51 protein-coding genes (2 of these 51 running past the window's edge) are annotated in these 56,033 nt (G+C 69.4%); 19 read left to right on the top strand and 32 right to left on the bottom strand.

Annotation, left to right across the window (positions count from 1 at the left end):
• The 11 genes from ACSQ14_RS20175 to ccoN form a co-directional block, all read right to left on the bottom strand.
• Window positions 1-1,258: the 5' portion of a molybdopterin-containing oxidoreductase family protein gene (locus tag ACSQ14_RS20175; RefSeq protein WP_436016030.1), read on the bottom strand. Its footprint begins 929 nt before the window's first position; only the first 1,258 of its 2,187 coding nucleotides appear in the window; the start codon lies at window positions 1,256-1,258; its stop codon lies beyond the left edge, outside the window.
• A 98-nt stretch (window positions 1,259-1,356) separates the two neighbouring features.
• Window positions 1,357-2,598 (bottom strand): MFS transporter, encoded by a 1,242-nt coding sequence (locus ACSQ14_RS20170; protein ID WP_436016029.1) that lies wholly within the window; start codon window positions 2,596-2,598, stop codon window positions 1,357-1,359.
• 309 nt (window positions 2,599-2,907) lie between these two features.
• A complete protein-coding gene (gene hemN, locus ACSQ14_RS20165) occupies window positions 2,908-4,284 on the bottom strand; it encodes an oxygen-independent coproporphyrinogen III oxidase (protein WP_436016028.1) in 1,377 nt (458 codons plus the stop codon).
• 44 nt (window positions 4,285-4,328) lie between these two features.
• Window positions 4,329-4,505 carry a cbb3-type cytochrome oxidase assembly protein CcoS gene (gene ccoS, locus ACSQ14_RS20160; RefSeq protein ID WP_436016027.1) on the bottom strand — a complete coding sequence of 59 codons (177 nt, stop codon included), beginning with the start codon at window positions 4,503-4,505 and terminating at the stop codon, window positions 4,329-4,331.
• A complete protein-coding gene (locus ACSQ14_RS20155) occupies window positions 4,505-6,691 on the bottom strand; it encodes a heavy metal translocating P-type ATPase (RefSeq protein ID WP_436016026.1) in 2,187 nt (728 codons plus the stop codon). Before ACSQ14_RS20155 ends, ccoS begins: the two co-directional genes overlap by 1 nt.
• Window positions 6,682-7,173 (bottom strand): FixH family protein, encoded by a 492-nt coding sequence (locus ACSQ14_RS20150; RefSeq protein ID WP_436016025.1) that lies wholly within the window; start codon window positions 7,171-7,173, stop codon window positions 6,682-6,684. The genes ACSQ14_RS20155 and ACSQ14_RS20150 overlap by 10 nt, the downstream gene beginning before the upstream one ends.
• Window positions 7,170-8,669 (bottom strand): cytochrome c oxidase accessory protein CcoG, encoded by a 1,500-nt coding sequence (gene ccoG, locus ACSQ14_RS20145; RefSeq protein ID WP_436016024.1) that lies wholly within the window; start codon window positions 8,667-8,669, stop codon window positions 7,170-7,172. The genes ACSQ14_RS20150 and ccoG overlap by 4 nt, the downstream gene beginning before the upstream one ends.
• 5 nt (window positions 8,670-8,674) lie before the next feature.
• Window positions 8,675-9,544: a cytochrome-c oxidase, cbb3-type subunit III gene (gene ccoP / locus ACSQ14_RS20140; RefSeq protein ID WP_436016023.1), complete on the bottom strand. Its 870-nt coding sequence runs from the start codon at window positions 9,542-9,544 to the stop codon at window positions 8,675-8,677.
• On the bottom strand, window positions 9,531-9,716 hold the full coding sequence (locus ACSQ14_RS20135) for a cbb3-type cytochrome c oxidase subunit 3 (protein ID WP_436016022.1): 186 nt from the start codon (window positions 9,714-9,716) through the stop codon (window positions 9,531-9,533). The genes ccoP and ACSQ14_RS20135 overlap by 14 nt, the downstream gene beginning before the upstream one ends.
• Entirely contained in the window at window positions 9,713-10,450 is a 738-nt protein-coding gene (ccoO, locus tag ACSQ14_RS20130; RefSeq protein ID WP_436016021.1) for a cytochrome-c oxidase, cbb3-type subunit II, read from the bottom strand. Before ccoO ends, ACSQ14_RS20135 begins: the two co-directional genes overlap by 4 nt.
• Window positions 10,451-10,461: 11 nt before the next feature.
• Entirely contained in the window at window positions 10,462-11,949 is a 1,488-nt protein-coding gene (gene ccoN, locus ACSQ14_RS20125; protein WP_436017586.1) for a cytochrome-c oxidase, cbb3-type subunit I, read from the bottom strand.
• A gap of 307 nt (window positions 11,950-12,256) precedes the next feature.
• On the opposite strand from ccoN, the gene ACSQ14_RS20120 reads away from it, so the two are divergent.
• Complete coding sequence (locus tag ACSQ14_RS20120) at window positions 12,257-12,499, top strand: hypothetical protein (RefSeq protein ID WP_436016020.1); 243 nt, start codon at window positions 12,257-12,259, stop codon at window positions 12,497-12,499.
• Window positions 12,500-12,623: 124 nt separating this feature from the next.
• Window positions 12,624-13,385: an RcnB family protein gene (locus ACSQ14_RS20115; RefSeq protein ID WP_436016019.1), complete on the top strand. Its 762-nt coding sequence runs from the start codon at window positions 12,624-12,626 to the stop codon at window positions 13,383-13,385.
• A 64-nt stretch (window positions 13,386-13,449) separates the two neighbouring features.
• Here ACSQ14_RS20115 and ACSQ14_RS20110 read toward each other — a convergent pair whose 3' ends face one another.
• The 6 genes from ACSQ14_RS20110 to ACSQ14_RS20085 all read right to left on the bottom strand — a co-directional run bounded on the left by ACSQ14_RS20110 (window position 13,450) and on the right by ACSQ14_RS20085 (window position 22,167).
• Window positions 13,450-14,817, bottom strand: a complete 1,368-nt coding sequence (locus ACSQ14_RS20110) for an aromatic ring-hydroxylating oxygenase subunit alpha (RefSeq protein WP_436016018.1) — start codon at window positions 14,815-14,817, stop codon at window positions 13,450-13,452.
• A 108-nt stretch (window positions 14,818-14,925) separates the two neighbouring features.
• Complete coding sequence (locus ACSQ14_RS20105; protein ID WP_436016017.1) at window positions 14,926-16,248, bottom strand: amidohydrolase family protein; 1,323 nt, start codon at window positions 16,246-16,248, stop codon at window positions 14,926-14,928.
• A gap of 118 nt (window positions 16,249-16,366) precedes the next feature.
• Entirely contained in the window at window positions 16,367-17,773 is a 1,407-nt protein-coding gene (locus tag ACSQ14_RS20100; protein WP_436016016.1) for an aromatic ring-hydroxylating oxygenase subunit alpha, read from the bottom strand.
• Window positions 17,774-17,869: 96 nt separating this feature from the next.
• Window positions 17,870-18,703 (bottom strand): TauD/TfdA dioxygenase family protein, encoded by an 834-nt coding sequence (locus ACSQ14_RS20095; protein WP_436016015.1) that lies wholly within the window; start codon window positions 18,701-18,703, stop codon window positions 17,870-17,872.
• A gap of 136 nt (window positions 18,704-18,839) precedes the next feature.
• Window positions 18,840-20,207, bottom strand: a complete 1,368-nt coding sequence (locus ACSQ14_RS20090; protein WP_436016014.1) for an aromatic ring-hydroxylating oxygenase subunit alpha — start codon at window positions 20,205-20,207, stop codon at window positions 18,840-18,842.
• Between the two features lie 76 nt (window positions 20,208-20,283).
• Window positions 20,284-22,167, bottom strand: a complete 1,884-nt coding sequence (locus tag ACSQ14_RS20085; protein WP_436016013.1) for a flavin-containing monooxygenase — start codon at window positions 22,165-22,167, stop codon at window positions 20,284-20,286.
• A gap of 463 nt (window positions 22,168-22,630) precedes the next feature.
• Between ACSQ14_RS20085 and ACSQ14_RS20080 the strand changes: the two genes are divergently transcribed.
• Together ACSQ14_RS20080 and ACSQ14_RS20075 are read left to right on the top strand one after the other, a co-directional pair.
• Complete coding sequence (locus ACSQ14_RS20080; protein ID WP_436016012.1) at window positions 22,631-23,473, top strand: BLUF domain-containing protein; 843 nt, start codon at window positions 22,631-22,633, stop codon at window positions 23,471-23,473.
• Window positions 23,474-23,698: 225 nt separating this feature from the next.
• Entirely contained in the window at window positions 23,699-25,351 is a 1,653-nt protein-coding gene (locus ACSQ14_RS20075) for an ATP-binding protein (RefSeq protein ID WP_436016011.1), read from the top strand.
• Between the two features lie 12 nt (window positions 25,352-25,363).
• Here ACSQ14_RS20075 and ACSQ14_RS20070 read toward each other — a convergent pair whose 3' ends face one another.
• Window positions 25,364-26,905 (bottom strand): methyl-accepting chemotaxis protein, encoded by a 1,542-nt coding sequence (locus ACSQ14_RS20070; RefSeq protein ID WP_436016010.1) that lies wholly within the window; start codon window positions 26,903-26,905, stop codon window positions 25,364-25,366.
• A 436-nt stretch (window positions 26,906-27,341) separates the two neighbouring features.
• Between ACSQ14_RS20070 and ACSQ14_RS20065 the strand changes: the two genes are divergently transcribed.
• The 4 genes from ACSQ14_RS20065 to ACSQ14_RS20050 all read left to right on the top strand — a co-directional run bounded on the left by ACSQ14_RS20065 (window position 27,342) and on the right by ACSQ14_RS20050 (window position 29,529).
• Window positions 27,342-28,136 (top strand): sterol desaturase family protein, encoded by a 795-nt coding sequence (locus ACSQ14_RS20065; protein ID WP_436016009.1) that lies wholly within the window; start codon window positions 27,342-27,344, stop codon window positions 28,134-28,136.
• A 515-nt stretch (window positions 28,137-28,651) separates the two neighbouring features.
• Window positions 28,652-28,993: an alcohol dehydrogenase catalytic domain-containing protein gene (locus tag ACSQ14_RS20060; RefSeq protein WP_436016008.1), complete on the top strand. Its 342-nt coding sequence runs from the start codon at window positions 28,652-28,654 to the stop codon at window positions 28,991-28,993.
• Window positions 28,993-29,202: a hypothetical protein gene (locus tag ACSQ14_RS20055; RefSeq protein WP_436016007.1), complete on the top strand. Its 210-nt coding sequence runs from the start codon at window positions 28,993-28,995 to the stop codon at window positions 29,200-29,202. Before ACSQ14_RS20060 ends, ACSQ14_RS20055 begins: the two co-directional genes overlap by 1 nt.
• Window positions 29,203-29,385: 183 nt before the next feature.
• Entirely contained in the window at window positions 29,386-29,529 is a 144-nt protein-coding gene (locus ACSQ14_RS20050; protein WP_436016006.1) for a hypothetical protein, read from the top strand.
• Window positions 29,530-29,918: 389 nt separating this feature from the next.
• Here the strand turns inward: ACSQ14_RS20050 and ACSQ14_RS20045 are convergent, their stop codons facing one another.
• The 4 genes from ACSQ14_RS20045 to ACSQ14_RS20030 form a co-directional block, all read right to left on the bottom strand.
• Entirely contained in the window at window positions 29,919-32,033 is a 2,115-nt protein-coding gene (locus tag ACSQ14_RS20045) for a PQQ-dependent dehydrogenase, methanol/ethanol family (RefSeq protein ID WP_436016005.1), read from the bottom strand.
• 193 nt (window positions 32,034-32,226) lie between these two features.
• Window positions 32,227-32,811 (bottom strand): TetR/AcrR family transcriptional regulator, encoded by a 585-nt coding sequence (locus ACSQ14_RS20040; protein ID WP_436016004.1) that lies wholly within the window; start codon window positions 32,809-32,811, stop codon window positions 32,227-32,229.
• A 978-nt stretch (window positions 32,812-33,789) separates the two neighbouring features.
• Complete coding sequence (locus tag ACSQ14_RS20035) at window positions 33,790-34,101, bottom strand: hypothetical protein (RefSeq protein ID WP_436016003.1); 312 nt, start codon at window positions 34,099-34,101, stop codon at window positions 33,790-33,792.
• Between the two features lie 131 nt (window positions 34,102-34,232).
• Window positions 34,233-35,264, bottom strand: coding sequence for a DUF7064 domain-containing protein (locus ACSQ14_RS20030; protein ID WP_436016002.1), 1,032 nt, complete (start codon window positions 35,262-35,264; stop codon window positions 34,233-34,235).
• Between the two features lie 205 nt (window positions 35,265-35,469).
• Between ACSQ14_RS20030 and ACSQ14_RS20025 the strand changes: the two genes are divergently transcribed.
• The gene (locus tag ACSQ14_RS20025; RefSeq protein WP_436016001.1) at window positions 35,470-36,861 is read left to right on the top strand and encodes an FAD-linked oxidase C-terminal domain-containing protein; all 1,392 of its coding nucleotides are present in this window, start codon (window positions 35,470-35,472) and stop codon (window positions 36,859-36,861) included.
• Between the two features lie 74 nt (window positions 36,862-36,935).
• The gene (locus ACSQ14_RS20020) at window positions 36,936-37,616 is read left to right on the top strand and encodes a 2OG-Fe(II) oxygenase (RefSeq protein WP_436016000.1); all 681 of its coding nucleotides are present in this window, start codon (window positions 36,936-36,938) and stop codon (window positions 37,614-37,616) included.
• On the opposite strand, the gene ACSQ14_RS20015 is transcribed toward ACSQ14_RS20020, so the two are convergent.
• The 3 genes from ACSQ14_RS20015 to ACSQ14_RS20005 all read right to left on the bottom strand — a co-directional run bounded on the left by ACSQ14_RS20015 (window position 37,582) and on the right by ACSQ14_RS20005 (window position 39,973).
• Entirely contained in the window at window positions 37,582-37,998 is a 417-nt protein-coding gene (locus tag ACSQ14_RS20015; RefSeq protein ID WP_436015999.1) for a hypothetical protein, read from the bottom strand. The two genes, ACSQ14_RS20020 and ACSQ14_RS20015, sit on opposite strands and share 35 nt — an antisense overlap.
• A 91-nt stretch (window positions 37,999-38,089) precedes the next feature.
• Entirely contained in the window at window positions 38,090-39,358 is a 1,269-nt protein-coding gene (locus ACSQ14_RS20010; protein ID WP_436015998.1) for an MFS transporter, read from the bottom strand.
• Window positions 39,359-39,475: 117 nt separating this feature from the next.
• Entirely contained in the window at window positions 39,476-39,973 is a 498-nt protein-coding gene (locus ACSQ14_RS20005; RefSeq protein ID WP_436015997.1) for a nuclear transport factor 2 family protein, read from the bottom strand.
• 144 nt (window positions 39,974-40,117) lie between these two features.
• Between ACSQ14_RS20005 and ACSQ14_RS20000 the strand changes: the two genes are divergently transcribed.
• On the top strand, window positions 40,118-41,032 hold the full coding sequence (locus tag ACSQ14_RS20000) for a D-alanyl-D-alanine carboxypeptidase family protein (RefSeq protein WP_436015996.1): 915 nt from the start codon (window positions 40,118-40,120) through the stop codon (window positions 41,030-41,032).
• Here the strand turns inward: ACSQ14_RS20000 and ACSQ14_RS19995 are convergent.
• The gene (locus ACSQ14_RS19995) at window positions 41,016-43,394 is read right to left on the bottom strand and encodes a DUF3772 domain-containing protein (protein WP_436015995.1); all 2,379 of its coding nucleotides are present in this window, start codon (window positions 43,392-43,394) and stop codon (window positions 41,016-41,018) included. The genes ACSQ14_RS20000 and ACSQ14_RS19995 overlap by 17 nt on opposite strands.
• A 172-nt stretch (window positions 43,395-43,566) precedes the next feature.
• On the opposite strand from ACSQ14_RS19995, the gene ACSQ14_RS19990 reads away from it, so the two are divergent.
• Window positions 43,567-44,130: a DsbA family protein gene (locus ACSQ14_RS19990; protein WP_436015994.1), complete on the top strand. Its 564-nt coding sequence runs from the start codon at window positions 43,567-43,569 to the stop codon at window positions 44,128-44,130.
• Window positions 44,131-44,137: 7 nt separating this feature from the next.
• On the opposite strand, the gene ACSQ14_RS19985 is transcribed toward ACSQ14_RS19990, so the two are convergent.
• On the bottom strand, window positions 44,138-44,587 hold the full coding sequence (locus tag ACSQ14_RS19985) for a nitroreductase family deazaflavin-dependent oxidoreductase (protein ID WP_436015993.1): 450 nt from the start codon (window positions 44,585-44,587) through the stop codon (window positions 44,138-44,140).
• 157 nt (window positions 44,588-44,744) lie between these two features.
• Between ACSQ14_RS19985 and ACSQ14_RS19980 the strand changes: the two genes are divergently transcribed.
• From ACSQ14_RS19980 to ACSQ14_RS19970, 3 genes are read left to right on the top strand one after another with little or no spacing between them, the layout of a single operon-like run.
• Window positions 44,745-46,220 carry an aldehyde dehydrogenase family protein gene (locus ACSQ14_RS19980; protein WP_436015992.1) on the top strand — a complete coding sequence of 492 codons (1,476 nt, stop codon included), beginning with the start codon at window positions 44,745-44,747 and terminating at the stop codon, window positions 46,218-46,220.
• Window positions 46,221-46,224: 4 nt separating this feature from the next.
• Window positions 46,225-47,265 (top strand): phosphotransferase family protein, encoded by a 1,041-nt coding sequence (locus ACSQ14_RS19975; protein ID WP_436015991.1) that lies wholly within the window; start codon window positions 46,225-46,227, stop codon window positions 47,263-47,265.
• Between the two features lie 27 nt (window positions 47,266-47,292).
• Window positions 47,293-48,096, top strand: coding sequence for an SDR family NAD(P)-dependent oxidoreductase (locus ACSQ14_RS19970; protein WP_436015990.1), 804 nt, complete (start codon window positions 47,293-47,295; stop codon window positions 48,094-48,096).
• 44 nt (window positions 48,097-48,140) lie between these two features.
• Here ACSQ14_RS19970 and ACSQ14_RS19965 read toward each other — a convergent pair whose 3' ends face one another.
• Window positions 48,141-48,881: a class I SAM-dependent methyltransferase gene (locus tag ACSQ14_RS19965; protein WP_436015989.1), complete on the bottom strand. Its 741-nt coding sequence runs from the start codon at window positions 48,879-48,881 to the stop codon at window positions 48,141-48,143.
• Window positions 48,882-49,096: 215 nt separating this feature from the next.
• On the opposite strand from ACSQ14_RS19965, the gene ACSQ14_RS19960 reads away from it, so the two are divergent.
• The 4 genes from ACSQ14_RS19960 to ACSQ14_RS19945 all read left to right on the top strand — a co-directional run bounded on the left by ACSQ14_RS19960 (window position 49,097) and on the right by ACSQ14_RS19945 (window position 53,673).
• A complete protein-coding gene (locus ACSQ14_RS19960) occupies window positions 49,097-50,902 on the top strand; it encodes a glycosyltransferase (RefSeq protein ID WP_436015988.1) in 1,806 nt (601 codons plus the stop codon).
• A complete protein-coding gene (locus ACSQ14_RS19955) occupies window positions 50,883-52,328 on the top strand; it encodes a glycosyltransferase (protein WP_436015987.1) in 1,446 nt (481 codons plus the stop codon). Before ACSQ14_RS19960 ends, ACSQ14_RS19955 begins: the two co-directional genes overlap by 20 nt.
• Before the next feature lie 125 nt (window positions 52,329-52,453).
• On the top strand, window positions 52,454-52,639 hold the full coding sequence (locus ACSQ14_RS19950) for a hypothetical protein (protein ID WP_436015986.1): 186 nt from the start codon (window positions 52,454-52,456) through the stop codon (window positions 52,637-52,639).
• Window positions 52,640-52,719: 80 nt separating this feature from the next.
• Window positions 52,720-53,673, top strand: coding sequence for a sensor histidine kinase (locus ACSQ14_RS19945; RefSeq protein ID WP_436015985.1), 954 nt, complete (start codon window positions 52,720-52,722; stop codon window positions 53,671-53,673).
• Here ACSQ14_RS19945 and ACSQ14_RS19940 read toward each other — a convergent pair.
• The 4 genes from ACSQ14_RS19940 to ACSQ14_RS19925 all read right to left on the bottom strand — a co-directional run.
• Entirely contained in the window at window positions 53,658-53,882 is a 225-nt protein-coding gene (locus ACSQ14_RS19940; protein ID WP_436015984.1) for a hypothetical protein, read from the bottom strand. The two genes, ACSQ14_RS19945 and ACSQ14_RS19940, sit on opposite strands and share 16 nt — an antisense overlap.
• A 125-nt stretch (window positions 53,883-54,007) precedes the next feature.
• A complete protein-coding gene (locus tag ACSQ14_RS19935) occupies window positions 54,008-54,187 on the bottom strand; it encodes an oxidoreductase-like domain-containing protein (protein WP_436015983.1) in 180 nt (59 codons plus the stop codon).
• A 34-nt stretch (window positions 54,188-54,221) separates the two neighbouring features.
• Window positions 54,222-55,562 (bottom strand): pyridoxal phosphate-dependent aminotransferase, encoded by a 1,341-nt coding sequence (locus tag ACSQ14_RS19930; RefSeq protein WP_436015982.1) that lies wholly within the window; start codon window positions 55,560-55,562, stop codon window positions 54,222-54,224.
• A gap of 162 nt (window positions 55,563-55,724) precedes the next feature.
• A protein-coding gene (locus ACSQ14_RS19925; RefSeq protein ID WP_436015981.1) for a peptidylprolyl isomerase crosses the window boundary here: on the bottom strand, window positions 55,725-56,033 show its 3' portion. Its footprint extends 306 nt past the window's final position; 309 of the gene's 615 nt are visible here — the last part of the coding sequence; the start codon falls outside the window, past its right edge; the stop codon is at window positions 55,725-55,727.

Here is a 56,033-nt window from a genome sequence, read left to right as displayed (position 1 = left end):
ACTCAACGTCGTGCATGACGAGCAGGTCGAGCTCGCCCAAAGCCTTCACGGTCTTCTTCGTGTCGGGCCATGCGTAGTAGGCCCCGCCGTGAAGGAAGAGCGCCCGCACCCGGTCCGGGCCGTCGGTCATCATCAGGTCCGGAAGCGCGGCGGTGGGCATTCCGGCCACCGTCTGCTGCAGGCCGCGGATTGAGGTGCGCAGGCCGAAATCCCAGGCGGGGTGGGGCGGCGTCGGCTGCGCGCGCCAATCGCGGCGCGGCGTGAGAACCTTGGGGCGGGACACAGGATCGCCCGCGCGCGACCAGAAGCCGCGCAGGGTCTGAATGCAAAGCGCGAGATAGCTGGTGAGGCCGCCCCGCGTGGACATGCTGGTTCCCACGCCCGGCGCCGTATCCCCGCCCTTGGCTTCCGCCAGAATGCGGGCGGCGGCGACCAGGTCCGGTTCCGCAAGGCCGGCGCGGCGCGCGACATAGGCCGGGGTGAAGCCCGCCACCGCCTTGCGAAGCGCAGCGGCCCCCTCCGCATTCTCAGACACGAAGGGATCATCGACGCCGCCGATCTCGAACAGCAGATGGATGAGGCCCGCGAGCACCGTCGGGTCCTCGCCGGGAATGGCCTGGAGGTGGATGGCGGCCCGCCGGGCGGTCTCGGTGCGGCGCGGGTCGATCACGATCATGCGCATGCCCGCCTGCTGCAGCTGCTTGAGCTGCCAGGCCGGGTTCTGCGGCAGATACTGTTTGGACACGACCGGGTTGCCGCCGACGACGAGCAAGGCCTCCCACTGTGAGGGGTGCATCCGCCCGCCTTGCCACCCGCCGTGCAGGGCCCCCGCGGTCAGCAGGCCAGGCTGATCGATCGTGCCGGGCGAGAACATCATCGGCGAGCCGATCGCGGCGAGGAAAGACAGCATCATGCCGGACGCCGCAGGCTGGGCGGCGACGCCGTTGCCGAGGAAGGCCGCTACCGCTTGCGGCCCATGGGCGTCGAGGATCCGCGACAGGCGTTCGGTGATCTCGTCCACCAGTTGCGCGCTGGAGATCGGAACCCGTCGCCCGTCAGGCAGCCGCTTAAGGCTGTGCAGCAGGCGATCAGGGCGGTGATGCTCCTGCGGGATCGAGCGGGCTTTGGGACAGGTGTAGCCGCGATAGAGCGGCGCGTCGAAGTCGCCGCCCACGGCCAGCACCCGATCGTCGTCGATGGTCACGACGATGGGGCAGGAAGAGCCGCAGTTGCGGCAGACAAACGGGCGTTGCTCCATCGCGTGCTTGCTCCCAGCGGCCGATGATGGAGCCGTCGCGGTCGGCCGGCAATGGAGCTGGCTCGGGCCGCCAAGCCGTTGTCGAAACGCTGCTTTTGTTATTCCGCGCCAGACTTGGCCGCCCGCGGGTGTAGTCGGATGGCCGGCACCAGCAGCAGGGTGGCCAGCGCCAGCCCGCAGAACGTCCAGAAGATCCCCGTGTAGCTTCCGGTCAGGTCGAAGATCAGCCCGAACAGCGGCGGCGTGCACAGCAGCGCCCCGAGAATGACGCCGGTGAGCAGGCCCATGGCGCGCCCGACGGCGCGCTGGCCGAACAGTCGCGGCGCCAGGTAGCTTTCGATCGGCACCATCAACCCGCCGAGAAGGCCGGTCAGCGCGACGCCCAGCGCGATGACCGCATAGCCGGCCGCGGCCTGCGTCAGGCAGGCCATGCCCAAGGCGAAACCGCCCAGTGCGGCGAACATCAGCACGCGTGGCCCCAGCTTGTCGGCCAGGGCGGCGAAGTTGAGCTTCGCGATGAAGCTGCAGCCCGCGTAGATCGACACGAGCAAGGCCGCGTCCCTGGCTTCGACGCCCGCGTCGATGGCCAGCGGGGCGAGGTTCGTGACCATGCCTTTCATCCCCGCGGTCACGACGGCGACGGTGACGGCGACCATCCAGAAGGCGGGATCGCTCAGCACGTCGCGGGCCGAGATCGGCGCGCCCGACGCCTCGGCGCGGGAGACCGGCGTGGCCTCAGCCGCGCCGTCGGGATGGAGACCGCGCTCGGCGGGCCGGTTCACCACCAGCAGCGCGGTGGGGACCGTCCACGCCAGCAGGACGAGGCTGAGCCACCGCAACGCCTCGCGCCACTCATGGGCGTTCAGCAGGCCCTGGATGATCATCGGGAAGAGAAAGCCGCCGGCCGAGATGCCGGCGATCGCGATGCCGATCGCCCGGCCCCGCCGCTGGACGAACCAGCGCGAGAGCAGCACGGTCGCCGCCACCGGCCCCATCAACACGTTCGCCGGCGCGATCAGCAGGCCGTAGATCGTCAGCACCTGGTTGAACGAGGTGGTGAACGACAAGGCGGCGTAGCCTGACGCGAGAAACAGCCCGCCGGCGATCATCAGCCGCCTCAGCGGGATCCGGTCCATCAGGTTGCCGAGCAACGGCGAGAGCGCCGCGCAGACGCCGGAAAGCACCGTCATCGACAGCATCAGCACCATTCGGCTCGGGTGGAATTCCGCCGCCAGCGGCACCGCCACGATCGAATAGGTGGAGGCGATCATGCCCGTCGCCGCCAGCAGCATGAAGCACACGCCGACCTGACGCCATCCAACGGCAAAGGAGCTTTGCACGCGTTTCCCCCCATGAGGCGAAGTGGTTTGGCCCCGTGTTCGAGCCAGCCTTCGCGCGGTTGTTTTGAGACTGCTAACTCATTGCCGCGCCGGCGGCCACCGTCGCGCGGTCTGACATCCGCCTAATGCCGCCGGGACGCGCGTCCCGGCGGCGGCGGCTCGCCTGGCGTCGGGCCGCGGCGCGATGCTCGGCGCTGCCCCGGCGGATCGCAACCCCTCCGGCGGCGGTGAGGGCGCGTATCGTTGCAAGCCGGCGCTGGCCGCGCCGCGTCGCCTACCTTCTCGCGGACCTGATCGACGACGCGCGGCTCAGACGGCGGCGGCGTGGCGGCGCGCTTCCGGCGCGAGATGGGCGTCGAAGACCGCGGCGAGCGAGCGGACGAATTGGCGGCCCTCAGGCGCGACGGTCAGCACGGGGCCGCGCCAGTTGGCCAGGCCGTCACGGACGAACGCCTCCAGGCGCGCCATCTCAGGCGCCAGCGCCTCGACCTTGCGCCCGTGGCGCGCGCAGGTCGCCGCAAGGTCGACTTCCAGGTCGCACATCAGCCGCTCGATGATCTCGCCGCGGAAGCGGTCTTCGTCGGTCACCGCGACGCCGCGGACGACCGACAGCTGGTTGTCGCCGACGGCGGTGCGCCAGGCGAGGTCGCGCGTCTCGTTCTGCACCATGCCCTGCGGCAGGGAGCCGATCGCCGAGGCGCCGAGCGCCAGCAAGGTGGGCGCGCTGTCGGTAGTGTAGCCCTGGAAGTTGCGGCGCAGGCGGCCCTCGGCCCGGGCCCGGGCGAGTTCGTCCGTCGGCAGGGCGTAGTGGTCGAGCCCGATGCGCACATAGCCCGCCGCCTGTAGCCGTTCGGCGGCGGCCTCGCTCTGGGCCAGGCGGTCGTCGGGTCCCGCCAGGGCGGCCTCGTCGATCAGCTTCTGGTGCGGCTTCATCCACGGCACGTGGGCGTAGCCGAAGACGGCGAAGCGCTCTGGCCTGAGGCGGAGCAGCGCCTCGATCGTCGAGACGGTGTTGGCGACCGTCTGGTGCGGCAGGCCGTACATCAGGTCGAAGTTGATCGAGCGGACCCCGGCTGCGCGCAGGGCCTGCACGCAGGCGGCTATGTCCTCCAGCCGCTCGGGCCGGTTCACCGCCTTCTGCACCGCCGGGTGCAGGTTCTGCACGCCGAGGCTCGCCCGGCTGAGGCCGCTCCGGCCGGCTGCGGCGACCCACGCGGCGTTGAGCACGCCGGGATCCAGCTCCGCGGCGATCTCCACGTCCGGGGTGAAGGCGAACGCCCCGCGCAAGGCCGCGAACAGCCGGTCGAGGTCGGCCGGCGACAGCATGTTCGGCGTGCCGCCGCCCAGGTGGACCGCCTGCACCGGAAGCCGGGCGGGCAGGGCCTCACGGAGCAGACGGATTTCCTGCAGCAGCAGCTCGACATAGTCCGCTACCGGCCGGCGGCGCGTCACCGCGCGGGTGTTGCAGCCGCAGTACCAGCAGAGCTGGGCGCAGAACGGGACGTGCAGGTAGAGCGAGATCGGCGCGTCGGCCGGCAGCTCGGCGAGCCAACCGCGGTAGGTGGCCGCATCGACGTCCGGCGTGAACTGCACCGCCGTCGGGTAGCTGGTGTAGCGCGGGGCGCGCTCGCCGTACTTGGCGAGGCGCTCGGCGGTGGAGAGCGGGCGCGGACGGATGTCGAGCATGCGCCGAGCCTAGGGTCGGCCAAACTCTCCAGCGCTGACCTCGATCAAGCCCGCGGCGGCCAATCCGGCGGCGGCCGATCCTCGGCGTCCTCGATGAGGATGCGCGCGGCGTCGCCCGCCGGGTCCTCGTACTGGCGGCTGCCCAGCGTCCACCAGAAGGCGATCACCCCCAGCAGGCCCAGGAAGATCGACATCGGCGCCAGCATCATCAGGATGCCCATCAGCGGCTCCCGGGTCGCAGCGGCAGGCGGACGCGCAGCGCGTTGAGGGTGACCACCAGCGAGGAGCCGGACATGGCCAGGGCCGCGACGAACGGATTGACCAGCCCGGCCATGGCGGCGGGCGCGGCGATCAGGTTGTAGAGCGCGGCGAAGCCGAAGTTCTCCAGCGCCCGGGCCTGGGCCGCCTGGGCGACGTCGAGCGCCTCGCTGACCGCGCCCAGCCGCTCGCCCGCGAACACCAGGTCGGCGGCGTTCTGACTGGCGTCGAGCGCCGAACCGGGGGCCATGGCGGCGTGCGCCCGGGCCAGCGCCGCCGCGTCGTTGAGCCCGTCGCCGACCATCAGCACCTTGCGGCCCTGCGCCTTCAGCGCGTCGACCGCGGCCGCCTTCTCCTCGGGCGAGAGGCCGGCGCGCCAGGCGGCTATGCCGCAGCCCTCGGCCGCAGCGGCCACGGGGGCGGCGACGTCGCCGGAGAGGATCTCGACCGTCAGCCCGCGCGCGAGCAGGGCGGCGACCGTGGCCGCGGCGTCGGGGCGCAGCTGGTCGGAGAAGGCGAAGCGGATCGGCGCCTCGCCCTCGACGGCGAACCACAGCTCGGTCTCGCGGCCGGACGCGGCGCCGACGAAGCCGGCCCGGCCCAGCCGCGAGCGGCGGCCGTCCACCAGGCCGGCGACGCCCAGGCCGGCGTGTTCGACCACGTCCTCGGCGGTCGGGCCGGGGCCGGCCTCGGTCGCCAGCGCCTTGGCGAGCGGATGGGCCGAGGCCCGGGCGAGCTGGGCGGCGCGCGCCAGGTCGGGGCTCGCGGCCGCGATCAGCCGGGGGCGGCCCTCGGTCAGCACGCCGGTCTTGTCGAACACCACGTGGTCGACCTCGGCCAGCCGCTCCAGGGCGGCGCCCGACTTGACCAGCACGCCGCGGCGGAAGAGCCGGGCCGAGGCGCTGATCTGGACGGCGGGGGCGGCCAGGCCCAGGGCGCAGGGGCAGGTGATGATCAGGACGGCGACGGCCCGCAGCAGGGCTTCGCGCACGCCCAGGCCCAGCGCCAGGCCGCCCACCAAGGTCAGGGCGGCGGCCGAGTGCACCACCGGGACGTAGATGGCCGAGGACTTGTCGGCGAGGCGGACGTACTTCGACTTGGACTGCGCGCCGGCCTCGACCAGCCGAGCGACGGCGGCGACGGCGGAGTCCTCGGAGCGGGCCAGGGCGCGGACCTGCAGCACCCCGGTGAGGTTGAGCGCGCCGGCGCGGCAGACGGCGCCAGGGTCGACCGAGGCCGGCAGGGTCTCCCCAGTGAGCAGGGCGGTGTCGAGCTGCGAGGCGCCGGCCTCGATCCGGACGTCCACCGGCAGCCGCTCGCCCGGCCGGACCACGAGCAGGTCGCCGACCGCCACTTCGCTCAGCGGACGGCGATGCTCCTGGCCGTCCGCGCCCAGCACGCTGGCGGCCGGCGCCTGCAAGGCAAGGAGGTCCGCGGCCGCGCTGCGGGCCTTGAGCTTCAGCTGGTGGTCCAGCCAGCGGCCGATGAGGAGCAGGAAGAGCAGCGAGACGGCGGCGTCGAAATAGGCGTCGCGACCGCGCAGCAGGGTCTCGGAGAAGCTGATGACCAGGGTCAGGATCACGCCGATCGAGATCGGCACGTCCATGTTGGCGCGCCGGGCCTTCAGCGAGCGCCAGGCGGACTCGAAGAAGGGCATGCCGGCGTAAAGGGTGCAGGGCGTCGCCACCAGCGCGCACCACCACATCATCACCGTCCGGGTCGCCGGCCCGAGCTCCTGGCCGAACAGCCCGGCCCACAGCGGCACCGAGAACATCATCGTGTTCATCGCGCCGAACGCCGCCACCGCCAGCGCCAGGATCAGGCGTCGCCCCTCGCGGTCGTTGGCCTCGGCGGCCTGTCCTGGATCGTAGGGAGTGGCGGGGTAGCCCAGCCGTTCGAGGACGGCGATCACCGCGCCCGGGTCGGCGCCGGCCGAGGTCCGAAAGCCGACCGTCAGCTTGCCGCTCGTCAGGTTGAGGCGGGCGTGCGCGACGCCGGGCAGGGCCTGGGCCTCGCGCTCGATCTTGGCCAGGCAGCCGGCGCAGCGCGCGCCCTTCACCAGCAGATCCAGGGTCGGGCGGTCGCTCGCCTTGCCTTTCAGGTAGGCGGAGAAGTCCGGCGACCGGCCGGCGTCATAGGCTAGGGCCACGTCAGTCTCCGCTCGGCTTCGAGGCTGCGGCCGGCCGGGTCACGGGCCTCGACCGTCAGGTCCCAGGCGCCCGAGAGCCCCCCGGCCGGGGCGCGGTAGCGGCCGGGCGAGACCTCGCGGAAGGTCAGCGCCTTTCGGTCCTGCTCGGTCGCCGGGCGCTCCAGCCGACCGGTGACGGCGAGGCCGCTGAGCGGCGCGCCCGCGCGGTCGCGCACCTCCAGGCTCACCGCCAGCGGCTCCGCCGCGGCGGCCGCGCGCCAGCCGAGCTCTTCCTGCGCGGCGATCCGCGCGAGCTTGCGGTTGTAGAGCAGGCCGTCCTCGTAGGGCGTCACCGACACCGTGCCGGGGAATGTGCGCACGGCCAGCACCGTGAAGACCACGTCCACGGCGATGACCACGGCGAAGAAGCCGACGACGCCCGCCAGCACATGCCAGCCGGTGATGCGAAAGCCCGGACGGGTGTCGGGTTCGGCGTGGCTCATGGGACCTCGGCTCCGGTGATGAACAGGGTCTCGGCGCGCACCTCGGTCGCGCCGTCGCGCAGCACGAAGGCCGAGGGCAGGTCGCGGGCGTGGAACGGCGGCGGTGCGACGACGAAGACCCGCGCCGTACGCACCGCGTTGGCCGGGGCGATGATCTGCGCCGAGCCGGTGACCGCCGCTGCGCCTACCGGCTTCAGCTGGGCGCCGGGCGCGCCCTCGAAGCGCACCGCGATGGTCTTCGCCTGGAAGCTGCGGTTGGCGATCTTCAGCGTGTAGCCGTTGCGCACCGAGCCGTCGCGCAGGCGCACGAAGGTCGGGTTGCGGTCGCGCAGCACGTGGACGTCGAGCGCCGTGCGGGTCGCCAGGCCCCAGCCCGTCAAGCCGGCCACCAGCGCCAGCGCCGCCGCGTAGTAGAGGGTGCGCGGCCGCACCAGCCGGTAGATCGGCTTCTGTCCTGCAGCCCGCGCGGCGACCGCGGCGTCGGTGTCGTAGGCGATCAGGCCGCGCGGCCGCTCGACCCGCAGCATGATCTCGTCACAGGCGTCGATGCAGAGGCCGCAGTTGATGCACTCCATCTGCGGGCCGTTGCGGATGTCGATGCCCATCGGGCAGGCCACCACGCACTGGCGGCAGTCGATGCAGTCGCCGCGGCCGGCCCAGCTCTGGCGCTTCTTGTGCGCGCCGCGCGGCTCGCCGCGGTCGGAGCGGTAGGTGACCTGCAAAGAGTGCTGGTCGAGCATCGCGCCCTGGATCCGCGGCCAGGGGCACATGTAGGTGCAGACCTGCTCGCGCATGAAGCCGGCGAGCAGATAGGTGGTCGCCGTCAGCACGCCGCAGGAGAGGTAGGCGCTGACCGGGGCCTGGCCGGCCCAGAAGTCGCGCAGCAGGTCCGGCGCGTCGTGGAAGTAGAAGATCCAGGCGCCCCCGGTGCCGAACGCCACGCCGAGCCAGACGAGATGCTTGCCGGCCTTGCGCCACAGCTTGTTGAAGCTCATCGGCTCGGCGTCGAGCCGCATGCGGGCGTTGCGGTCGCCCTCGAACAGCCGCTCGACGTAGATGTAGAGGTCGGTCCAGACCGTCTGCGGGCAGGTGTAGCCGCACCACAGCCGGCCGAAGAGGGCGGTGGTCAGGAACAGGGCGAGCGCCGCGATCACCAGCAGGCCGGTGAAGAAGTAGACCTCCTGCGGCCAGAGCTGGATGAAGAAGAAGTAGAACCGCCAGTGGGCGAGGTCGACGAGCACCGCCTGTTGCGGCAACCCCTCCGGCCGCGCCCAGCGCAGCCACGGCGTCACGTAGTAGATCGAGAGCGTGACGATCAGCAGCGCCCACTTGATCGCCCGCCAGCGGCCGTGAACCAGCTTCGGATAGATCGGCACGCGCGGCTTGTAGAGCCCGCCGGCCTTCTCCTTCGCGCGCAGGCGCTCGGCCGCCGACACCGGCGCGGGCCCGCGCTCGGGGTCGGGGGGCGGGGTCCTGCGGTCGATGACCACGGTCATGGGGGCTACCGACCCCCGGCGTTGGCGTGGATGTAGACGGTCAGCGCCTTGATGGTCTCCGGCGACAGCCGCGTCCCCCAGCTCGGCATCACCCCGCCGCGGCCGGCGTGGATCTGACCGCGGATGTCGTCGCGGCTGGAGCCGTAGAGCCATTCGGCGTCGGTGAGGTTGGGTGCGCCCTTGGTCGGGTCGCCGGCGCCGTTGGCGCCGTGGCAGGCGGCGCACTGCTCCTGAAAGAGCGGCGCGGCGCGGCCGGCGGCGGCGGTGTCGGCCGGCCGCCGTGAGAGCGCGACCACATATTCCGTGAGGTCCTTGATCTGGCCCGGGTTCAGCATGCCGTCGCGGCCGAAGGCCGGCATCTGGCTCTGCCGCGTGTCCGGATCGGCGGTCCGCACCCCGTGGGTGATGGTGTGTTCGACCTCGCTCAGCGTGCCGGACCCCCACAGCCAGACGTCGTCGCGTAGGTTGGCGTAGCCCTTGCCGCCGGTCCCGCCGGTCCCGTGGCAGGTGGCGCAGTTGTCGCCGAAGACCGAGCCGCCCAGCGCCAGTGCGTAGGACTGCAGCTCGGGATCCTGCTCGATCTGCTCCAGGCTGGCGTTCGTCAGCCTGGCCGCGCCCTGGCCGCGCACGGCCTGCAGCTGCCGCAGCTCCTGGGCGAGCTGCGCGCGGTCGGACTTGCCGAGCAGGCCCTTGGTGTAGTCGTGGATCCCGGGCCAGGCCGGCATCAGCAGCCAGTAGACCGCGGCGACGGCCACCGAGGCCCACATCACCACCAGCCACCAGCGGGGCAGGGGGTTGTCCAGCTCACGGATGCCGTCCCACTCGTGCTCGGTGGTCTCGACCCCGGTGACTTCGTCGATCTTACGATCCGACATGATCGGCCTCGTCCTCTTCGAGGGGCAGGTGGGCGAGACGCCGGAACGCCTCCTTGTGCTTGGGCCACAGCGCGTAGATCAGGCCGGCGACGAAGATCAGAATGAAGTAGACAAGGCCGCCCTGCTGGGCGAAGCGCGCCACGGTCTCGTATTCGAGGTTTGCAATGCTCATCGCATGTTCCTCGGGTCTTCGGCGCGGTAGGTCTTGAAGTCGACCATGGTCCCGAGCATCTGCAGGTAGGCGATCAGCGCGTCCATTTCCGTCAGCCGGTCCGGATCGCCGTCGAAGTCGCGCTGGGCGATCTTGGCGCCGTAGCGCTTCCGCAGGCCGGTGCCGCGCGAGTCGAACGGGTCGGCCTGCGCCTGCAGGTCGTCCACCGCGTGCTCCAGCGCCGCCTCGGCGTAGGGCACGCCGACCTTCTGCTGGGCCTTCAGGGCCTGGACCACGTCGCGGTAGTCGAGCTCCTTCTGCGACAGGAAGGCGTAGGGCGGCATCACGGATTCCGGGACGACCGAGCGCGGGTCATCGAGGTGCTGCTTGTGCCAGCTGTCCGAATACTTGCCGCCGACGCGCGCCAGGTCCGGGCCGGTCCGCTTGGAGCCCCACTGGAAGGGGTGGTCGTACATGCTCTCCGCGGCGAGGCTGTAGTGGCCGTAGCGCTCGACCTCGTCGCGCAGCGGGCGGACCATCTGCGAGTGGCAGGTGTAGCAGCCTTCGCGGATGTAGATGTCGCGGCCCTTGAGCTCGAGCGGGGTGTAGGGGCGCACTCCCTGCACTTTCTCGATGGTGCTCTCCAGGTAGAAGAGCGGGCTGATCTCGATCAGGCCGCCGATCGCCACGACGACCAGGATGCCGATGAGCAGGACCAGCGAGCGCCGCTCGAAGTGGGCGTGATGCTTCCACATGGGGGGCTTCCTTATTCCGCCGCGAGGGCGACGGCCGGGACGGCGCCCGCCGCCGAGACTTCGCCTTGGGCGACGTCGGGCATGCGGATCGTGCGCCACAGGTTGACGGCCATGATGACCGCGCCGGCGAGGTACATGGCCCCGCCCAGGGTGCGGATGACGTTCTCGATGTGCTTGGCGGACACGGTCTCGACGAAGGAGTTCGCGAGGAAGCCCTGGGGCGTGTATTCGCGCCACATCAGGCCCTCCATGATCCCGGAGACCCACATCGCGCAGATGTAGAGCAGGATCCCGGTGGTCGCGATCCAGAAGTGCCACTCGACGAGCCGGTTGGAATACAGGGCCGGCTTCTTCCAGAGCCACGGGACCATGCAGTAGAGCGCGCCGAAAGTGATGAAGCCGACCCAGCCCAGCGCGCCGGAATGCACGTGGCCGATGGTCCAGTCGGTGTAGTGGCTGAGCGCGTTGACCGCGCGGAGCGACATCAGCGGACCTTCGAAAGTGGCCATGCCGTAGAAGGCGAGGCTGACCACCATCATCCGGATCACCGGGTCGGTGCGCAGCTTGTCCCAGGCCCCTGACAGCGTCATCAGGCCGTTGATCATGCCGCCCCAGGACGGCATCCACAGCATGATCGAGAAGGTCATGCCGAGCGTCTGCGTCCACTGCGGCAGCGCCGTGTAGTGCAGGTGGTGCGGGCCCGCCCAGATGTAGATGAAGATCAGCGACCAGAAGTGGACGATCGACAGGCGGTAGGAATAGACCGGCCGCTCGGCCCGCTTGGGGACGAAGTAGTACATCATCGCCAGGAAGCCGGCGGTCAGGAAGAAGCCGACCGCATTGTGGCCGTACCACCACTGGGTCAGGGCGTCCTGGACCCCGGAGAAGGCCGAGTAGCTGCGGGCGCTGGTCAGGCCTACCGGCATCGCCAGGTTGTTGACGATGTGCAGCATGGCGATGGTGACGATGAAGGCCAGGTAGAACCAGTTGGCCACGTAGATGTGCGGCTCTTTGCGCCTGGCGATCGTGCCCAGGAAGACCAGCAGATAGGCCACCCAGACGATGGTCAGCCACAGGTCGGCGTACCACTCCGGCTCGGCGTATTCGCGGCTCTGGGTGATGCCCGCCAGGTAGCCGGTCGCGGCGATCACCAGGAACAGCTGGTAGCCCCAGAACACGAACCACGGCCAGAGGCCGCCCGCGAGCCTGGCCTTGCAGGTCCGCTGGACGACGTAGAAGGAGGTGGCCATCAGCGCATTGCCGCCGAAGGCGAAGACCACGCCCGAGGTGTGCAGCGGCCGCACCCGCCCGAAGTTCAGCCAGCCGGCTTCCGGGAAGTAGAAGAGGTTCGGCCACGACAGCTGGGAGGCGATGAACACGCCCGCCGCCATCCCCGCGATCCCCCAGAGAACCGTGGCGATGACGCCGGCCTTGATCACGTCGTCCTCGTAGCGGCCGGCGTCCGTGCGGAACCGGCCGGACGTCAGGCCGACCGTCATCACGGCGCAGGCGACGACGAAGGCGGCGATGAAGATGTAGCCGCTGAAGCGGAAACTCGGGTCGTCGCTGACGGCCGTCGCCACCAGGCTGGCCAGGGCGCCCAGGGCGCAGAATAGGAAGAGAAGGACCGCATCCAACGGCGCCTCCTCGTGGCGAGCGGTGCTTGCGGTCATGGCCCCATCGAACCCGGGTGAACTCTGGCCGAGGTGATGTCCCGCCGCGCTTCCGGCCGCCTTGATGTCGCTCAAGGCTGGGCCGCCTGATGCATGGGACGGAGTCATCCGGTCAGCGCCGGAGAACCTTCAGATGCCTATGTCCCGCCGCGCCTTGCGCACCGTCGGCTTCGGATCCCTGGCCCTGGCGGGCGGGTTTGGTCTCGCGGCGCTGCGCCACATGAGCGAGGTGGCGGCCTACGGCGACATCTGCGGCGGCGCCATCTCGCATTGCGCCGCCTGTCCGGCGGCGGCCGGCGCGGCCTTGCTCGGGATCAGCGCCTTGTTGCTGGCGGCGCAGGCGCCGTCGGCGCGGATGCGCGTGGGCGGTCGTTAAGCGCTCCCTCGCGCCGCGCTCGCCCGAGCGGACAGAGTCAACAAAGCTGCACCTTTCCTGTTCAGCGTCGCTTTAGCCCCCGGGACCGATCGTTCTGACGACTACGGTCGAAACAGGAGCGATGATGCGTAAGGTTCTGATGGCGGCGGCGGCCGTTCTGATCGCGCTGCCCACGGCTGCGCTCGCCGACCGCGACGGACACGGACGAGGGCGCGACAAGGAGCGCCACCACCACGACCACCACCACGACGAGGGCCGCCGCGGGCACGTGGAGGACCGGCGCGAAGGATCGCGCGGGCGTCCCATCGTGGTTCGCGAGGCCTGGCGTGGCCGCCCCGAATGGCGAGGCTACAGCGGTCCCCGCGACGGGTACTGGTACGCGCCGGGCTACGGCTACAGACCCGCCGCGCGTGGCGTCGAGTGGCGGCGCGGCACCTATGTGCCGCGCGCCGACCGCGTCCACTACGTGCAGGACCCGGTCTATTACCGCCTGGCGCCGGCGCCGCGCGGACATCGCTGGGTCTACGGGGACGGGAATTTCGTCCTGATGGCGCTCGGCACAGGGATGATCACCTCGGTCGTCGGCATGTCAGAGCTGGCCGACCCCGGGCCCCCGCCCGCGCGGAGGGCGGTCTATGCCCCGCCACCCCGCGACGACACCATCGTCGTCGCCCGGCGCGAGGACGTCTGGCGCGGCGACGACGGCCAATATCACTGCAAGCGTTCGAACGGGACGACCGGCCTGGTGATCGGCGCCGCCGCCGGAGCGCTGATCGGCCACGAACTCGACGGGGGTCGCGACCACACGACCGGGACCATCGTCGGCGCAGCCGGCGGCGCCCTGCTCGGGCGCGAGATCGAGCGCGGCAGCCTGCGCTGCCGCTGAACCCGCCGGACGCCAAGAGGAGTGACGGGCAAAGCGTCACTCCTCCGTGTCGCCGATCCGAGCTTCAGGGCTCCTGGTCGAGCGGCCGGGGCGCGCCTGCGCCCATGTAGCGGGCCAGATTGCGGTGCAGGCTGGCGACAGCGCCCTCAGCCTTGGGATTGGGGATGTTGCCACGATAGCCGCCGATCTTCATGCCCTGCTGCACGGCCGCCATGTTCGAGAAGTCCTGCGGCAGGACGCTGCCCCACCGCGGGTCGTCGGCGGCCAGGTATTCCCACTCGGTCTGCGGCGCCTCGCCCTCAGGGAACAGCTCGAGCACGGCGGCCTCGAAGATGCACTTGTCCGGATCGTAGCCGTAGGGCCGGGCGCTGTAGCAGAGCGCGTTGTTCAGCGCGTGGCCGATCTGGAAGTTCGGGAAGAGCTGCCAGGCCGTGCCGGCCTTGGCGGTGTGCTCGGCGTCGACCGAGGGCCAGATCACCCCGCGGGCGGCGTCGTCGCGCCGGGCCGTGCTCAGCCAGTGCCTGAGCACCTCAGGCGCCGGCGTGCCTTCGGGCAACTCGTCGACCAGCCGCTGGGCGGCGTCGACCAGCGTCTGGGTGGTGTTCGTGTTCACCTGCTCCCAGGTGTAGGCCTGCATCTGAGCCGTGGAGAGGCGGGGATCGGCGCCGGCGCCGAGCCTTAGCTTGGCCTGGTTCTCCTCGAGCCCTTTCGGCGCGTCGTAGCCGATATTGCTATGTATTCCCTGGGCCTTCGCCCAGCCGCGGAACTCGCCGAACTGCATGAACTCCGGGTGCGTGACGGCGACGTGGTAGGTCTCGTTGAACGCTTCCAGGGCGACCTTCCAGTTGCAGTCGAAGACGATCCAGCGACGCCACCGGTAGCGCATGTTCTGCAGCTCGAACGGGTCGAGCATGGATGCGGCCGGCTCGAGATAGTCGCGCAGCGGTTCGCATTCGGGATCCATGTTGATCCAGATCCAGCCGCCCCAGGTCTCGCAGCGAACCTCGCCGAGGCGCGTCCGCGCCTCGGTCAGCGCGCCGCCCCAGTCGTTCTTTTCGAGGATGTGGACGCAGCGGCCTTCCAGGTCGAAGCTCCAACCATGGAAGCCGCAGACGAAGCGCACCTTGTCGCCGCGCGCATTCCTGGCGCCCGGCGGCGTGTCGACCAGCCGGCGGCCGCGATGTGAGCAGACATTGTAGTAGGCCTTGATCGTGTCGGGCGCGGAGCGGACGATCAGCAGGCTGTCGTCCTGGATCTCGTAGGTCAGGAAGTTGCCGACTTCCGGAATCTCCTCGACGCGTCCGACCTGCTGCCAGACCTTGCGCCAGAGCTTGTCACGCTCTGCGCGGGCGTAGTCTTCGGAGATGTAGGCTTCGACCGGGAAGATCTCGGGCTCGCCGAAGGCATGGCGGGAGGGCGCAGCGTCGCTCATTTCATCCTCGTCCTGTTGCAGGTCGCCCAGCGCACCGTCGGCGGGCCGCCTGGGCCCGACGGTGACCGCAGGCGCCGCGCGGGGCTTCCGCACGGCGCCTGCGCCGCTTCAGGCCAGCTCTTTCGCGCGCTCGGCGGCGTGTTGCTTGAACATGGTCATGATGTCGCCCGAGGTGACCGGACGGTCGTCCTCGGTCGGGCGCGAGCCGCCGGAGGACTTCGGCGCGGTGTCGACGCCCTTGGCCGCGGCCTTGGCGCGCAGGGCGCCCACGGTGAGCTCCTCGCGCTTGTAGTTGGCGAGCAGGGAGTCGTGGCGGAAGAAGCGGATCGCGTTGCCGTGCGTCACCTTGTCGATCTGCTCGGCGCTCAGGTGCTTGACCGAGTCCCACAGGTGCTCGGGCACGTCCGGCCACAGCGCGTCGGAGTGCGGGTAGTCGCACTCGTAGGCGACCATGTCCTCGCCGATCTCGTCGAGGTGGCGCAGGCCGAAGCGATCGTCGACGAAGCAGTGCAGGAAGTGCCGCTTCACGAGATCGCTCGGCTTCAGGTTCTGGAAGCGCGACCGCGTCCAGGCCTTGTGCCGCCAGTTGGAGAAGTCGGCGCGCTCCATGAAGTAGGGCACCCAGCCGATGCTGCCCTCGGAGATGGCGATGCGCAGCTGCGGATAGCGCTGCAGCTCCTCCAGCTGCAGCCAGTCGGCCAGGCCCTGGGCCACCGACAGCGGCATGGTCGAGATCCACGCCTCGATCGGCGTCTCCATCGAGGCGTGCGGGGCCGGATTGCCGCTGCCGATGTGCAGGGCGATGGTCATGTCGGTGTCGGCGATCGCCTTGTAGACCGGGTCCCAGTAGTCGTTGTGGATGCTGGGCAGGCCCTGGACCGTCGGGTTCTCGTTCATCGAGACGGTGCGGAAGCCCTTGGCCGCCAGGCGGTGGATCTCGGCGACGGTGGCGTCGGCGTCCCAGGTCGGCAGGATGCCGAGCGGGATGAAGCGGCCGGGGTAGGCCATGCACCACTCGTCGTAGTGCCAGTCGTTGTAGGCCTGCATGTGGCGCAGGGAGAGCGCCTTGTCGGGCGCCTTGTGGAAGGTCTGGCCGTCGAAGCCGATGGAGTTGCCGAAGCACATGGAGGCGGCGACGCCGTTCACGTCCATGTCGTCGATCCGGGCGTGGACGTCGTGGCAGCCGTCGCGCAGCTGATCGAGGTTGGTCGGCTCCATGCCGTATTCCTCGGGCGGCCGGCCGACCACGGCGTTCAGGCCCACCGACGGGCGGATATAGCCCTGGTACCGCCAGAAGTTCTTGCCCTTGGCGTCGACCTCCAGCTTGGGCGCGCTGGCCAGCAGGTCGCCGGTCAGCTGGTTGTCGAACAGGGTCGGGGGCTCGCAGATGTGATCGTCGACGCTGACGATCAACATGTCTTTCATTTCCATCGAATGTCTCCGGGGCCGGGTGTGAGGTCCAGTGTCCCAGCCTCCGGCGGGGCGGCCTTGACCTCGGACAATTTCACGCAAGCCGAGCGCGGGCGCCGTGCGACGCCCGCGGCCAGCATCAGAGGTCGAGGTCGAGGATCGGGCCGTCGAAGTTGCCGCCCAGCTGCTGGTTGGCCCGGGCCAGCTTCGCGGGCGCGACGCCGGCGATGTAGCCGTCGATCAGCCGGTGGTAGTTGCTGATCAGGCCCTCCACCGACTTCGACAGCCGCATGTAATCGAAGCCCTTGGAGTGCAGGCCCTTCTGCTGGATCGGGATGTTCGCGTAGTCCTGCCGCGGGATCTGCGGGAACTCCTGGCTGTCGTATGGCAGCATGGTCGGCTTCGTCGGCGGCGCCGGCTCCTGGCCTTCCGGGAAGTTGGTCAGCGACCAGAGCTCGAAGAGACAGCTCTCCGGCCCCAGCGGCCGGATCCGGTAGGACGACATGCCGGTGAAGAAGGGCAGCAGGAAGTAGTTCGGGTAGATGAACTCGACCGCGTTGAGCGGGTCGGAGACGCAGACCGCGTTGAGGTCGGGAACCTCCTCGCCCTGGGCGCGCAGCTGTTTGCTGATCTGGTCCTGGACCAAGCCGTACCACATCGGCACCGCCTGGGCCGGGTCGTCCGGCAGCTCGACATCGAGCAGCTGCTCGGCGATCGCCAGCTCCTTGGCGTGGACCATGCCGGCCATGCCGGCGCTGAGCAGCTCCATGTGCTCGAACTGCGCGCGGATGTTCTCGCGCACGGTCAGGTGCGGGTTGATCGGCAGGCCGATGCCGCCGGTCTCGTTGCTGTAGCGGGTGTTGTAGAGCTCCGGGACGGCCTGCTGCAGCTGCGGATGGGTCTTCATCACGTGGTAGCCCTCCATGAAGGCCTCCATCGCGGTCTTCCAGTTGGCCGGCAGCACGGTGGCGAACCACCACTCCGCGCGCAGCTTGCTCACGCCGTGGGCCTCGAGCCGGTCGGCCACCGGGCCGATGGAGTCGCGGAACGAGGGCGCGTCGTCGTCGAAGTTGATGAAGGCGCAGCCGCCCCAGGTCTCGACCCGGCAGGGCCGCAGCGCCAGCTCACCCTTGTCCAGCAGCTCCTCGCTGAACAGGTGCCGGCCATAGACGAAGGTGTTCTCGCCATCCATGTTCCACCGCCAGCCGTGGAACGGGCAGATGAAGCCCTTGCCGCTGCAGTTGCCGTGGCCGCCGTCGGCCAGGGGCACGCCGCGGTGGCGGCAGTGGTTGTGGTGGGCCTTCACCCCGTCACGGGTGCGCACGACGATCACCGACATGCCGAGGTTCGAGTATTCGACCCAGTCGCCGACCTCGGGGATCTGCTCCAGCCGGCAGGCCATCTGCCAGACGCGCGGCCACAGGCGTTCGCACTCCAGCTGGTAGAAGGCCTCGTCGTAGTAGCGCCTGGTCGGGATGCGCTCGGGATCGGTGACGCGGAACGGGTTGTCGCTCCGGACCCGCTCGAGGAATTCAATGTCGTCCATGGCACAGTCCATCTCTGCTGAGCCGCCAGGCGGCCGCGGTGTCGCTGGCCGCCGGGCGGCCCGTGAGGCCACGCGCCCGGCGGCGGCTGAGGGGGATCAGACGATCGGTTCTTCGCCGGAGGTCTTGGTGCGGTGGAGCAGGCGGCCGCAATCGGGGTCGTAGGGACGCGCCCGGTGCATGGTGCCGGTGTTGTCCCACATCACCGCGTCGCCGACCTTCCACTCGTGCGAATAGTGGAAGGGCTCGCTGGTGGCCCATTCGCGCAGGCCGTTCAGCAGCCGGGCGCTTTCGGTCCAGTTCATGCCGACCACGTGGTCAGCGGTGGCCCCGAGGACGAGCGACTTGCGGCCCGAGCCATGGCTCCAGACCAGCGGCAGCTCGGTCTCGCCGATCGCCATCATCTCCTCGAGCTTGGCCTGCGCAGGCTCCGGCTCGTAGTAGAAGAGGGTGGTCCAGGCCGAGTGGGCGACGCGCAGGCGTTCGATCTCCGCCTTCTTCGCCGCCGGCAGCTCGTCATAGGCGGCGTAGGTGTTGCAGAACTCGGTGGCGCCGCCCCAGGTCGGCAGGACCTTGCTCGACAGGATGCACGCGCCGATCGGAACCTTGTTCATGGTGCCGTCGATGTGCCAGTAGAGCGAGCCTTTCAGGTACTCAGACTTCTTGTTGACGCGCTGGTCGAGCGAGATGTTGTAGACTTCCTCGCCGTCGATCTCCGGCAGGAACTTGCCCACCATCTTGGTCAGGGCGACCTGCTCGGCGTCGGTGAAGTTGATCTCCGGGAAGATCAGAACGCCGCGCTCTTCCAGCAGCTGGCGCAGGGGCGCGGCCAGATCGCCGCTCATCAGCTCCGCCTTGCTGTTGAGAATTCGACTGCCGATCTTCGGCTTGATCGGCTCGTGCGACAGGCGGACCAGCTCTGCGACGCTCATGGGCGATCTCCTCTGGAGCCGCGTCCCGAGGCTGTTGGCTCGAGGATCAGCGGCTCAATGACTGACGAGATCTAGTTTCTGGGCCGCGGCGGCCGGCCGCTGTGATCTGGCGCAAATGGCGCGAAGTCTTTGCGACCTATTCGATCGGCGTCGGCGCGCCGACGCCCATGTAGCGAGCCAGGTTGCGGTGCAGATTGGTGACCTTCCGCTCCTGGAACGGGTTGGGCAGGGCGCCGCGGAAGCCGCGCGATTCCAGACCCTGCTGCACCGCGACCATGTTGGAGAAGTCCTGGGCAATGACCTTGCGCCAGTTGTCCTCGGTGGCCTCGGCGTGGACCCATTCCGTCGCCGGCGCCTGGCCCTCGGCGAAGCGCTCGATGGCGTAGGCCTCGTAGATGCACTTGCCGGGGTCGCCGCCGTAGGGGCGGGTGCGGTAGCAGAGCGCGAAGGTCGGGCCCTGCAGGATCCCCATGTTGGGGAAGATGTGCCAGGCGAGGCCGGCGTCCGCCATCTGCGCCTCGCTGATCTCGGGCCAGGCGACGCCGATGGCGGCGTAGTCGGCCTTCACCGACTCCAGCCAGTGATGGTGCACCTCCGCGGCCGGCGTGCCCTCCGGCAGCTCGTCCGGCAGGCGGGCGGCGGCGTCGACCATGATCTGCGTGGTGCTGGCGCCCACCGTCTCCCAGAACTCCTTCTGCATCTCGGCCATCATCAGCCGCGCGTCCGCGCCCTTGCCGGTGCGGTGGACGGTGGTGCTGGCGGCGGAGTCGTCCGCCTGCTTGCTGGCGTAGCCGTCGTTGCCGTGCAGGCCCTGGGCTTTGCTCCAGGCGTAGAAGTCGCCGTATTTCAGCAGCTGCGGGTGGGTCGCGGCCACATGGTAGGGCTCCATGAAGGCCTCCAGCGCGACCTTCCAGTTGCAGTCGAAGACCACCCACTGACGGAAGCGGTAGCGCATCTTCTCGAACGCGAACGGATCGAGCAGGCCGGCGGCGGGCTCCAGGTAGTCGCGCAACGGGACGCAGTCCGGATCCATGTTGATCCAGATCCAACCGCCCCAGGTGTCGACCTTCACCGAGGTGAGGCAGGTGCGCGCGTCGGTGAGGACGCCCTGCCAGTCCGTCTTGTCGAGGATGTGGGTGTTGCGGCCCTCCGCATCGAAGGTCCAGCCATGGAAGCCGCAGACGAAGCGGGGCTTTGATCCGCGCGCGCCGTTCCCGCCGGCCGGCGTGTCGACCAGCCGGCGCCCGCGGTGCGGGCAGACGTTGTGGAACGCCGTGATCCGGTCGGGCGCCGCGCGGACGATCAGGATGGAGTCCTTGCCGATCTCGTAGGTGATGTAGTCGCCCACCTCCGGAATGTCCTCGACCCGGCCGGCGTGCTGCCAGACCTTGGCCCAGAGCCGGTCGGCCTCGGCCTCGGCGTATGCGCGCGACACATAGGCCTCCACCGGATAGGCCAGCGGCTCCGACAGGTCGTCGATGGCGAGTTGGGTCGGCTGGTTCACGATCGGCTCCTGGACGGACCGGCGCCGACGGCGGATGAACGCCGGCGCATCGAAGGGGAGGGGGCTTGGGCCCGCTTCAGGCGGGCTCGGATGCGCGGCTGGCGCCGGATGACGCGGATGCGGTCGCCTGACCGGTGGTCAGGGCGAGGCCTTCGAGGTCGCCCCTTGCACGCCACGTCTGCAGCATGTCCTCGAAGTCGTAGAAGCCGGGGCCCCAGGGTTCGCCGAAGATGTGGCGGACCTTGTTCTCATCGCCCTCATTGTTGAAGTAGCTCGGCGTGCATTCCTTCACGAAGGTCGAATTGTCGACCGCGACCGAGCGCAGGCGCTGGATATAGGCGTCCTGGGCGTTCTGGGTCGGCTCCACCCTGACCGCCCCGCGCTTCAGCGCCTCGCTGGCGATGTAGCCGATGTGGCGGCCCTGGGCGATGAAGGTCGCGCTGTTCGTCGCGCTCACGCCGGCCTGGGTAAAGCCGGTGAAGAACAGGTTCGGGAAGTTGTGGGCCATCATGCCTTGGTAGGTCTTGAGGCCCTCGCTCCAGTAATCGTAGATCGACAGCCCGTCGCGGCCTTCGATCGGGCTGATGCCCCAGCGGCGATGCAGCTCGTTGGTGACCTCGTAGCCCGACGCGAAGATCATGCAGTCGATTTCATGTTCGACGCCGTTGGCGACGAAGCCGTTTTCGGTCATCCGCTCGACGCCCTGAGTATCGGACACGTCGATCAGCTTGACGTTCGGGCGGTTGAACGTCGGGTAGTAGTCGTCGTTCGAGCACGGTCGTTTGCACAGGAAGCGGTAGTAGGGCTTCAGCGCCTCGGCGGTGGCCGGATCCTCGACGATCTCGTCGACGCGGCGGCGCAGGCGCTCCATCACGCGATAGTCCATCACCTCGCGCTTCGCCATGAACTCCGCCTGCGAGCCGGGCCAGCCCTGCGCGTCGAATTCCTCCGAGAGGTTTCGGCTGATCTCGGTCCAGATGTCGCGGATCAGGTCCGGTTCGCCGGGGCTGAGCATCTCCATGGCGGCATGGTGGAAGTTCTTGATCCGCTCCTGCTGCCAGCCGGGCTGCAGCGACTTGAACCAGTCGACGTCGGTCGGCTTGTTGTTGCGCAGGTCGACGCTCGAGGGCGTGCGCTGGATGACGTAAAGCTGGCCGGCGTACTTGCCGAGGTGCGGCACGACCTGGATCGCGGTGGCCCCGGTGCCGATGATCGCCACCCGCTTGTCGGCCAGCCGGAAGAGCTCCGGCTTCTTCCATTCGCCGCCGGTGTAGTCGTAGTCCCAGCGGGCGGTGTGGAACATCTTGCCCTTGAAGCTGTCGATGCCGGGGATGCCGGGTAGCTTGGGCTTGTTGAGCGGGCCGTTGGCCATCACCACGAAGCGCGCCTTGATGTCGTCGCCGCGGTTGGTGACGACATGCCAGCGGTTGATCGCGGCGTCCCACTTCAGGGACCGGATCAGCGTGTGGAACAACGCATTTTCGTAGAGGCCGTAGGTCTTGGCGATGATCTGGCAGTGCTGTTGGATCTCGTAGCCGTCGGTGAATTTCTTCGACGGCATGTAGTTGGTTTCTTCGAGCAGCGGCATGTAGCAGTAGGCGTCGTTGTCGCACTGGATGCCGGGATAGCGGTTCCAGTACCAGGTGCCGCCGAAGTCGCCGCCGTGGTCGATGCTGTAGAAGTTGTGCAGCCCGGCCGCCTTGAGCTGGGTGGCGACCATCATGCCGCAATAGCCCGCGCCGAGGATGGCGACGTCGATCTCGCCGGTGATCGCGGCGCGCGGAACGACCGGGTTGTAGGGATCGACCTCGTAGGTCTCGGCCCACTTGCCCGTGGCCTCGATGTACTGCTCGTTGGCCTCCTTGCGGACGCGGCGGTCGCGCTCCTGGCGATAGCGCTCCCGCATGGCCGGGATGTCGATTTCTTCAACGGCAGGCAGATCCGTCTGCGGGCAAGTCATGCCACCCCTCCCAAGCGCCTATGCGGCCTCAGATGTCCGACCGATGTGGTCGACGCCAAACTAGAGCGGCGGAGGTGGGCGGCGTTGACCTCGGTCAACCGCTTCGATGCTGCAGCGGCCTTGGGACAGAGCGTCCGCCTTCGCGCGCCAAGCTCGATTGAGCGTGTCGCGAACTGGGAAAAGTCTGTCGCCGAGCGAAGGGGCGCCCAGCACAGGCGCGACCTCGCTCCGCGACTTGGGCGGCGAAGGCGTGGCCGCACGCCTAAGTAGTTGTGGCGGCGGAAACTGGCCGGGGAGCGAGAAACACTACCGTGCTGCGCTCTCGACATTATCGCGGACGGATGAAAATAGATGGTGGCGAGCGCTCGCAAATCTCCACCTTGAGTGCTCAAGAAGAACCGCGCCCCATCTTGGGGCGAACATGAATTGCACCCTGGGTGTAAATTGAAATGCTTGAGGCGTAATGTCCTTCCGTTCGCTAATGCTGACCGGTGAACAGATCCGCGCGGCCCGCGCGCTGGCTCGGATTGAGCAGACGGAGCTCGCCCAGCGGGCCGGCCTCAGCCTGGAGACAATCAAGCGGCTGGAGCGAATTCGCGGTCCCGTCGATGCCAACATTCGGACCTTGGAGGCGATCGTCACCGCCTGCCGGGAGCTCGGGGTGATGTTCGATGGCTGCGTGGACGGCGCCATCGGCGTCTGCCGGGCGGCCGCCAGCTCGGAACTGCGGCGAACGCCCCCGAAAGCGACTGCCGCCATGCGGCCCGAAGGCGGACGCCGCGGCCGTGCCCGGTCTCTTTTCCGGCTGGTCTATCACAGCGTGAGCCGAACACAGACGGGCGCGTCTACACGGCAGGCGCTCGACCACATCAATCGCGCCGCGACGCAGCGAAACGCCGCACTCGGCGTGTCAGGAGCGTTGTTGGCGTGCGGCGGCCGCTTCTTGCAGGTCCTGGAGGGACCTAAGGAGGCTGTGCAACTCGTGTTCGGTGCGATTTCGGTCGATGCTCGTCACTCAGACATGCACATTTTGGATCATCGCGAGGTCAGCGGGCGTCAGTTCAGCGACTGGACCCTTTGCTGCGGCCTATTCGCTCGTGACAGCACTATCCTGACCCGTGAACCCGCGATGGAAGCGGGCTTCCGTCCCGAGCTCTTAAGCCCCGCCGCGGCGTTGGGTCTGCTGGCGACCATGCGGGATCTTCAGTGCGCACCGCCGCGGATCGAGCGTGGTGAGATCAGCGAATGCAACCTGGCGGGCGAATGCCTCGACCGCAGCTGCGCGGGGACTGCGCGCTCGCTCTAGCGGTCGACGTCATGGCGCGCGGCAAGCTGTCGCACCCTGCCAATCGCACCCCCTCAGGTGCAAGCGCTGGCGCCTGGGGCGGTGTCGGAGGCCCGCGGAGCGCACCTCTGTCCCCTCCAGGCGCCCCGACCGCAGCCATTTTCCTAGATCGACCGGATGGTGGGCGATGGGGCACTCCGACCTGCGTGGACGGAGTCGCCGTCGCGGGGAACGGGACCGATCAGCTTGCACAAGAACCTGTCGAAACGCCCCAGGCGGCGACCCGTGCTTCGTCCCGCGCTGCTCCGCAAGGCGGGGCTCACGGAAAGGACCCAGGACGTGCTGGCCGCGATCCTGAACATCGCCACGGACGGGATCGTGGTTTGTGACGCGGGAATGCAGATCATCGTCTTCAGCCCGGGCGCGGAGGCGATGTTCGGCTACCAGGCGGACGAGATCATCGGGAGGTCGATCGAAACGCTGATCCCGCAGGCGAGGCGCGCCTTGCACCGCGAGCACGTCGAAAGATTTGCCGACGGAGCGCCCCTAAGCCGCGGCATGAGCGAACGCGGTGACATCGCCGGCATGCGCAAGAACGGCGAAGTTTTTCCCGTGGAGGTCGGCCTGTCGAAGCTGGCCACCAGCAAGGGCCAGATCTTCACCGCCATCCTGCACGATATCTCGCATCGTCGGCAGACGCAGGAGGCGCTTGAGACGGCTGCGACCGAGGCGCGCGCCGCCAGCGCCGCCAAGAGCGCCTTCCTGGCGACGATGGGGCACGAAATCCGCACCCCGCTGAACGGGGTGATCGGAATGGCGCAGGCCATGGCCAACGACGATCTGCCGCCGCGGCAGCGGGAGCGGCTCGATGTGATCCGCGAGGCGGGCGACAACCTGCTCCTCATGCTCAATGACCTGCTGGACCTCTCGAAGATCGAAGCCGGCAAGCTGCAGTTGGAAGAGGCCGAATTCGATCTCGAGGAGCTCGTCGCCGGAGCCCACGCCACGTTCCTGGCGATCGCCAACGCCAAGGGGCTGGAGTTCACCGTCGACCTCAAGCCGTCGGTCCTGAAGACCTATCGCGGGGACCCGCTCCGCATCCGGCAGATCCTGCACAACCTGGTCTCCAACGCCGTGAAATTCACGGATAGTGGGCGCGTAGCGTTACGCGTCAGCCCTCGGTCGGGCGGCCTTTGCTTCGTCGTCGCCGACACCGGCGTAGGCATCGAGGCCGCCGCCATGGCGCGCCTCTTCGGCAAGTTCGAACAGGCTGAACTCACCACCACGCGCCGTTTCGGCGGAACCGGCCTGGGGCTCGCCATCTGCCGCAACCTGGCGGACATGATGGGCGGCTCGATCACGGTGCGCAGCGCCCCGGGGCGCGGCTCGACCTTCCTCGTGCGTCTGCCGGTGACCGAAGCGGCCCCTGTCGCGCGCCGTCGCCGCGAGACCTGCGCGACGGTTCGGGCGCAACCGTCCGACCGCAGCCTGCGGATCCTGGTGGCCGAGGACAACCGGCAGAACCAACTGGTGCTGAGTACCCTCCTGGAGCAGTTCGGCGTCAGGCCGACGATCGTCGGCGACGGTCGAACCGCCGTGGAGGCCTGGGAGCGCGAACCCTGGGACCTGATCTTGATGGACGTGCAGATGCCGGTGATGGACGGACCCACCGCCACCGGCGTGATCCGCGGTCGCGAGGCGGCGGAGAAGTTGCCGCGGACGCGCATCGTCGGGCTGACCGCCAACGTCATGGCGCATCAGATTGCTGAGTATCGGTGCGCCGGCATGGACGATGTGCTGCCGAAGCCGCTCGAACTGCCGATGCTCCTGGCTGCGCTGGACGCAGCCGCTGGCGCCGCCGCGCCCGTCGGGCAGCTGGACGTCGTCGACTGCGCCTGACAGCCCGCCCGATCAGCTGCGGTGCACGACGCGGAGTTGGCCGTGAAGCGCCGCATCCGCGGCCTGCCCGCGGTTCGGCCGCGCGACGGCCAGCCCGGCCTGGGAGCCTGGCGCCTTGGTCCGGAAGCGGGCCACCTCTGCGTCCAGGGCCAGGATCTCGTGGCTGAGCGACTGGGCGGCGGCGGCGGCCTCCTCAACCATGGCGGCGTTTTGCTGGGTGATCTGGTCCATCTGCGCCGCGGCCGAATTCACCTGGGAAAGGCCGGCGGCCTGCTGCTGCGCCGAGGCGGCGATCTCGGTGATCAGCCCATTCATTTGGTTCGCCCCGCCGGCGATCCGCGAGAGCGCCTCGCCCGACTGGCGGACCAGCAGGACGCCGCCGTCGACATGATCCGTGCTGACCTTGATCAGCGCCTCGATCTCCTTGGCCGCTTCGGCGGATCGTTGGGCGAGCGCGCGCACTTCGCTGGCGACCACCGCGAAGCCTTTGCCGGCCTCTCCGGCGCGCGCCGCTTCCACGCCGGCGTTCAGCGCGAGCAGATTGGTCTGGAAGGCGATCTCGTCGATGACGTCGATGATCTCGCCGATCTTGCGGGACGACTGCTCGATCCGCTCCATCGCCGCGACCGCCTGCAGAACGATCTCACGCCCCGTGCCGGCGTCCTGGTCGACCGTCCTGGCCAGGTCGCCGGAGGTCGTCGCGCCTTTCGCCGAACTCGCCACGGCGGCGGTGATCTCGCTTAGCGAAGCCGCCGTCTCCTCGAGGGCGGCGGCCTGCTGCTCCGTCCGGCGGGAAAGGTCGCCGGCTGCGCGGGCTATGTCGTCGGCGCTGGACCGGATGGCGTCGATGTTGCCGACGACGGCGACCATGGCGGCCTCGAGCCCGGTCGTCGCCGCGTTGAAATCGTCGCGAAGCCGGACGAACGCGTCGGGAACTTCGTCCGCGATCCGCACTGTCAGGTCGCCTTGGGCCAGCTTCGCGAGCGCCGCCCCGAAGACGTTGACGACCTCATCCTGCAGCATGCGGGTGGCCTCGGCCTCGGAGGCCTTGCGCGCCTCCTCCGCGGCTTCGATGTAGACGCTGATCGCGAAGTCCATGTCGAGCAGGGTGGCCTTCAGGAGCGCGCCGACCTTGCGAGCCAGCTCCGGATCGCTCGGCGTCTTGCCGAAGCCGCGCTTGGGCTGGCGCTCGACGAGGATGGCGTTCACCAGCTGTTCGAGCACTAGGGCGTAGCCGCCGATGTACCAGCGCGGCTCCAGCCCGATCCGCGCATGAATGAGGCCCACCGTGCGGACGGCGTCCACGTAGGACTGGGAGAACTCGGCGGCGGAGATCAGGTCCCAGTGGCGAAGCTGGCGCGACGCCGCGCCATCGATGTGCGCTTGGCTGGAGAAGAAGCGGCTGGTTTCCGGGGTCTCCTTCACCCGCCGATAGAACTGATCGAGCGCCTTCGGCAGCTCGCGCTTGATCAGGGGCGCCAGGCTCATCAAGGCGCGCCGATCCGCCTCCTCGAAGCCCATGAAGCTCAGACGATCGCCCGTGCCCGATTCCATTCTAATCCCCGCTGCATTGTGAGCGGACACTGCTGCAATGATCCTTAATCAGACATTTATTGTGGGCGGAATTCTTTGATGTAGGCGAACCGAATACAGTTGTTTTTATTTGGAAACTTATAGAGTTGTTGCACTTGGGGCGTAATTCGTTGCGCCTGCGGAGGCTGTTGTTGCGCCGCCGGTCTCAAGGTTCAATTTCGTCGCGTCGAAGGCCCGGGGAGGCATGGCCGATGGCGAAAGCGCTCGTCCTCTCGACGGCGGACGCTTCGGGAGACATCGCTACGGCCGGGCGCTGACATATCGTGTGCGCCGCCCCACCAGCGCCGGAATGACGCGGGCGCGCGATGCACGCTTGCCGACTGGGCGGTCGGTAAGCTAGATATATTCGAAATTCAAAGCGCCCTCGGCGCGGACTGGCAAGGATCCGCCTCCGCTAATGGACAAGCTGCACAGCTTCATCGTCGGCTTCGACCCGCTCAGCCTGTGGCTGGCGGCCTTCCTCGTGAGCGGCCTGGCGGCGGGGATCTTCACCGGCTACCTGCGCGCCCGGAAGATCCAGCCCAACGGCTTCCGCTGGCGCATCTTCCGCAACGAGATCTTCTTCGCGGTGGTGAACGTCGCCGCCTCCGGGGTGCTGATCGGCGGAACGACGACCTTCCTGCGCGAGCACGGCTTCATCACCTTCAACACCGCGCCGGCCAGCTGGTGGGTGATCGCCGCGGAGTTCGCGCTCTATTTCTTCGCCTTCGACACCTATTTCTACTGGCTGCACCGCCTGATGCACATCGAGCCGGTCTACACCTGGGTGCACAAGATCCATCACCGCTCGATCTCGCCGAACCCGCTGACGACCTTGTCGGTCAATCCGCTGGAATCGCTGATCAACGGCGGGTTCGTGCCGCTGTTCACGGCGGCGCTGACGCTGCACAACGAGACGATGCTGCTGATCGCGCCGTTCAACATCATCATGGGCCTCTACGTCCATTCCGGATTCGAGTTCTTCCCGAAGTGGTGGAACCGCAGCTGGGCCACCAAGTGGTTCATCACCGCCACCTTCCACGACCAGCATCACCGCTATTTCAAGGGCAACTACGGCGGCTACACCACCATCTGGGATCGGATCTGCGGCACCGTCCGGCCGACTTTCGAGACCGACTTCGCGAAGGTCACCAGCCGGCCGATCAAGCCGCTGCGGCTGGCTACGAAGCCGAAGGGTCCGGTCGAGGCCTAGCCGCGGGGGCGGGCTGGCCGGGCGGGGCGTCCGCCGGCTCGGCGAAGAAGCCCGCGCGGGCCTCGGGCGCCGCGGCGTTGGCCGCGGCCTCGCCGTCCGCCGCGTCCGGCGCCGCGAACGCAGGGGCCCGGCGGCGGGCCAACTCCCAGCAGGCTCGGCACATCGCGGGCTGAGCTCCTCCACAGCGCCGAAAGCAAACGTCCCTCGAGGGACGCATTGTCCAGGGCGAGGCGTCAGCTAGACACGCCCGAATAGAGAAATCAACGCGCCGTGGCGGCGAAACCTTGGCCACGTTGCGGATGCAACATCTGTTGTACTGAAGATAAAACACCTGTCGTCCGCCCGGCGCCGTTGACGTCGCGCCGCGCCCATGCGCCGAATTCCCCGCGAATACCTCGCCGCAACAGACGGCGCGCCAGGGAGGTCGAGATTTCATGAAGGCGTGGTTGTTCACCGGCGCGCACTAGCCGCTGCAGTTCATCGAGCGCGAGACGCCGCGGCCGGGGCCGGGGCAGGTGGTGCTGGAGGTCCGCGCCGCCGGGCTTTGCCACAGCGACGTCGGGTTCCTCGACGGAACCATCACCGGCATGTTGCCGAAGGCGCCGCCGATCATCCTCGGCCACGAGGTGGCCGGCGTCGTCGCCGCCATCGGACCGGACGTCGCCGGCCTGAAGCTCGGCGACCGGGTCGTCGCCGCCGGCACGGAGGAGTTCTCGCCCGGCTGGTCGGCGGACGGCGGCTACGCCACCCACTGCCTGCTGCTGGCCGCCGGGCTGATCCCGCTGGCCGGAGGCGGTGAGCTTCGTGCAGGGCGCGGCGGCGACCGACGCCCGGGCAGACCTCCTACGGCGCGGTGATGGGCGCCGGCGAGCTGCGTCCTGGCCAACGCGTCGGCATCGTCGGCCTGGGCGGACTGGGGATGACCGGCGCGCGGATCGCCATGCTCAACGGCGGCCAGGTCTATGCGGCCGAGTCGCGACGGGAGGCCTGGGAGACGGCCAAGGCGCTAGGCGTCATCGAGGTGGTCGACGATGTCCGGGCGCTGGCGCCTTACAATCCGATCTGATCGTCGATTTCGCCGGCTTCGGGACGACCACGGCCGGGGCGATCAGCGCGGTGCGGATGGGCGGCCTGGTGGTTCAGGTCGGGCTCGGGGTGACCGAAAGCGGCGATCTCCACCGCTGAACTGGTCGGCAAGTTCGTCACCCTGCGCGGCTCGCGGGGCGGCCGGCCGGGCGACACCGCCGCCGTGCTGCGCCACATGGACAAGGGCGAGCTGGTCATCAAGGCCGAGACGATCGCCTTCGACGAAATCCCGCGCGGACTCGAACGGCTGGAGAAGGGCGGCGTCATCGGCCGGCTGGTGGCGGAGCCGAACGAACGCGGCGACTGATAAGAGGGGGGCGAGCTGCGGGGCAGGGACGGCGCCGCGCCGGCGGCGGGCGGCGCCGGCGCATCCACGAGCGCGTCCATCCTGGGTGAGGGAGGTCGCCTTAGAAGCCGCCGGCGATGGTCAGGACGGGCACCATGGCCAGCGCCGTGAACATGGTCATCGCGATCCGGTCGAGCAGTTGATTGAACGCCATGATGTTCTCCAATCGGTCTTTCGGGCGGACGATGACAAGTTATTCGTCAGGTCGTCGCCGTTGATTGGAGAATATTCGCTCGCGGAACGCCGTTCAAATTAAGGCTGAGTAATTCGATTAAGCTTGCGTAATATTACAGCGCCTTAATCCAGGACCGGCCGCGTCGCAAAAGCGACGCGGCCGGCATGGCTTGGCGCTACATGCCGCCGGGGAGCGGCGCGCTTTTCGGCGGGCTGGCGGCCGGGGTTCCAGCCTTCAGCGCCGCCAGCTCCGCCGGAACCTGCTGGGCGCGGACCCGCAGGTAGTAGCGGATGCTTTCCACCTGCGCGTCGCTGAGCTGCGGCGACGGCGGCATGCCCGCGGGCTTCAGCGCGCCGTCCTTCACGATCGCCCGGAACGCTTCCGGATCGAGGATGACCGGCGAGAAGCGCAGGTCGGGGGCCGCGCCGCCGCCGATCGCGTTCATCCCGTGGCAGACCAGGCAGGCGTTGGTCCCGAAGGCCATCGCCCCGGCCATCGCCTTCGCGGGCTCCGGCTTGAAGCCCGGGTCGGCCGGCGGCTCCAGCGGCGGCATGTCGAACTTTGGCAGGCTGTCCTTGCCGTCGATGGCGAAGGTCAGCACCCGCCGCGGCAGGCGGTAGTCGGTGCGATAGGCGGCGTTGCCGGTCGCCAGAATGCCGCCGCCCTGCGAGCCGGAGCCGGTCAGCACGGTGACGTACTGCTTGCCCTTCACCCGGTAGGAGATCGGCGGGGCGACGACCGGGGAGTCGGTTTTGAACGACCAGACCACCTTGCCGGTCTCGGCGTCGCGGGCGACGAACTGGCCGTCGATCTGGCCCTGGAAGACCAGGTCGCCGGCGGTCGCCAGCACCCCGCCCGGCCAGGCGCCGGGCAGCTCGGCGCTCCACGCCTGCTTCTGGGTCGCCGGGTCGATCGCCTTCAGGAAGCTCTTGCGGCTGCCGGGCAAGTCGGCGTCGCCGATCAGGGTCACGCCCATGCCGGCGGAGAAGCCGGTCGCGCCGGGCGGCAGCGGGCCGATCATCGCGCCCATCTCCATCACCGGGATGTAGACCAGGCCGGTCTTCGGGCTGAACGCCTGCGGCAGCCAGCTGTGCGCGCCCTGCGGCCCGGGCCACAGCTCGAACATGCCCTTGCCCTGGTAGCGGATGCCGGGGTTCTCCACCGGGCGGCCGGTCTTCTGGTCGATCCGCTCGGCCCAGGTGACCTTGGCGAACTTCTCGGCGGAGATGAACTGGCCGGTCCTGCGGTCCAGGACGTAGAGGAAGCCGTTCTTCGGCGCGTGGATCAGCACCTTGCGCGGCTTGCCGTCGATCTTGATGTCGGCGAGCGTCATGTCCATCACCGCCGTGCAGTCCCACTGCTCGGCCGGGCAGACCTGATAGTGCCAGACGTAGTCGCCGGTGTCGGCGTTGACCGCGACGATCGAGGCGAGGAACAGGTTGTCGCCGCCGCCCGGGCTGCGGAGCTGCTGGTTGTACGGGAAGCCGTTGCCGACCCCGAGGTAGATCAGGTTGAGCTCCGGATCGTAGCTGAAGGCGTTCCAGGCGGTGCCGCCGCCGCCCTTGCCGAACCAGTCGCCCTTCCAGGTCGGGCGCATCACCTCTTCGGCCTTGTTCGCCGCCGGCTTCGAAGGGTCGCCGGGCACCGTGTAGAAGCGCCACAGCTGTTTGCCGGTCATCGCGTCATAGGCGGTGACGTAGCCGCGGATCGGGCTGATGTCGGCGCCGCCGTGGCCGATGATCACCTTGCCGTCGAATACCCGCGGCGCGCCGTTGCTGTTGCGGATCTCGTTCAGCTCGAACTGCCGCTGCTCCCAGACCTGCTTGCCGGTGTTGGCGTCGATGCCGATCACCCGGCCGTCGGTGGTGGCGATGATCACCCGGCCGTTCCAGTAGGCCAGGCCCTTGTTGCCCCAGCTCATGTGCAGGCTGGACTGGGCGATCTCGCGGGTCTTGGCGTCGAACTCCCAGAGCAGCTTGCCGGTGTCCGCCTCGAAGGCGCGGATCATCGAATGGCCGGAGGTGACGAACAGCTTGCCGTCGGCCTCGACCGGGGCCGACACGGTGAAGCCCGGCTCCAGGTCGTAGTGCCAGGCGAGCTTCAGCTTATCGACGGTCTTCAGGCTGATCTGCGTGAGCGGGCTGTAGTGCTGCTCAGCGCCGTCACGGCCGAAGTTCGGCCAGTCGTCGCCGCCCTTGCCGCCCGCGCCTTGGCAGCCGGCCAGCACCAGGGTCGCCGCCAGCGCCGGCGCGCAGATCCACGCGGCCCTTTTCCAGAACGTCCCGATCACCAAAGTCCCTCCCGTCGTTCTCTTCGGTCTTGTCGCCGCCGTGCGCCCTCGGCGGCGGCGGCGCGCCCACGCAGCGCCGCTTCCGCGGCTGACGCATGGGGCCTCACGCCGCTTGTAGAGGCTCCGCGCGACGCCGCCTACTGAACGATTGTCAAAATCTGCGCAAGCCCGTTGCGGGGGGGGGGGGGGGCGCTTAGGTCGACCCGGTGTCGAGAACCCGCAGGAAGGAGTCGACCAGCGTCTCCAGCTCCTCGTGGCCGGAGGTGACGCCGAGCGCGGTCTCCAGCATCAGCGAGCGCGAGAGGCTGGAGACCAGCAGCGAGATCACCACCGGCGGGATCTGCGGCTCGACCCCGCGGGCCTGCAGATGGCGGGCGATGGCCTCGACCTGTACCTGGCGCAGGCGCTCGGCGAAGTCGCCGATCGCCTTGCGGATCACCTCGTGATGGTTGGCCATCACCATGAACTCGAGGATGAAGCGGGTGTCGGTGGAATCGATGCTGTAGCGCCACAGCGCCCGCAGCGGCGCGTCCGACTCCAGGGCGGCGTTCATCTGTTCGAGCTGCCGTTCGGCGCCGCGCTCGAAGACCTCGAGGAACAGGTCGTCCAGCGAATTGAAGTAATAGTAGATGAGCTGGAACTTCACCCCGGCCTTGTCAGCCAGACGGCGCGCGGTGATGGCCGCATAGCCTTCTTCGACGATCAGCTGCTCCGCCGCGTCGATCATCGCCGCGCGGGTCGCCGACCCTTCCGTTCCCAGCTTCTTGGGAGCCCCCATGTCGCACTCCGGCGCCGCAGTCGAGCCTTGGGCTTACACCGGCCGGTCGCAGGCGTCGACGGGGGCGGTTGGGGGCCTGCACCTGTCACCGAGCGTCGATCGAGTGAGCGAAAGAAACGATCGGAGTACTTCACGCCATTTAAGTGGAGGCGGGCCGCCGCACACCGCCGATCAAGAGGGCGACGAAGAGGTCTATAGAGACGGAAACGGGCCGGTCAGCGAATGTCGCCCATCTTCCGTGCTTAACCAGCATCTCACCACTGACGAGCAAGCGGATCAAACGTAGAGGGCGACCGGCGAGCAAATACCTGCAGCCCGTGCGCTGCGTAACCGGCGGATTGCCTAGCCGACGCCAGCTGAACATACGAGCCCAAACAAGCCCATAAGCTTGGGTCTGAAGTTTTTCTCTAGCGCTCGTCGTAAATTCGTGGAATAAAGCGACATCTAATATCGATTTTGGCCGAGCTTCTCTCTGCGATTTTTCCTCAGATCGAGCCTGAGCCAACCGATAATTTTCTTTGAAAATTTGGTTTTTCGCCCTGAACTGGGCGCGAAAACTTGACTGCGCGCGCCGCGAACCCTCAGCGGCCACCTCGCAGCAATCTGCGCGGCCGCCTTCTCGCCCGTGGCCATCTCCGCTCGCCTGAACGCGCCATCCGGCGCCCCTACACCTCGGAGCAACAATGTCCTTCACGACCATCACTCGCCGTCGCACGCGGCCTACGGCCGGCGCGCCCACCCATCGTCTCGCGGTTTCGCCCGCGAAAACGGTGTCTCGCCCGATCTTGCACCTAAAATCGCCGACAGCGACGTAGCGTCTGCAGGCAGCGACGCTCCTGCGCGGCGTGATTGGAGTGCACCCTCCACTTGGAGTTTGCTGGAGGAAGTCTCTACCGAAACTTGTCTATGGGCGGGAAATGCTCGCGTCTGATTTGCGATTCGCGATTGTCCTTAAGTAAATTTATCATGACCGCCGCGTCATTCATGATAAGGAAGCCCATGAGAAGCAATCCGGCGAGAGTTATCTTTACCGTAACAAGAGACCGTGATCTGTGGGCGGTAGAGCATCAGGGCGAATATTTTGACCACGCCGCAGACAAGAACGAGGTCAAGGCTTCCGCTCATAAACGAGCCAGATGCGCCCAGGATTCCGGCCACGCTTGTCAGGTGATCGTGAGCGGAGAAGCAAGCTTCTTGCGCTAATTCACGCTTCCCGATCCCGCCGAGATCGCGGCGACGGCCGTCGGGACGGTGAAAAGCCGGGTCAGCCGCGCTCACGCGGCCCTGCATTCAATCCTCGAAAGCGGCGCCTTCCGCCGCGACAGGGCCCCGTCGCATGAGGCCATGGCGGCCATCATGGCGGAGGCGCCAAGTCGCTGAGCGTCGCGAGCGCAGAATGCGATCCCCCGCGCGCGCCGCCCCTAGCCGGTCATCTTCTCCGGCAGGGTCGAGCGTTCGAGCATGCCGAAGGTCTCCTCGCCGTCCCAGCGGTAACGGGCGTGGGCCTGCTGCACGATCGGGAAGCTTGCCGGGAGGATCTTGTCCGACAGCGAGCGGGTATTGGCGAAGGTCTGGCCTTCGATGGTGATGGTCTCGCCGTCGGCGGTCTCCAGCACCAGGGTCGCGTCGTCGTCGCGCGGGGCCAGCTTGGTCAGCCACGGCGCCTGGACGACCCGGGCGGGCTTCAGCGCGCCGTCGCCGCCGAAGACGTAGCCCTCGTTGTAGCTCGGCTGCCCGTCGTCGCGCGGCGGGTAGTTGTTGCAGCCGAACGCCTTGCCGCTGGGGAACAGCGCCGACTGCCAGCAATGGCCCCAGAAGCCTTCGAACTTGCGCGGTCCCTGGCGGCGGATGCGCAGGCCGTTGGCGGCGACGTCGAGGCGCGCCTCGCCGACCCGCATCGCGCCGGTGGCGCGGAACAACTGCTCGTAGCGCGGGCTCATGAACTCGCCCTGCTCGCCCTTCAGGGCGTCGCCAGCCTCGGCCAGCAGCGAGCCGGGCGCCCACGGCGGCGCGGCCATGGTCATCTCGAGGGTGAATTCGAGGTCGGTCATCGGCAGCTCCGCCGGCAGCGAGCCCTTCATCAGGTCCGTCGTCGTGGTCTCCCGCGCCTGGCCGGCGAACGCCACGGTCCAGCGGCGGAACGGCTCGACGCAGCGGAACTGCAGCGGCCCGGCGCCGAGGATGGTCGGCCGGCCCTCGGGACCGATCGCCGGGCGGACCGGGAAATAGTCGCGCACGCTCAGCACCCGCCCGTCGGCGAAGGCGAGGTCCAGCCAGATCTGGTGCTGGTCCCAGTCCGGCGACACGGCTTCGACGCCGATGCGCATGCCGAACGCGCCGTCGGCGGCTTCCAGCCAGACGTTGACCGCGTCGCGGATCCCCGGGGTCTCGGGGCATTCGGCGAAGACGTACTCGCGCTCGGGGTTGATGCCGCCGGTAAGGTCGATGGCCACGGACGGACCTCCCTGTTCGCTTCGTTGGCGCCGAGCATCGCCCGGCGCGGGCGCGGCGCCAAATGCAGCGATTTCGCCAGTCGGGCCGCACTTCCGCGAACCGGACACGAAATCGGCGCGGGCCGCGCCGACTTGGGCGCCGGCACCGCGAGCTGCTAAATCAACGGCTGGCCAACCGCCGAATGGCCAGTCCGGGAGTTCCTCCATGTCCCCCGCCGATCGTGTCCCGCTTCCCGCCGCCCTGGCTGGCGCCCTGGGCGAGCGCTTCGGCGGCCGTTTCACCACCAATCCGCAGATCCTGCTGCAGCACGGCCGCAGCGAGTCGCACCACGCCGCGCGCCTGCCCGACGGCGTGGTCCTCGCGCACAGCACCGAGGAGGTGGTCGCCGTGGTGCGGCTGTGCGCCGAGCACCAGGTTCCGATCGTCCCGTTCGGCGCCGGCACCTCGTTGGAAGGCAACACCACCCCGCTGCGCGGCGGGATCTCGCTCGACCTGTCGGAGATGAACCGGATCGTCGCGGTCCACGCCGAGGACTTCGACTGCACGGTCGAGGCCGGGGTCCGCCGCCAGCAGCTCAACGAGCACCTGCGCGACCAGGGGCTGTTCTTCCCGATCGATCCCGGCGCGGACGCCACCATTGGCGGCATGGCCTCGACCCGGGCGTCGGGCACCAATGCGGTGCGCTACGGCACGATGAAGGACGCGGTGCTGTCGCTGCGCGTGGTGACGCCGGACGGCCGCGACATCCGCACCGCCCGCCGCGCGCGAAAGTCCGCCGCCGGCTACGACCTGACGCGGCTGTTCGTCGGCGCCGAGGGCACCTTGGGCGTGATCACCGAGGTGACGCTGCGGCTGCATCCGATTCCGGAGGCGATCTCGGCGGCGGTGTGCGGCTTCGCGACCCTGCGCGGCGCGGTCGACACCGTGGTCCAGACCATCCAGTACGGCGTGCCGATCGCCCGGGTGGAGATCCTCGACGACGTGCAGATGCGGGCGGTGAACCGCTGGTCGAAGCTCGACTATCCCGAGCTCACCACCCTGTTCTTCGAGTTCCACGGCAGCGAGCGCTACGTCCAGGAGCAGGTCGAGACGGTCGCGGCGATCGCCGCCGAGAACGGCGGCGGGGACTTCCAGTGGGCGACCACGCCAGAGCAGCGCTCGCGGCTGTGGAAGGCGCGGCACGAGGCCTATTACGCCGCGGTGGCCTTGAGGCCCGGCGCGGTCGGCTGGCCGACCGACGTCTGCGTGCCGATCAGCCGGCTGGCCGAGTGCATCTCCGCCACCAAGGCCGACCTGGAGACCGCCTCGATCCCGGCGACGATCGTCGGTCACGTCGGCGACGGCAACTTCCACGTCATCTTCGTGCTGGATCCGGACAAGCCCGAGGAGCGCGTCGAGGCCGAGCGGCTCAACGCGGCGCTGGTCGCGCGGGCGCTGGCGATGGACGGCACCTGCACCGGCGAGCACGGCATCGGCGTCGGCAAGATGGACTGCCTCGAGCAGGAGCTCGGCGAGGCGCTGGAGCTGATGCGCACGCTGAAGCGGGCCTTCGATCCGGCGGACCTGATGAACCCCGGCAAGATCGTCCGGCTCTAAGCCGTTCGCGGACTTCGGACGCCGCATTCGCGCCGACCATTGGCGCCGGCGCGTGGCGGCCGCATCTAACGGGCATGATCACCGCCGACATCGCCCGCGAGCTCGAAGCTCATGGCTGCGCCCTGCTGCCGGGGCTGCTCGACGCCCGCACCTGCGAGACCATCGCCGGCTGGTACGACGAGCCGGCGCGATTCCGCTCGACGGTGGTCATGGGCCGGCACGGCTTCGGCCGCGGCGAATACCGCTACCTGTCCTATCCCTTGCCGGAGCCGGTCGCCGGTCTGCGCGCGGCGCTCTATCCGCCACTGGCCGAGATCGCCAACCGCTGGAACGCGGCCCTGGGCGAGCCCGGCCGCTTCCCGGCGGAGCACCCCGAGTTCCTCGCCCGCTGCCATGCGGCGGGCCAGACCCGAGCGACGCCGCTGCTGCTGCGCTATGGCCCCGGCGACTACAACTGCCTGCACCAGGACCTCTACGGGGCGCACGTCTTCCCGCTGCAGGCGGCGATCCTGCTGTCGGAGCCGGGTCGCGATTTCGACGGCGGCGAGTTCGTCCTCACCGAGCAGCGCCCGCGCATGCAGAGCCGGGTCGAGGTCTGCCCGTTACGCCAGGGGGACGCGGTGGTGTTCCCGGTGCGCCATCGGCCGGTGACCGGCGCGCGCGGCGTCTACCGGGTGACGCTGCGCCACGGCGTCAGCCGCCTGCGCGCCGGCCGGCGCCTCACGCTCGGCGTGATCTTCCACGATGCCGAGTAGGTCCGGTCGGTCCGGGATAGGTCGAAGGCCCCGGGCACGGCGGCGGCTCCGAACCGAAGATCACCGGGGGCGTCGTGGGGCCGCGCGTGAAGCTCGGCCGGCACAAGCCGAACCGTTGGCAGGCGTCGGCGCCGCCGAACACCGGATCCCACTCGAACAGCTCCGGCGCGTCGCACTCGGTCCAGCGATCACACAGGGCGTCGCCAGCCAGTTCCGCGGCCCTCGGCGAGAGCAACAGCACCCGGTGTCGGTGATCCGGCGTCGTCCGGCTGAACAGCGCGATGTCCTGCGCGTCCTTGTTGGCGAGCGCCAGCAGGCCAACACCTTCGTGAAGCTGCTCGTAGCTAGCCTCGACTGCAATTCTGCACTGCTTCCACGGCATCGTTCACGTCCCATCGAGCTGAACGTGGCGGCGCCCGTCTGGGTTGCCCGACCTGACCGGATTGATTGTCCCGCCGGTCGTTCCCTGGGAGCTAGGCGCTTGTGGCCGCCGGGCTCATCGTCGTGGCCGCCGGCTTGAGGAAGCGGGTCGACAGCATCAGCAGGGCGGCGAGCACCTGGGCGGCGATGAAGCTGCCGAACATCAGGTCGTAGCCGCCGGTGCGGTCGAACACCTCGCCGGCGAACCGCACGCAGGCCGCGCCCATCAACGAGCTGATCGGCGCGCTCAGGCCACGCACCGTGCCGAACGAGGTCGCGCCGAAGCGGTCGGCCAGCAGGGTGTAGACCAGCGGCGCGAGGGTGCCGATGGTGACGCCCATGAGCAGCGAGGTGGCGACCAGGGTGGCGTAGCCTTCGCTCGCCAGCAGCGCGGCGTTCAGCACCGTGCCGAGGCCGAACAGGCCGCTCAGCAGGACCACCCGGTCGAGCTTGTCGGCGACGACCGCCAGCAGCAGTTTGCTGACCAGGGCCGAGACGCCGATCATCGAGACGAGGCTGGTCGCCTGCAGCATGGTCAAGCCCTCGTCGAGGGCCAGGGGGACCACGCTGACCGTCAGCGCCTGGGCCATCCCCATCGCCATCGCGGCGCTGAGCGCGATCGACCAGAACTGCGGCATGCGCAGGATCGCCCCGACCGCCAGCGGGCGGGCCGGCGCCGCCGCAGGCGCTTGCGCGGCGGCCGCGGACGTCGTCGGCCGCGGGGCGCCGCCGCTTTCGACCTCGCCCGGCCCCGGCCGCTCACGGACGAAGGTGGCCAGCAGCATCAGCAGCAGCCCATGCGCCGCGCCCATCATCAGCAATGCCGTGCGCCAGCCCTGGGTCTCAATCAGGAAGCCGACCAGCGGCGTCACCACCACCGAGCCCAGCGACAGGCCCAGCACCGACAGGGCCATCGCGCGCCCGCGCTGCGCCACGAACCAGCGCGCCACCAGCACGTTCATCGTCAGGCCCGCGGCGCCGTTGATGCCGGCGGCGAGCGGCAAGGTCATGAAGGCGGCGCTCAGCCACAACGACCGCGACAACCCCAGGACGGTGAAGCTCAGCGCGAGCAGCACGGCGCAGACCATCATGATCCGCTTGGCGGGAAAGCGGTCGAGCAGCCGGCCGAGCAGCGGGGCGACGACGGCGGCGGCCAGGTTCAGCAGGATCAGCGCGGTGTTCATGTTCGCGCGCGACAGCTGGTACTCCGCCGACACCGGCAGCACGAACAGGCCGAAGGCGCTGTAGGTCGAGCCGACCACCAGCATGTTGGCGAGCACCGCGATCGCGACGATGCACCACCCGTAATAGACGCGGCCCATGGGCCCTCCCTTTGCCGTAGCTCGGCCGGGTGTCCCCCTGGCTCTTGGGGCGGAGTGTTCCCTGTCGCGCGCCGCGGCGAAAGCGGAAAGGCGCCGGAGCGCGCTTTCGGTGGCCGGCTATCGCCCTGGCGGAACGGGTTCCGGGGCGGCTCGCGGCGCTCGCGCGAACGCCACCATGCGGGCGACCTTGCCCGTCGCGCTTAGGGTGAAGTGGTCGACCGAGACCAGCACCCAGCGCGGCTGTCCGTTCACCGGCTTGAGGGTCGCCAGCGCGACCATGCAGTCGACCGCGTCGCCGACGTAGGCCACCGCCACCAGGCTCGGCCGCATCTCGCGGATCGGGCCTTCGTAGAACCCGCGGATCTCGTCGCGGCCGCGCAAGCTCCGGCCGGCCGGGTCGAGGATCACCGCCGCCGCGTCGAACAGGTCGGGCAGCTCGGCGAAGCGGCCGGCGTTGACCAGCTCGACGTACGCCTTGGCCGCCTGGCCGGCGGGGGTGGCCGGCGCTTCGGCGCTCGTCGGGCGGGTCAGATAGACGTCCATCGCCGTGATCGCGGGGTCGAGCTCGCCGCCGGCGACGACCACGCCTGCGCTTTCGGCCGGTCCTACCGCCATGGCCACCTCCTGCAGCTGCGACCGGCCCAGGTTAGGCGGCGCTTGTGCGCCTGGCCATGCTGACAAACCCGCGTCGCGGCCGCGTGCGGAGCCTTTGCCGCGGCCCGCCGTTAGCGGCGGTATGAAAGCTTGAGCGAAGCTCCGATGAAATGGCTGCTGCTGGTCGCCGGGATCGTCGTCGTCTTGCTGCTGGCGACGCGCGAGATCTGGCGCGCCGGCCCTGGCCAGCGTCCGCCCGCGGCGCTCAGCTCCGCAGGGCGGCGGGAGCCCTGCGTCACGCGGCCGGGCTATGAGCACGCCGCCCACCGCAATGCGCAGAGCTTCGCGACGATGTCCTGGGCGCCGTTCGGCGTCTTCGAGACCGGCTGGGACGCCTACGCGCCGACCATCGCCCAGGAGATCCGCACCGGCTGCGGCCCGGCGACCGCCGGCTTCGCCGCCGCCCTGGCCGATTGGCAGCAGCGCCATGGCCTCGCCGCCACCGGCGAGGTCGAGGCGACCACCGTCGAGGCGATGCGGGTGATCTGGATGCTGCGGCGCCCGTTCGTGGTCGAGACGCGCGACGGCAGCTGCCCGCCCGGGGCCCCGGAGGCCGCGCTGCTGCAGGCCGCCACGGATGACGGCTATTCGGGCAAGCCGGTGCAGCTGCGGCCGGGCGCGCTGGCGGCCTATCGCCGCTTGCGCGAAGCCGCGCGCCGCGAGGCGCCGGCGGTGCGCGCCGACCCGACGCTGCTGGCGCTGATCTCCGGCTACCGCAGCCCCGAGCTCAACGCCGCACGGTGCCTGGCGAAGGGCGACTGCGGCGGCCCGGCCCGCGCCCGCTGCTCGGCGCACCAGACCGGGCTGGCGATCGACCTCTATCTCGGGTCGCCGCCCGGGTTCGATTCGACCTCGAGCGCCGACGCGAACCGCACCTATCAGGCCACCACGCCGGCCTATCAATGGCTGGTCGGCAACGCCGGGCGCTTCGGCTTCGTGCCTTACCCTTACGAGCCGTGGCACTGGGAGTGGACCGGCGAGCCGGTCGTCGTCGCCGGTGGATCTAGGCCGCCAGCTTGACGCCGCGGGCCTTCAGCTGGGCGACCAGGGCGAACAGCAGGTCGCTCTTGATCCCCGTCGCCTGCCGGGCCGAGGAGATCGCCGCCACGACGGTGAAGTCGAGCGCCCCGTCGGAGACGTTGGTGAGATAGACGCTCGGCGGCGGGTCGCGCAGCACGCCGGGATTGGCGGCGATCTGGTCGAGGATCAGCTTGCGCACCTCCGCGGCGTCAGCGTCGTTGGCCACCCGCAGGACGAACTTCACCTGGCCCAGCGCGCCGCCATGGGTGACGTTGCGCACGACCTTCGAGATCAGGTCGGAGTTCGGGACGATCAGTTTGGAGCGGTCGCCCATCTCGATCTCGGTGGCGCGGATGTTGATCTTCCGCACATCGCCTTCCTGGTCGCCGATGGCGATCCGGTCGCCGACCTTCAGCGGGCGTTCGGCCAGCAGGATCAGGCCGGAGACGAAATTACCGATCACCGCCTGCAGCCCGAAGCCGATGCCGACTGAGAGCGCGCTGGCGAACAGGGCGATCTTGCTGAGGCTCAGGCCGAGGTAGGCGCAGGTGGTGAGCAGCGCGATCAGCGCGCCCAGGTAGGTGAGGGCGGCGGTGATCGAGGTCTGCAGGCCGACGTCGATGCGGGTCTTGGGGAGATAGGTGGTCTCCATCCAGCTGCGGACGATCCGGGTGATCACCATCCCCGCCGCGAAGACCACCACGCCGCCGAAGATCAGGCCGGGCGAGATCGACAGCTGGCCGAGCTTGAACGCCATCTCGGTGGAGGTCGCCCGGGTGAACACCTCCTGGGCGCTGGCCCCGAACGGCGCGACGATCGCCATCCAGCCGAACACCATCAGGCCCAGCCGCAGCACGCCCGAGAGCAGCACGCCGATCTGCTCCAGCGCGTGGTCGGACAGGCCGGTGGCGGCGGCGATCACGCGGCCGAGGCCGGTGCGCGAGGCGAACAGCGCGTCGCACAGGTCGTCGACGAAGCGCATCAGCAGGACCAGGCAGGCCAGCACCGTGGCGATCCAAACCAGTTCGCCCATGATGAAGCTGGCCAGGGCGACGTAGCCGGTCACGACCGCGATCAGGGCGGCGCACAGGGCCAGCCAGGCGATAACTGCGGCCAGCACCCAGGGCAGGCGCGAGGGGCCCTCGTCGTCCGCCTCGTCCTGCTTGGCCGCGCCGCTGCGCGCCAAGGCCAGCGCGGACCCGACCGCCAGGATCTGCAGCAGCACGCCCAGGCAGCGACTGGCCTCGCTGGCCGGCAGGCTGACATCGAGCAGGACGCTGGCGCGGGCCATGAACATCGCTAGGCCGACCGCCACGCCGATGATCGCCGGAAGGGCCGCGACCCGTGCGGCGAAGGCGTCCGACACCGGCGCCAGCCGCCAGCTCGGGCGGCCCGGGGCCAGCAGGCTGCGGCCGAGCGCGTCGATGGTCGCGGCGTAGAACACCGCGGCGATCAGCGCCCGCGCCAGGCCGTCGATGGCCGGCGTCAGGCGGACGACGCTGGTCAGCGCCGAATAGAGCAGCAGGCCGGCGAACAACGGGGTCAGCGCGCCGACGAGAGTCTGCCAGAGCGCCAAGGCCGATTTCCGCAGGCCGGAACTGGGGACGTAGGCGACCGACCAGCGCCGGCCCAGCCGGCCGAGAATGATCCGCGCCGGAACCAGCAGGAACAGGCCGAGCGCCGCCAGCACCGCCGACCAGAGCTGGGTCGCGCCGGGGGCGGTCGCCGCCGCGGGCTGCGGCGTCTGGCCGATCACCGCGTCGCTGGCGCGGCGAAGGTCGTCCGGCAGCTTGGCGGCGAAGTCGCCCCAGAGCGTCGGGTCGAACACCGAGCGGCTATGCTCCCAGAGCCGTTCGGAGAAGTTCCGCCGCAGCCGCTGGTTCAGCTGCTCGCTGAGCTGGCCCGCCTCCACGGCGAGCAGCCGCGCCCGTTTGGAATTGCCCTCCAGGCTCGACTGTTGCTTGAGCAGCCGGGCGCGGGCCTCGGCGACGTCCGGCGCTTCCGGCGGCTGGCCCGCCGCCGGCGCGGGGCCGAGCTCGTCCAGCCGTTCGCGGGTGTTTTGCAGCCGCGGGGTGAGCGTCGACAGCGCGTCGGCCAGGTCGGCCTGGATCGGTTCGATCGCCGCCGCCTGGGCCCGCAGCGCCGCATCGTCGGCCGACTTGTTCCGCGCGGCCCGACGGATGGCGCGCAGCGCCTCCTCGTGCTTGTCGAGCCGGGCGTCCATCTTGCCGAAGCGTGGCGCGTCGGCCGGCGCAGGGACTTGCGCGACGTCCGGGCTTGGAGCCGGCGCCGGCGCCGCCGCGGTCAGCGTCACCCAGGCCACCACCAGCAGCAGGCGCTGGAAGATCGTCAAGCTGCTCACCCCCGAGTTCGTCGATCCGTTGCGCAGCCGCCGAGCCCCGGCGGCTGAACCGTGGCCCTTCTCCATTCTGCGCACGGCAATGTTGTGGCGGCCCCTGGTGTCGCCTGGAGCCACCCGTCGCCGTGCGCCGTTAACCCCGGCGTGACGGAGACCGCAAGTCAGGAGCTCATCCATGGCCATGCTCAAGACGCCTCCCGCGCCCTATGATCACCGGCGCGGCGATCCCGACGCCCCGATCGTGCTGGTCGAGTACGGCGACTACCAGTGCCCCTACTGCGCCCAGGCCGAGCCCGTCGTGGACGCCCTGCTCGCCAGCTTCGAGGGCGACCTCCAGCTGGTGTTCCGCCACTTCCCGCTGACGGAGGTCCACCCGATGGCCGAGTTCGCCGCCCAGGCGGCGGAGTTCGCCGGCGGCCGGCGGATGTTCTGGGAGATGCACGCCGGCCTGTTCGCCAATCAACCGCAGCTCAGCCTGGCGGTGATCTTCGCCATCGCCGCGGACCTGGGGCTGCCGCAGGACGGGCTGCGCGAGGCGCTGGCCGGGGAAACCTGCGCGCCGAAAGTGCGCCAGGACTACCAGAGCGGCGTCGATAGCGGCGTCGAAGGCACGCCCTGCTTCTTCGTCGGCGGGGTGCGCCATGACGGCCCGATCAGCTTCGAGGCGCTCGCCACGGCGATCCTCAGCTCCCGCTCGCCCGGGACCCCGGGCGCCGGGTCGCCGCACCCTCGCGCGTGAGGCGCCGCTAGCGGCTGCGCTCGATCACCACGACCGGGATCTGCCGCTCGGTCCGCGACTGGTAGATGTCGTAGTTCGGCCAGGCCTTCACGCATTCGGCCCACAGTTGCTCGCGCTCGGGCGACTGGGCGGTGCGGGCGATGGCGTCGAACTTGTCGGCCTTCACCTGCACCTGGACGTGCGGATCGGCCTCGACGTTCAGGTACCATTTCGGGTGGGTCGGCGAGCCGCCCTTGGAGGCGATGATCACGTACTTGTCCCCGACCGGCGTGTAGATGATCGGGATGATCCGTGGCTCGCCGGACTTGCGGCCCTTGGAGGTCAGCAGCAGCGTCGGGACGCCGTTCCAGAGGTAACCGGTCTCGCCGTTGGTCTCCTGGTAGACCCGCACGTGCTCCGCGCCGAGCAGGCTGACGTCCGTTCCTGGAACGGTGGTTACCTTCGACTGTTCGGTCATGGCGAGCGGCTCCGTCGGGTCACGATGTCGCGCATGATAGCGAACTCATGTTCGAAATAAAGAAAATCGATTGCCGTCGTGGCGGCCGGTCGATAGCTTTTTTCGCCACAACACATGCGCGCCGGCCAGGGCCGAGCTGCAGCAGAAGGGGGGCGCGATGGCGGACCGCACACAACATCAGCTGTTCATCGACGGCGCGGCGGTCGACGGGGCCGGCGAGCGCTTCGTCGTCGTCAATCCGGGCACCGAGGCGGTGGTGGCCGAGATCGCCGGCGCCTCGGCCGCCCAGGTCGCGGCGGCGATCGCCGGCGCGCGGCGGGCGTTCGACAGCGGCGTCTGGAGCGGGCTCGCCGCGACGGAGCGCGCCGCGGTGCTGCGGCGGCTGATGGCCTACCTCGCCGGCCAGCGCGAGCGGCTGATCGAGATGGTCGTGCAGGAGGGCGGCTGTCCGGTCAGCTCGGGCACCATGGTCGCCCAGGTCCAGGGGCCGTTGCAGCACGGCCTGGACGTCATCGACTTCTTCCTGCGGCTGCCGGAGTTCGAGGAGAACCCGCTGCCGTTCGCCGAGCGGATCACGCCGCGCGGCGGAGCGGTCCAGAGCCTGCGCCGCTACGTGCCGGTGGGCGTGGTGGCGGCGATCTCCGCCTACAACGCGCCGTTCTACATCAACGTCTGGAAGGTCCTGCCGGCGCTGATTGCCGGCAACACCGTCATCCTGCGGCCGAGTCCGCTGACGCCCTTGTCCGCGCTGATCTTCGGCGAGGCCGCCGAGGCGGCCGGACTGCCGCCGGGCGTGCTCAACGTCATCGCCGAGGCCGGCGCCGAAGGCGCGGTGACGCTGTCGACCCACCCGGACGTCGACATGGTGGCCTTCACCGGCTCGAGCGGCGTCGGCCGCCAGCTGATGGCCCAGGCCGCGCCGACCATGAAGCGGCTGCAGCTGGAGCTGGGCGGCAAGTCGGCGCAGATCTACCTGCCGGACAGCATTCCCCAGGCCGCGGCGGCGGCGGCGATGGTCTGCCTGTCGCACGCCGGCCAGGGTTGCGTGCTCGGCACCCGCATCTTCGTGCCGGAGGCCGAGAAGGCCCAGGCGATGGCGGCGATGGCCGCGGCGATGGCGAAGGCCACGCCCGGCGATCCCGCCGATCCGGCGACCACCATGGGCCCGGTGATCAGCGCCGCTCAGCGCGACCGTTGCCAGCGCTTCGTCGACCTGGCGGTCGAAGCCGGGGCCAAGGTGGTCTGCGGCGGCAAGCGGCCGGAGCGCCCCGCCAAGGGCTTCTTCTTCGAGCCGACCATCCTCGACACCCCGGACAACAAGAACCCGGCCGCGCAGGAGGAGATCTTCGGCCCGGTGGTCAGCGTCATCGGCTACCGCGACATCGACCACGCCGTCGAGATGGCCAACGACAGCGTCTACGGCCTGTCCGGCTACGTCTTCGGCAAGGACGCCAAGCAGGCGGCGGCGGTCGCCGCGCGGCTGCGCACCGGCACGGTGAACGTCAACGGCGGCGTGTTCAGCGCCTACGCCTCGTCAGGCGGCTGGGGCGCCAGCGGGATCGGCCGCGAACGCGGCGTCGAGGGTCTGCGCGTCTATCAGCAGATCCAAGTCATGAACATTCAGGGAGCTTAAGGCAGTGGGTGTGATCGTTGCGCCGGAAACCCGGGACCTCGAGATCCTGGCGAGCCAGCTCGCCGCCTGGCTCGAGCCGCGCATCCCCGAGGCCAAGGACGTCCGCGTCGGGAACCTCGCCTATCCGCAGGGCGCGGGGCGCTCGCACGAGACCATCCTGTTCGACGCCAGCTGGGCGGTCGACGGCCGCCGCGAGACGCAGGGCTGCGTCGTGCGGATCAAGCCGGTGCGCCACACCGTCTTCCCGGACAACCTGTTCGAGGAGCAGTACCAGGTGATGAAGACGCTGCACGAGCAGGGTCGCGTGAAGGTCGCCCGGCCGCTGTGGTTCGAGGAGGACGCCTCGCTGCTCGGCGCGCCGTTCTTCGTCATGGAGCGTGTGCGCGGCCGCGTCGCGGTGAGCGTTCCGCCCTACCGGAAGGAGGGCTGGGTGGCGGAGGCGACGCCGGCCCAACGCCGCAAGATGTGGGAAAACGGCGTGCGCCAGCTGGCCGCCATTCAGGGCACGCCGCTGGACTCGGTGAGCTTCCTGCGCGGGCCGGACGGCGCGCGCGACGGCCTTGAGCAGGAATGGGACAAGTACGTCCGCTTCGTCGCCTGGGTCAGCCAGGACCGGCCCTGGCCGATCCTGGACAAGGCGCTGGAGCGGCTGCGCGTCAGCTGGCCGGCGAACCAGCCGCCGGGGCTGGTCTGGGGCGACGCCCGTCTCGGCAACATGATGTTCGACGAGAACTTCGAAGTGGCCGCGGTCATGGACTGGGAGCAGCCGTCGCTGGGCGGCGCGCTGCAGGATCTCGCCTGGTGGCTGGTGCTGTCGGAGACGATGCACGGCGCGGGCCCGAGCGGCCCGCACCTGGAGGGCATGGGCACGCGGGACGAGACGATCGCGCTGTGGCGCGAGCTGACCGGGATCTCGCCGGCCGACGTCGAATGGTACGAGGACTTCACTCACCTGAAGATGTCCTGCACCGGCGTCCGTCTCGCCCAGCTGGGCAAGATGCCGTTCCCCGACGACGCCTGGCTGTCCAAGCGCCTGAAGGTCTGAGGCCCACAAATCGGCGGAGGCGCAGGGATGCATGACGAGCTGAGCCAGGCTTTCAGCCTGGAGGGCCGGGTGGCGGCGGTGACCGGCGCCGCCTCGGGCATCGGCCGCGACACCGCACGGGTGTTCGCGCTCGCCGGCGCCCAGGTCGTGCTCTCGGACATCGATGCGGCGGGGCTCGCCGAAGCCGTCGCCGAGATCACGGAGCTCGGCGGCGTCGCCGAGGCGCACGCGGCCGACGTGGCGCAGCGGACCGAGGTCGACGCGCTGGCCGAGGCGGCGGTGCGGTCGCGCGGCCGGCTCGACATCTGGGTGAACTGCGCCGGCGTGGCGGCGACCATGCCGGTGCTCGAGGCGACCGAGGCCGACATCGACCGGCTGGTGGCGATCAACCTGAAGGGAACCTACTGGGGCTGTGCGGCCGCTGCGCGCGCGATGCAGGCGCAGGGCGCGGGCTCGATCATCAACGTCTCCTCGACCGGCGCGGATTCCGCGGCCGCCGGGTTCTCGATCTATGCGATGACCAAGGGCGCGGTGAACACCCTGACCCGGACCTGCGCCAAGGAGTTCGGAGCTTTCGGGGTGCGGGTGAACGCGATCGCGCCGGGCTGGATCGAGACGCCGCTGGCGAACTTCCGCTTCCGCAACGCCGCCGGCGAGATCGATCCGCAGCTGCGCGAGCAGGGCCTGCGCGACCGGGCCAAGGCCTCGCCGCTGGGCCTGACCGGCGTGCCGCGCGACGTCGGGCTGGCGATGCTCTACCTGGCCTCGGACGCTAGCCGGTTCGTCACCGGCCAGGTGCTGCGCCCGAACGGCGGCGCGAGCATGCCCTAGCGGGTCGGCGGCTCGGCAGGAGAGGCCGGCGCCGCCGATCTAGTTTAGCAGCGCACCCCCAGCCCGATGCCCATCCAGGGATGGGTGTCGTGGGTGAACTGCAGGATCCGCATCTCGCCGACCGCGGTGTCGCGGAACTCGCGCCACATCCGGATCGTGCCGCCGTTGAGGCTGTCGTACTCGCTCGCGCGGATGTCGTGGAAGGCGACGGCCTTGCCGCAATGCCGGCCCAGATTGACGTAGTCCTTCAGCGCACCGTCGTAGGAGTGGTCGCCGTCGATGAAGACCAGGTCGAAGGTCTGGCCGAGCAGGTCGGCGCTGGTGTTCGGAATGTGCGGCTCGAGCCGCAGGATCTTCGCGAAATCCGCCAGGCCGACCAGCGCGTTCTGGATGTCGACCATGTGGTAGACGAAGTCGGGCCGCCGCCGCGTCAGGATCGCCGCCAGCAGGTAGGACGACCCGCCGGTCCACACGCCGATCTCGACCGCGTTGGCGAGGTCGAGCGTGGCCGCGTACATGGCGAAGTCGGCGAACTCGGTCGGGACCTGCAGCAGGCCGAACTCGCTGCCGTTCTTCCACCCGGTATAGCGCGAGAACTCCGGCCAGGTGCGGAAGGCGAGGCCGTACTCGCGGATGCAGTCGAGGATGAAGGCGCGGCTCTCGAACTCGGCGTCGGTCGAGTTGAGGATCCGCTGAACCGCGGCCAACCCCTTGTCGATGTCGTAGCGGACCGCGGCGTCATGCGGGATGACGCTCTCGCCGATGTCCGTCTTCCTGGCGCTCACCGGCTCGAGACCAACGATTTTGGATAGCAAGTCCGTCCCCTTTTCGCATCACCATGCAAAGTAAGCGCCGCCAAGCTCCGGCATCCTCCGGCGATCAACAAGAGCAAATTCCGCGAGGGTCTCTCATTTGATAAGTGCGTTAATTGTTGCGGGCTTGACGACAATTTTTACGCGGCGCCAGTTTGTGCGGACTACGCTGTTGTGGGGCGACAGGCATGCGATCCGTTATTGCTCCGCTGGCTGGCGCGGGACCGGAAACGGTGGTCTGGCGGCTGGCCTATCCGCTGGGCGTGCACGTCGACCGCAAATGGCTCTACGCCGGTTGGCATGAGGCGACCTGGGACGACGCGCGGCAGACGGTGAGGCTGGAGGCCGGCGGCTGGATCCGCTTCGACCGGCTGCTCAACGTCTTCGCCCACAAGAAGTGGGTGGCGCTGACCGGGGTTTCGGCGCTGACCGTGCGGGTGAAGTACCGCGGCGGCGCGGCCCGCTTTTCGATCCTGACCTTCGACGGCATCACGACCCGGCTGGTGTCGTCCACCGCCCTCGAGCCGGCGGATGGGACCGCGGCGGTCTGGGTCCCGCTGCCGCCGCACCTCGGCTATTCCGACCTGCTGTTCTTCCTACTCGACGCCGACGATCCCACCGAGCTTGAAGAGATCGCGATCGTCACCCGCGCCCGCCCGGTGAACGCCGTCCGCGCGGCGGTGGTCATCACCACCTTCAACCGGCCCGAGGAGGTCGAGGAGCAGGTCGGCGAGCTCGAGGCGCTCGATGAGAGCGAGCTCGACTACCACGTCTTCGTCGTCGACAACGCGCGCAACCTCGAGTTTGCGCGTCGCTATCGCAACACCACCGTGGTGGACTCGCCGAACCTCGGCGGGGCGGGCGGGTTCACCCGCGGCCTGCTGGAGGCGCAGGACGCGGGCGGCTTCACCCACGCTCTGTTCATGGACGACGACGCCTACTGCCACCCCGAGGCGCTGCTGCGCGCCACGGCGGTGCTGCGCTACGCTGGCGATCCGCGCCTGGCGTTCGCCGGGGCCATGCACTACCTGCACGCCCCCGAGCGTCAGTACGAGCTGGGCGGCAGGATCGCGTCCTATGGCGCCCAGTCGGTGCGGATGGACGCTGTCGTCAACGACCTCGGCTCCCTGTACGCGAACGAGCGGTGTGAGAAGCCGCAGTACGGCGCCTGGTGGTGTTTCCTGTTCCCGCTGAAGGCGGTGAGGAAGCTGCCGTTCCCGTTCTTCGTGCGGGGCGACGACATCACCTTCTCGCTGCAGAACCGCTTCACGCTGGAGACCTTGCCGGGGCTGGTGGCCTGGCAGCCGTCGTTCGACGACAAGATCGGCGCCTCGGTCGAGTACCTGGCGCACCGCAGCTACCTGGCGATGCCGTTGATCGCCAATCGCCCCGAGTGGACGAAAACCTCCGTGGTCGCCGGCGCGCGCTGGAGTTTCACCCAGGAGCTTGAGGGCCTGCGCTATCCGCTGGCCGAGGCGATCTGCCAGGCGCTGGAAGATGTCCTGACCGGGCCGTCGTTCTGGGCCAACAGCGCCAACACCAAGGCCCGGATGGACGGGCTGTCGAAGCTCGAGGCCGAGTTCACCGAGCGCTCGTTCCTGCCCAACTGGGGCTACCTCCCGGCGGACCATCCGCCGCGCAAGGCGGTGCGGCTGCTGAACCGGCTGTTCGGACGCTGGAATCTCCCGGCGCGGCTGTGTTTCCGGCGCGTGGCGCTGGTCGACCGCATGTCGCCGCAGCCCGGCCTCGCCTTCCTGCGGCCGGGCGTCATCTACACCGCCCCGAACACCAATCGTCGGATGAGCTGCGCGCGCGACCGCCGCTGGCGCCAGCGGTTGGAGCGCCGCTTTGCCCGCCTCACGGCCGAGTACGCGGCGCGGTTCGACGAACTTTCCGCGGAATACGCCGCGTCCGGCCTGCAGTCACGCGAGGCCTGGGACGAACGGCTTGAGCGATCGGCTCCGGAGCGAAGCGTTGCGCATTCTCCTCTATAACTGGGCCCCGGCGGCCGCACCGGTGTCCGAGGGCGGCGGGGTCGGCGTCTATCTCGAGAACCTGATCGAGACGCTGGCCGCCGGCGGCCACGAGGTGTTCGTGGTCTCCAGCGGCTATCGCTACTCGATGGTCGGCTCGACGCCGCGGTTCACGCGCCGGCGCGGGACCAAGCCGGGCGCCCGCTACTACGACCTGGTCAACTCGCCGGTGGTGGCGCCGTCCTACCTGATGTTCCCCGACGCCACGCGCGCGGTGGACTGCCCCGAGCTGGTGGCGATGTTCCGGGACTTCCTGCGCCGTCACGGGCCGTTCGACATCGTCCACGTGCACAACGTCGAAGGCATCTCGTTCGACGTCCTCGAGCTGCGCTCCGAGTTCCCGGCGACCCGCTTCCTGCTGACCAACCACAACTACGGCGTGGTCTGCCAGCAGGCCAACCTGTGGCGACGCGACGAGGAGCGCTGCACCTCCTTCCAGGACGGCGCGCGCTGCCACGCCTGCAACCGGTTCGGAGCGGCCACCGACCCGCTGATGATCAGCCGCTTCGTCGGCATCCATGGCCTCAACCGCGCGCACCCGCTGATCCGCGACACGGCCTGGCGGCTCTGCCGCGCGGTGCTGAAAGTCCGCCGTTCGCTCGGCCGGCGGCTGCCTTGGGACCCGCCGGAGTCGCGGCTCCACCAGGGCCGCCGGATCGGCCCGGCCGACGCGTTCCAGCTGCGGCGCACCCGGGCGCTCGAGCTGGTCAACGCCAACTGCTCGGCGGTGCTGTCGGTGTCCGAGGCGACCGAGGAGATCCTGCTGGCCTACGGTCTCGATCCGCAGCTCAGCCGCGTGAGCTACATCGGCACGCGCCACTATGATCCGGCGCGTGCGCCGGCCCCGAAGCCGGCGTCCGGGCCGCTGCGCCTCGCCTTCCTCGGCTACACCCGGCCGGACAAGGGCTTTGGCTTACTGGTCGACGCGATCGAAGCGATGCCCGACCGGCTCGAGGGCTGCTTCTCGCTGACCGTCGCGGCGCGCATCAGCGACAAGGCCGCGGTGGCCCGCCTGGAGCGGCTGTCCGACCGGCTGGCGGGGCTGACGATCCGCGACGGCTATCGGCAGGACGAGCTGCCGGCGCTCCTCGCCGAGGTCGACCTCGGGCTGGTCCTGCCGCTCTGGGACGACGCCCTGCCGCAGGTGGCGATCGAGTTCGTCTGCAACGGCGTGCCGATTCTGGTCACCGACCGCGGCGGCCAGCAGGAGCTCGCCGCCGATCCGGCCTTCGTCTTCCCCGCCGAGGACGTCGGCGAGTTCTGGGACCGGCTGGAGCGGATCTGGACCAAGCGCTCCGAGCTCCAGCGATTCTGGACGCTGCCGCGGCCGCTGCGCACCAACGCCCAGCACGCCGCCGAGCTGCTGGAGATCTACGGCGCGACCTGACGCGGCCCGCGACGGAAGGTCTGTGCGACATTCGGCGCCCGCCGCTGCGGGCGGAACTGTCCGCTATTGAACATACCGCGCGTCAGAGAACCTGTTACTCGGCCGCATCTTCGAGGTCGATTTTCGTGCGTATGTTCAACGTCTTTGGTGTTTGCGGGGAGGGCCGCGCGGTTGCGGCCCAAGAGCTTCACGCCGCCTCGCCGGCCGACGCCTGCGCGCTCGCCGAGCAGATGTTCCCGGATTGCGCGCTCGTCGAAGTCTGGGAAGAAGCGGTGCTGATCACCCGGATCCGCCGCTCAGGAGAGAGCTAGGCGGCGCGCCGCTCCGTCACACCGCCGGCTCAATCTGCGCCTAGGTGCAGATGCGGCGCCCCCCCCTGGCGGATAACCCAGTGCGAGCAGGCAACAAGCAAGTCGCCGCGGCCCTGACGCAGCTTGGCCCTGCGCCGGCGCTCGCCTTGGGCGTCATCACCGCGATCAGCTCGATCGGCTTGCGCACGGCGCTGACCCCATTGCTCGGCGGCGAGGAACGCTTCGTCGCCATGTTCCCGGCGCTGCTGCTGGCGAGCTTCTACGGCGGTGCAACCGGCGGCGTCGCCTGCCTGGTCGTCAGCATCGTCGGGGCCTGGTTCTTCTTCGTCGGCGTCCCGCAATCCTTCGCCATAGACCTTTACGAAGCGGCCGGCCTGCTCGGCCTCTTCCTGTCCGGCGGTGCCATCGTCGCCGGCACGGTCGCCATTCGCCGACTGCTGCAGGGGCTCGAGGAAGCGAACGAAGCCGAGCGGCTGCTCGCCCGTGAACTCCAGCACCGGGTCAAGAACAACCTGTCGGTGGTCGAGGCGCTCGCCCGCACATCGGCCCGCGGAACCGACGACCTCGCCGTGTTCCTCGAGCGGTTCATGGGCCGGATGCGCTCCCTGTCGGCCGCCCACGTCCTGCTCAGCCGCGGCGACGCCGAGGTGGTGGAGGTCGAGGAGGTGGTCAGCGCCGTGCTCGCGCCGTTCGAGGCGCCGCGGCGGCTGTCCTGGTCCGGCGACAGCCTTCGGCTGAATTCACAGCAGGCCGTGGCGCTGGCCTTGTGCCTGCACGAGCTGGCGACCAATTCCGTGAAGTACGGGGCCTTGTCCGGCGAAGACGGCGTCGTCCGGATCGCGTGGTCCAAGCTCGAGCCGACCCGCGCCCGCATCGGCTGGGAGGAGAGCGGCGGCCCCCCGGTGCACGAGCCGCAACGGATCGGCTCCGGCCTCAGGCTGCTGCGCAGAGGCGTCGAGCCCGGCTTGCCGGCCGAACTCGCCTACGCGCTCGACGGCCTTAAATGGTCCGCCCGCTTTCACCCGAGCGGTTGATCGCCGCCGTTTTCGGACGGGTCGGGGATGAGTATGGGGTCCTGCGGCTTCGGCGGCCCGCGCCGGCGGGCGTAGACCTTGCCGTTCCACCGGAGCTTCAGCCGTTCGACGCCGCGCTCGTAGAAGCAGGTCCTGGCGTTCAAGGCGAAGCCTTCGGCCAGAAGCTTCTTCGTGGCGTCGGCGTACGGGCCCTTGGGTTCAATCGCCAAACTGACCTCCCCGATCCGCTGGACACCCGGTCCATGGCGCGCCGACGGCGAGCGGTCCGCCACGTCAAACGATCAGACCACGCCTTGGCCTCAGCGTCAGCTCCGTCGTGGGGGAGGCGAGGGTTTCAGTCGCCCTCGGCCGCCAGCAGCGCGTCGGGATCGGCGCCCAGGGCCACGACCTTGTCGCGCCAGCGCAGCAGGGCCTTCTCATAATAATCGAAGATGCACGGGCAGCAGCCGCGGTGGCAGCATTCCCACTCCGCAGGGCGGGTCGGCGGCGGCGGCGGCTTATCCGGCGGGCTCACGGGCAGGCTCGAATGGCTGGCGGGGGAGCGGCGCCTAGGCGGCGCCCTCCAGCTGGCCGCGCGCCGGCTCCTTGCGGGCGCCGCTCGCCAGATAGGCGCAGAGCGCGTCGCGTAGATCCTGCAGGACGGTCTCGAACTTGTCCTCGTCGGGCTCCAGCAGGGTGAAGCGGAAGCCCTCGAGATCCGAGTTGAAGCCGGTGGACAGCGGCACCACGCAGATGCCGGTGGCGCCGAGCAGGTGATAGACGAACCGCGCGTCGAGCGCCTCGCCGAGCTGCGGGCTGATGATCGCCTCGACCTGCGGCGGCATGGGCAGGCGCTGGTCGGCCTTCAGCGCGCCCTTGCGGAACACTGCGGTCATGTAGAAGGCGCCGCGCGCCGGATGCAGGATCAGCTCCGGCAGGCTGCCCAGCACCTCGACGGCGCGCCGCGCGCGGGCGTCGTAGGCCGAGACGCGGGTCTCCAGATAGGGATAGTAGCGGTCGTCGCCCATCACCCGCGGCAGCACCTTCTGCGGCAGGGTGGTGGCGCAGACCTCCAGCATCTTGGCTTCCAGCAGCGAGCGCGCGAAGCGGTCGAAGCTGGCGTCCTGGTCGCGGTTGTAGACCTCGATCCAGCCGCAGCGCGCGCCGGGCCAGGGGAACTCCTTGGAGATGCCGCGCATGGCGATCGCCGGCACCTTGCCGATGACCGAGGCGAGCTTGCGCATGCCGCTGCCGGGATAGGCCAGGTTCGAATAGATCTCGTCGGAGATGATGAAGAGGTCGTGGCGCGCGGCGATGTCGACGATCGCGGCCAGGGTCTCTTCCGGGTAGACGAAGCCCGTCGGATTGTCCGGGTTGATGATGATGATGGCGGCGATGTCCGGGTTCGCGACCACCTTGGCCTCGAGATCGGCCAGATCGGGCTTCCAGCCGTTCTCCGGATCCAGCCGATAGGTGATGTGCGGGGCGCCGGCGTGCGCGGCCTCGGCCGACGAATGGGTCGGATAGGCCGGGTTCGGGCCGATCACCCGGGCCCTGGGATGCAGCGCGCTGTAGATGGTCGAGATCGCGTCGCCCAGGCCGTTGAAGAACAGGATGTCCTCCGGCGAGATCTGGATGCCGCCTTCGAGATTGCGCTCGGCGGCGATGTAGGCGCGCGCCTCCACCAGGCCCTTGGTCGGCGAATAGGCGAAGCTCAGATCCTCGGCGGCGGCCTGGGTGACGATCTCCTTGATCCAGTCGGGCACGCGTTCGCCCTTGGCCACCGGATCGCCGATGTTCTCCCAGCGGATCGGGGCGCCGGTCGCCGCGATGGCGTTGGCGACCTCGACGATCTGGCGGATTTCGTAGCGCAGGTTGTCCGCGCCGGGATGGACGATTTGCGTGCGCAAAAGCCGGATACCTTTAATCTGCCGGCCTTACCGAGCCTGCGCCCGCAGCGGCCTTCGCTATTCTGTCGTCAGCGGTACTAATCAATCGCGTCCGCCGTGTGGAGTTGAAACTGCGCGACGTGATGTCCCGCCCGGGTTGCGACCGGCGCGTTCGCGCCGCCGTCAGGTGGCGCGGCGCATGCTGAGGATCGGCACCGGTGGCTTCAGCCACTGGCCGCGCTGGTCCTTGAACTTGGTCTCGCCGTTGGTCGGCAGCGACAGGATCTTTTCGACGACCGCCATGCCCGACACCACCTGGCCGAAGGCGGCGTAGCCGAGATTGTCGCCGGGCTCGCCCGGGTGGGCGTCGAGGTAGGGCTGGTCGCCGACGCAGATGAAGAAGTTGTTGGTCGCCGTGCCCGGATCGAACCGGCCGAGCGACAGCGTGCCGTTCAGGTGGCGCAGGCCGGTCTTGGTCGTGCTCTCGTGCGC

The sequence above is a fragment of the Phenylobacterium sp. LjRoot219 genome (assembly GCF_964252995.1).
GTDB lineage: Bacteria > Pseudomonadota > Alphaproteobacteria > Caulobacterales > Caulobacteraceae > Phenylobacterium.
The sequence above is the reverse complement of the archived record's forward strand: the minus strand, read 5'-3'. Positions and strand labels throughout refer to the sequence as shown.

What these genes read in the sequence shown, in the direction of transcription:
- ACSQ14_RS20040 (WP_436016004.1), bottom strand. Translation starts at nt 32,811, where the DNA reads ATGGGGGCTCCCAAGAAGCTGGGAACGGAAGGGTCGGCGACCCGCGCG.
- hemN (WP_436016028.1), bottom strand. Translation starts at nt 4,284, where the DNA reads ATGCTCGACATCCGTCCGCGCCCGCTCTCCACCGCCGAGCGCCTCGCC.
- ACSQ14_RS19970 (WP_436015990.1), top strand. Translation starts at nt 47,293, where the DNA reads ATGCATGACGAGCTGAGCCAGGCTTTCAGCCTGGAGGGCCGGGTGGCG.
- ACSQ14_RS20105 (WP_436016017.1), bottom strand. Translation starts at nt 16,248, where the DNA reads ATGGAAATGAAAGACATGTTGATCGTCAGCGTCGACGATCACATCTGC.
- ACSQ14_RS20095 (WP_436016015.1), bottom strand. Translation starts at nt 18,703, where the DNA reads ATGAGCGTCGCAGAGCTGGTCCGCCTGTCGCACGAGCCGATCAAGCCG.
- ccoO (WP_436016021.1), bottom strand. Translation starts at nt 10,450, where the DNA reads ATGTGGAAGCATCACGCCCACTTCGAGCGGCGCTCGCTGGTCCTGCTC.
- ACSQ14_RS20080 (WP_436016012.1), top strand. Translation starts at nt 22,631, where the DNA reads ATGTCCTTCCGTTCGCTAATGCTGACCGGTGAACAGATCCGCGCGGCC.
- ACSQ14_RS20110 (WP_436016018.1), bottom strand. Translation starts at nt 14,817, where the DNA reads ATGAGCGACGCTGCGCCCTCCCGCCATGCCTTCGGCGAGCCCGAGATC.
- ACSQ14_RS19985 (WP_436015993.1), bottom strand. Translation starts at nt 44,587, where the DNA reads ATGACCGAACAGTCGAAGGTAACCACCGTTCCAGGAACGGACGTCAGC.
- ACSQ14_RS20000 (WP_436015996.1), top strand. Translation starts at nt 40,118, where the DNA reads ATGAAATGGCTGCTGCTGGTCGCCGGGATCGTCGTCGTCTTGCTGCTG.
- ACSQ14_RS20065 (WP_436016009.1), top strand. Translation starts at nt 27,342, where the DNA reads ATGGACAAGCTGCACAGCTTCATCGTCGGCTTCGACCCGCTCAGCCTG.
- ACSQ14_RS20005 (WP_436015997.1), bottom strand. Translation starts at nt 39,973, where the DNA reads ATGGCGGTAGGACCGGCCGAAAGCGCAGGCGTGGTCGTCGCCGGCGGC.
- ACSQ14_RS20025 (WP_436016001.1), top strand. Translation starts at nt 35,470, where the DNA reads ATGTCCCCCGCCGATCGTGTCCCGCTTCCCGCCGCCCTGGCTGGCGCC.
- ACSQ14_RS20150 (WP_436016025.1), bottom strand. Translation starts at nt 7,173, where the DNA reads ATGAGCCACGCCGAACCCGACACCCGTCCGGGCTTTCGCATCACCGGC.
- ACSQ14_RS19960 (WP_436015988.1), top strand. Translation starts at nt 49,097, where the DNA reads ATGCGATCCGTTATTGCTCCGCTGGCTGGCGCGGGACCGGAAACGGTG.
- ACSQ14_RS20035 (WP_436016003.1), bottom strand. Translation starts at nt 34,101, where the DNA reads ATGCAGGGCCGCGTGAGCGCGGCTGACCCGGCTTTTCACCGTCCCGAC.
- ACSQ14_RS20070 (WP_436016010.1), bottom strand. Translation starts at nt 26,905, where the DNA reads ATGGAATCGGGCACGGGCGATCGTCTGAGCTTCATGGGCTTCGAGGAG.
- ccoG (WP_436016024.1), bottom strand. Translation starts at nt 8,669, where the DNA reads ATGACCGTGGTCATCGACCGCAGGACCCCGCCCCCCGACCCCGAGCGC.
- ACSQ14_RS20115 (WP_436016019.1), top strand. Translation starts at nt 12,624, where the DNA reads ATGCGTAAGGTTCTGATGGCGGCGGCGGCCGTTCTGATCGCGCTGCCC.
- ccoN (WP_436017586.1), bottom strand. Translation starts at nt 11,949, where the DNA reads ATGACGGTCGGCCTGACGTCCGGCCGGTTCCGCACGGACGCCGGCCGC.
- ACSQ14_RS20015 (WP_436015999.1), bottom strand. Translation starts at nt 37,998, where the DNA reads ATGCCGTGGAAGCAGTGCAGAATTGCAGTCGAGGCTAGCTACGAGCAG.
- ACSQ14_RS19980 (WP_436015992.1), top strand. Translation starts at nt 44,745, where the DNA reads ATGGCGGACCGCACACAACATCAGCTGTTCATCGACGGCGCGGCGGTC.
- ACSQ14_RS20120 (WP_436016020.1), top strand. Translation starts at nt 12,257, where the DNA reads ATGCCTATGTCCCGCCGCGCCTTGCGCACCGTCGGCTTCGGATCCCTG.
- ACSQ14_RS19990 (WP_436015994.1), top strand. Translation starts at nt 43,567, where the DNA reads ATGGCCATGCTCAAGACGCCTCCCGCGCCCTATGATCACCGGCGCGGC.
- ACSQ14_RS20100 (WP_436016016.1), bottom strand. Translation starts at nt 17,773, where the DNA reads ATGGACGACATTGAATTCCTCGAGCGGGTCCGGAGCGACAACCCGTTC.
- ACSQ14_RS20020 (WP_436016000.1), top strand. Translation starts at nt 36,936, where the DNA reads ATGATCACCGCCGACATCGCCCGCGAGCTCGAAGCTCATGGCTGCGCC.
- ccoP (WP_436016023.1), bottom strand. Translation starts at nt 9,544, where the DNA reads ATGTCGGATCGTAAGATCGACGAAGTCACCGGGGTCGAGACCACCGAG.
- ACSQ14_RS20055 (WP_436016007.1), top strand. Translation starts at nt 28,993, where the DNA reads ATGGGCGCCGGCGAGCTGCGTCCTGGCCAACGCGTCGGCATCGTCGGC.
- ACSQ14_RS20135 (WP_436016022.1), bottom strand. Translation starts at nt 9,716, where the DNA reads ATGAGCATTGCAAACCTCGAATACGAGACCGTGGCGCGCTTCGCCCAG.
- ccoS (WP_436016027.1), bottom strand. Translation starts at nt 4,505, where the DNA reads ATGGGCATCCTGATGATGCTGGCGCCGATGTCGATCTTCCTGGGCCTG.
- ACSQ14_RS20085 (WP_436016013.1), bottom strand. Translation starts at nt 22,167, where the DNA reads ATGACTTGCCCGCAGACGGATCTGCCTGCCGTTGAAGAAATCGACATC.
- ACSQ14_RS20010 (WP_436015998.1), bottom strand. Translation starts at nt 39,358, where the DNA reads ATGGGCCGCGTCTATTACGGGTGGTGCATCGTCGCGATCGCGGTGCTC.